Annotated in this window: 45 protein-coding genes; 22 read left to right on the top strand and 23 right to left on the bottom strand. The window is 49.0% G+C overall.

What is annotated here, in order from left to right:
• Positions 1 to 590 precede the first annotated feature (590 nt).
• Positions 591 to 1835 (bottom strand): ammonium transporter, encoded by a 1245-nt coding sequence (locus C6Y40_RS16795; RefSeq protein WP_105935565.1) that lies wholly within the window; start codon positions 1833 to 1835, stop codon positions 591 to 593.
• A gap of 35 nt (positions 1836 to 1870) precedes the next feature.
• Positions 1871 to 2209 (bottom strand): P-II family nitrogen regulator, encoded by a 339-nt coding sequence (gene glnK / locus C6Y40_RS16790; protein ID WP_105935564.1) that lies wholly within the window; start codon positions 2207 to 2209, stop codon positions 1871 to 1873.
• A gap of 257 nt (positions 2210 to 2466) precedes the next feature.
• On the opposite strand from glnK, the gene C6Y40_RS16785 reads away from it, so the two are divergent.
• Together C6Y40_RS16785 and C6Y40_RS16780 are read left to right on the top strand one after the other, a co-directional pair.
• Positions 2467 to 3198, top strand: coding sequence for a hypothetical protein (locus tag C6Y40_RS16785; RefSeq protein WP_105935563.1), 732 nt, complete (start codon positions 2467 to 2469; stop codon positions 3196 to 3198).
• Positions 3199 to 3208: 10 nt separating this feature from the next.
• Positions 3209 to 4123 carry a DUF808 domain-containing protein gene (locus C6Y40_RS16780; RefSeq protein WP_105935562.1) on the top strand — a complete coding sequence of 305 codons (915 nt, stop codon included), beginning with the start codon at positions 3209 to 3211 and terminating at the stop codon, positions 4121 to 4123.
• Positions 4124 to 5037: 914 nt separating this feature from the next.
• On the opposite strand, the gene mrcB is transcribed toward C6Y40_RS16780, so the two are convergent.
• On the bottom strand, positions 5038 to 7362 hold the full coding sequence (gene mrcB / locus C6Y40_RS16775; RefSeq protein WP_240621995.1) for a penicillin-binding protein 1B: 2325 nt from the start codon (positions 7360 to 7362) through the stop codon (positions 5038 to 5040).
• Positions 7363 to 7568: 206 nt separating this feature from the next.
• Between mrcB and C6Y40_RS16770 the strand changes: the two genes are divergently transcribed.
• The 7 genes from C6Y40_RS16770 (at position 7569) to C6Y40_RS16740 (ending at position 14213) form a co-directional block, all read left to right on the top strand.
• Complete coding sequence (locus C6Y40_RS16770; protein WP_105935560.1) at positions 7569 to 7811, top strand: DUF6489 family protein; 243 nt, start codon at positions 7569 to 7571, stop codon at positions 7809 to 7811.
• Positions 7812 to 7829: 18 nt separating this feature from the next.
• On the top strand, positions 7830 to 9614 hold the full coding sequence (locus tag C6Y40_RS16765; RefSeq protein ID WP_105935559.1) for a PHA/PHB synthase family protein: 1785 nt from the start codon (positions 7830 to 7832) through the stop codon (positions 9612 to 9614).
• A 234-nt stretch (positions 9615 to 9848) separates the two neighbouring features.
• Entirely contained in the window at positions 9849 to 10277 is a 429-nt protein-coding gene (gene phaR / locus C6Y40_RS16760; protein ID WP_105935558.1) for a polyhydroxyalkanoate synthesis repressor PhaR, read from the top strand.
• A gap of 168 nt (positions 10278 to 10445) precedes the next feature.
• Positions 10446 to 11075, top strand: a complete 630-nt coding sequence (locus tag C6Y40_RS16755; protein WP_105935557.1) for a phasin family protein — start codon at positions 10446 to 10448, stop codon at positions 11073 to 11075.
• Positions 11076 to 11100: 25 nt separating this feature from the next.
• The gene (locus C6Y40_RS16750) at positions 11101 to 11439 is read left to right on the top strand and encodes a phasin family protein (RefSeq protein WP_105935556.1); all 339 of its coding nucleotides are present in this window, start codon (positions 11101 to 11103) and stop codon (positions 11437 to 11439) included.
• A 199-nt stretch (positions 11440 to 11638) separates the two neighbouring features.
• Positions 11639 to 12856 carry a polyhydroxyalkanoate depolymerase gene (locus tag C6Y40_RS16745; RefSeq protein ID WP_105935555.1) on the top strand — a complete coding sequence of 406 codons (1218 nt, stop codon included), beginning with the start codon at positions 11639 to 11641 and terminating at the stop codon, positions 12854 to 12856.
• Positions 12857 to 12920: 64 nt separating this feature from the next.
• Positions 12921 to 14213, top strand: a complete 1293-nt coding sequence (locus tag C6Y40_RS16740) for a lytic murein transglycosylase (protein WP_240621993.1) — start codon at positions 12921 to 12923, stop codon at positions 14211 to 14213.
• Between the two features lie 62 nt (positions 14214 to 14275).
• Here the strand turns inward: C6Y40_RS16740 and phbB are convergent, their stop codons facing one another.
• Together phbB and hrpB are read right to left on the bottom strand one after the other, a co-directional pair.
• Positions 14276 to 14998, bottom strand: a complete 723-nt coding sequence (gene phbB / locus C6Y40_RS16735; protein WP_105935554.1) for an acetoacetyl-CoA reductase — start codon at positions 14996 to 14998, stop codon at positions 14276 to 14278.
• Positions 14999 to 15159: 161 nt separating this feature from the next.
• Positions 15160 to 17634 (bottom strand): ATP-dependent helicase HrpB, encoded by a 2475-nt coding sequence (gene hrpB, locus C6Y40_RS16730; protein ID WP_105935553.1) that lies wholly within the window; start codon positions 17632 to 17634, stop codon positions 15160 to 15162.
• Positions 17635 to 17808: 174 nt separating this feature from the next.
• Between hrpB and thpR the strand changes: the two genes are divergently transcribed.
• The 3 genes from thpR (at position 17809) to C6Y40_RS16715 (ending at position 21615) form a co-directional block, all read left to right on the top strand.
• Complete coding sequence (gene thpR / locus C6Y40_RS16725) at positions 17809 to 18408, top strand: RNA 2',3'-cyclic phosphodiesterase (protein WP_105935552.1); 600 nt, start codon at positions 17809 to 17811, stop codon at positions 18406 to 18408.
• 68 nt (positions 18409 to 18476) lie between these two features.
• Positions 18477 to 19331, top strand: coding sequence for a formyltetrahydrofolate deformylase (purU, locus tag C6Y40_RS16720; RefSeq protein WP_105935551.1), 855 nt, complete (start codon positions 18477 to 18479; stop codon positions 19329 to 19331).
• 100 nt (positions 19332 to 19431) lie between these two features.
• Complete coding sequence (locus C6Y40_RS16715) at positions 19432 to 21615, top strand: M3 family metallopeptidase (protein ID WP_105935550.1); 2184 nt, start codon at positions 19432 to 19434, stop codon at positions 21613 to 21615.
• A 59-nt stretch (positions 21616 to 21674) separates the two neighbouring features.
• Here the strand turns inward: C6Y40_RS16715 and C6Y40_RS16710 are convergent, their stop codons facing one another.
• Complete coding sequence (locus C6Y40_RS16710; protein ID WP_105935549.1) at positions 21675 to 22541, bottom strand: hypothetical protein; 867 nt, start codon at positions 22539 to 22541, stop codon at positions 21675 to 21677.
• A gap of 116 nt (positions 22542 to 22657) precedes the next feature.
• Positions 22658 to 23455, bottom strand: a complete 798-nt coding sequence (locus C6Y40_RS16705) for a vWA domain-containing protein (RefSeq protein WP_105935548.1) — start codon at positions 23453 to 23455, stop codon at positions 22658 to 22660.
• 269 nt (positions 23456 to 23724) lie between these two features.
• Here C6Y40_RS16705 and C6Y40_RS16700 point away from each other — a divergent pair, with 269 nt between their 5' ends.
• Positions 23725 to 25548: a cation:proton antiporter gene (locus tag C6Y40_RS16700; protein WP_105935547.1), complete on the top strand. Its 1824-nt coding sequence runs from the start codon at positions 23725 to 23727 to the stop codon at positions 25546 to 25548.
• 491 nt (positions 25549 to 26039) lie between these two features.
• On the opposite strand, the gene C6Y40_RS16695 is transcribed toward C6Y40_RS16700, so the two are convergent.
• Positions 26040 to 27125 carry a DUF2891 domain-containing protein gene (locus C6Y40_RS16695; RefSeq protein WP_105935546.1) on the bottom strand — a complete coding sequence of 362 codons (1086 nt, stop codon included), beginning with the start codon at positions 27123 to 27125 and terminating at the stop codon, positions 26040 to 26042.
• Positions 27126 to 27488: 363 nt separating this feature from the next.
• The gene (locus C6Y40_RS16690; protein WP_105935545.1) at positions 27489 to 28796 is read right to left on the bottom strand and encodes a 3-deoxy-D-manno-octulosonic acid transferase; all 1308 of its coding nucleotides are present in this window, start codon (positions 28794 to 28796) and stop codon (positions 27489 to 27491) included.
• 143 nt (positions 28797 to 28939) lie between these two features.
• On the opposite strand from C6Y40_RS16690, the gene C6Y40_RS16685 reads away from it, so the two are divergent.
• The 3 genes from C6Y40_RS16685 (at position 28940) to C6Y40_RS16675 (ending at position 32064) form a co-directional block, all read left to right on the top strand.
• A complete protein-coding gene (locus tag C6Y40_RS16685) occupies positions 28940 to 29935 on the top strand; it encodes a glycosyltransferase family 9 protein (protein ID WP_240621992.1) in 996 nt (331 codons plus the stop codon).
• Positions 29926 to 31008 carry a glycosyltransferase family 4 protein gene (locus C6Y40_RS16680; protein ID WP_240621991.1) on the top strand — a complete coding sequence of 361 codons (1083 nt, stop codon included), beginning with the start codon at positions 29926 to 29928 and terminating at the stop codon, positions 31006 to 31008. The genes C6Y40_RS16685 and C6Y40_RS16680 overlap by 10 nt, the downstream gene beginning before the upstream one ends.
• Before the next feature lie 69 nt (positions 31009 to 31077).
• Positions 31078 to 32064: a proline iminopeptidase-family hydrolase gene (locus tag C6Y40_RS16675; protein ID WP_105935542.1), complete on the top strand. Its 987-nt coding sequence runs from the start codon at positions 31078 to 31080 to the stop codon at positions 32062 to 32064.
• Here the strand turns inward: C6Y40_RS16675 and C6Y40_RS16670 are convergent.
• Positions 32061 to 32981 carry an AraC family transcriptional regulator gene (locus tag C6Y40_RS16670; RefSeq protein WP_105935541.1) on the bottom strand — a complete coding sequence of 307 codons (921 nt, stop codon included), beginning with the start codon at positions 32979 to 32981 and terminating at the stop codon, positions 32061 to 32063. The two genes, C6Y40_RS16675 and C6Y40_RS16670, sit on opposite strands and share 4 nt — an antisense overlap.
• A 166-nt stretch (positions 32982 to 33147) precedes the next feature.
• Here C6Y40_RS16670 and C6Y40_RS16665 point away from each other — a divergent pair, with 166 nt between their 5' ends.
• A complete protein-coding gene (locus C6Y40_RS16665; RefSeq protein WP_105935540.1) occupies positions 33148 to 34200 on the top strand; it encodes an NAD(P)-dependent alcohol dehydrogenase in 1053 nt (350 codons plus the stop codon).
• Positions 34201 to 34678: 478 nt separating this feature from the next.
• On the opposite strand, the gene rpsQ is transcribed toward C6Y40_RS16665, so the two are convergent.
• From rpsQ to rpsJ, 11 genes are read right to left on the bottom strand one after another with little or no spacing between them, the layout of a single operon-like run.
• Entirely contained in the window at positions 34679 to 34936 is a 258-nt protein-coding gene (rpsQ, locus tag C6Y40_RS16660; protein ID WP_070177563.1) for a 30S ribosomal protein S17, read from the bottom strand.
• Positions 34936 to 35127, bottom strand: coding sequence for a 50S ribosomal protein L29 (gene rpmC / locus C6Y40_RS16655; RefSeq protein WP_070177562.1), 192 nt, complete (start codon positions 35125 to 35127; stop codon positions 34936 to 34938). The genes rpsQ and rpmC overlap by 1 nt, the downstream gene beginning before the upstream one ends.
• On the bottom strand, positions 35127 to 35537 hold the full coding sequence (gene rplP / locus C6Y40_RS16650) for a 50S ribosomal protein L16 (RefSeq protein WP_105935539.1): 411 nt from the start codon (positions 35535 to 35537) through the stop codon (positions 35127 to 35129). The genes rpmC and rplP overlap by 1 nt, the downstream gene beginning before the upstream one ends.
• A gap of 2 nt (positions 35538 to 35539) precedes the next feature.
• Positions 35540 to 36244, bottom strand: coding sequence for a 30S ribosomal protein S3 (gene rpsC / locus C6Y40_RS16645; protein WP_070177560.1), 705 nt, complete (start codon positions 36242 to 36244; stop codon positions 35540 to 35542).
• 9 nt (positions 36245 to 36253) lie between these two features.
• Positions 36254 to 36586, bottom strand: a complete 333-nt coding sequence (gene rplV, locus C6Y40_RS16640; protein WP_105935538.1) for a 50S ribosomal protein L22 — start codon at positions 36584 to 36586, stop codon at positions 36254 to 36256.
• An 11-nt stretch (positions 36587 to 36597) separates the two neighbouring features.
• Positions 36598 to 36873 carry a 30S ribosomal protein S19 gene (gene rpsS / locus C6Y40_RS16635; protein WP_070177558.1) on the bottom strand — a complete coding sequence of 92 codons (276 nt, stop codon included), beginning with the start codon at positions 36871 to 36873 and terminating at the stop codon, positions 36598 to 36600.
• Between the two features lie 15 nt (positions 36874 to 36888).
• A complete protein-coding gene (gene rplB / locus C6Y40_RS16630) occupies positions 36889 to 37713 on the bottom strand; it encodes a 50S ribosomal protein L2 (protein ID WP_105935537.1) in 825 nt (274 codons plus the stop codon).
• A gap of 14 nt (positions 37714 to 37727) precedes the next feature.
• Positions 37728 to 38027 (bottom strand): 50S ribosomal protein L23, encoded by a 300-nt coding sequence (gene rplW, locus C6Y40_RS16625; protein ID WP_105935536.1) that lies wholly within the window; start codon positions 38025 to 38027, stop codon positions 37728 to 37730.
• Positions 38024 to 38629: a 50S ribosomal protein L4 gene (gene rplD, locus C6Y40_RS16620; protein ID WP_105935535.1), complete on the bottom strand. Its 606-nt coding sequence runs from the start codon at positions 38627 to 38629 to the stop codon at positions 38024 to 38026. The genes rplW and rplD overlap by 4 nt, the downstream gene beginning before the upstream one ends.
• 18 nt (positions 38630 to 38647) lie before the next feature.
• Positions 38648 to 39286 (bottom strand): 50S ribosomal protein L3, encoded by a 639-nt coding sequence (gene rplC, locus C6Y40_RS16615; protein ID WP_105935534.1) that lies wholly within the window; start codon positions 39284 to 39286, stop codon positions 38648 to 38650.
• An 18-nt stretch (positions 39287 to 39304) separates the two neighbouring features.
• Positions 39305 to 39616, bottom strand: coding sequence for a 30S ribosomal protein S10 (gene rpsJ, locus C6Y40_RS16610; protein ID WP_010179497.1), 312 nt, complete (start codon positions 39614 to 39616; stop codon positions 39305 to 39307).
• Between the two features lie 447 nt (positions 39617 to 40063).
• On the opposite strand from rpsJ, the gene C6Y40_RS16605 reads away from it, so the two are divergent.
• Together C6Y40_RS16605 and C6Y40_RS16600 are read left to right on the top strand one after the other, a co-directional pair.
• On the top strand, positions 40064 to 40252 hold the full coding sequence (locus C6Y40_RS16605) for a hypothetical protein (RefSeq protein WP_105935533.1): 189 nt from the start codon (positions 40064 to 40066) through the stop codon (positions 40250 to 40252).
• Positions 40253 to 40307: 55 nt separating this feature from the next.
• Entirely contained in the window at positions 40308 to 40676 is a 369-nt protein-coding gene (locus C6Y40_RS16600; protein WP_105935532.1) for a hypothetical protein, read from the top strand.
• Here C6Y40_RS16600 and C6Y40_RS16595 read toward each other — a convergent pair.
• Positions 40661 to 41140, bottom strand: a complete 480-nt coding sequence (locus C6Y40_RS16595; RefSeq protein WP_105935531.1) for an acyl-CoA thioesterase — start codon at positions 41138 to 41140, stop codon at positions 40661 to 40663. The two genes, C6Y40_RS16600 and C6Y40_RS16595, sit on opposite strands and share 16 nt — an antisense overlap.
• Before the next feature lie 81 nt (positions 41141 to 41221).
• Here C6Y40_RS16595 and C6Y40_RS16590 point away from each other — a divergent pair, with 81 nt between their 5' ends.
• The 3 genes from C6Y40_RS16590 to C6Y40_RS16580 all read left to right on the top strand — a co-directional run bounded on the left by C6Y40_RS16590 (position 41222) and on the right by C6Y40_RS16580 (position 47025).
• Positions 41222 to 42973, top strand: a complete 1752-nt coding sequence (locus C6Y40_RS16590; protein WP_105935530.1) for a DUF4153 domain-containing protein — start codon at positions 41222 to 41224, stop codon at positions 42971 to 42973.
• Between the two features lie 157 nt (positions 42974 to 43130).
• Positions 43131 to 45350, top strand: a complete 2220-nt coding sequence (locus tag C6Y40_RS16585) for a GspE/PulE family protein (RefSeq protein ID WP_105935529.1) — start codon at positions 43131 to 43133, stop codon at positions 45348 to 45350.
• Between the two features lie 151 nt (positions 45351 to 45501).
• Positions 45502 to 47025, top strand: coding sequence for a GGDEF domain-containing protein (locus C6Y40_RS16580; RefSeq protein ID WP_105935528.1), 1524 nt, complete (start codon positions 45502 to 45504; stop codon positions 47023 to 47025).
• Positions 47026 to 47058: 33 nt separating this feature from the next.
• On the opposite strand, the gene C6Y40_RS16575 is transcribed toward C6Y40_RS16580, so the two are convergent.
• The gene (locus tag C6Y40_RS16575; RefSeq protein WP_105935527.1) at positions 47059 to 47814 is read right to left on the bottom strand and encodes a sugar-binding protein; all 756 of its coding nucleotides are present in this window, start codon (positions 47812 to 47814) and stop codon (positions 47059 to 47061) included.
• Between the last annotated feature and the right edge of the window lie 348 nt (positions 47815 to 48162).

The raw sequence follows: 48162 nt of genomic DNA, 5'->3' as shown, positions 1-48162 counted from the left end.
TGCATCATTAATCGACATCGAGTAACAGTGTCCTAATCACGGTTAAGTATGTTCAGCCCTTCATGCTATCGGTTTAATATCACTACTACTGCCTCGGCTGACTTCTGATATTCCATCCCAACATCTCTCGATGTCAGTAGCACACTAAAAAAAATCAGAGGCAGAACATCAGACCTCCCGGGGTAATGCGCGCGACCTTCCTGCTTATGCCTGTCGGCTTTACGTTGTTACATCCCGTGCAAGTATTGGGCTTTAGTGATATTAGCCACCTCACCCTGCAACAACGCCTAAACCGCTTCCTGTTCGTCAGGCCAGCATTTTGCCTTCGGCTTGCTTCTGGCCGGCACCCGGAGATTTCACCTCGCGATGAACACCCTTGCCGTTCAGCTAGCACTTCCCCTTGCCGGGTGTGCAGAGGACTTTCACCTCCAAGTCATCGACTCACCACCACAATGAATCGAACAGTGCTTACGCACTACGCGCCATGCCCGGCGCACTAAGAAAAAACCCCGCATAAGCGGGGTCTGAGTCGAAGTGATTTGGGCTTATTATTATTAACTTAAGTGCCTAATCAATAATGTGTCCGAAGATTATGAACGGCCACCAGTGAAGTCAGGATAAGCTTCCAGACCACATTCACTGATATCAACACCTTCAAATTCTTCTTCTTCGCTAACGCGTACACCGATAACTGCTTTGATGATTAACCAAACCACTAAGCTGGTTACGAATACCCATACGAAGATAGTCAGAGCACCGATGATTTGACCAGAGAAAGTCGCGCCACCAGTAACAGGAACCAGTAACAGACCTAACAGACCAACAACACCGTGAACAGAAATCGCACCTACCGGATCATCGATTTTCAGTTTGTCCAGAGTAACGATGCTGAATACAACCAGGATACCGCCCAGGGCACCAAACAGAGTCGCAGTCAGTGGCGTAGGAGTAGAAGGTTCAGCAGTAATAGCAACCAGACCAGCCAGTGCACCGTTAAGTGCCATTGTCAGGTCAGCTTTACCAAACATGATACGAGCAACAATCAGAGCAGCAATAGTACCACCCGCTGCAGCAGCGTTAGTGTTCATGAATACTACAGCAACCGCGTTTGCGCTTTCTACAGTAGCAGTAGCCAGTACTGAACCACCGTTGAAACCGAACCAACCCATCCACAGGATGAATGTACCTAAAGTTGCCAGAGGCAGGTTTGCACCAGGGATAGCGTTAACTTTGCCATCTGCAGTGTATTTACCTTTACGGGCACCCAGTACCAGTACACCCGCTAATGCAGCCGCTGCACCAGCCATGTGAACGATACCAGAACCAGCGAAGTCAGAGAAACCAAGGTCGCCCAGTGTGTACATGCCGAATACAGACGCGCCACCCCAGGTCCAGGCACCTTCCATTGGGTAGATAAAGCCAGTCATCACTACTGAGAATGCAAGGAATGCCCACAGCTTCATACGTTCAGCTACCGCACCAGATACGATAGACATTGCAGTGGCAACGAATACTACCTGGAAGAAGAAGTCAGCTGATGGTGCATAGGTTGCTGGTTCATCAGCAACACCAGTTGCGCCGTCGCCTACGATGCCGCCCAGGAAAGGTACCCAGTCACCACCGCCGTACATGATGCCGTAACCGCAAATCATGTACATAGTACAAGCGATCGCAAACAGTGCGATGTTTTTAGTTAAGATTTCAGTTGTGTTTTTAGCACGTACAAGGCCAGCTTCCAGCATGGCAAAACCTGCAGCCATCCACATTACCAGTGCGCCACAGATCAAAAAGTAAAAGGTATCTAACGCGTACCCTAATTCAAAAGTTGTTTCCATTATGCTTATCTCCGCAAATTTCTCGTCGACTGCTTTTACAGTGCGTCGGTATCTGTTTCGCCAGTACGAATCCGGACAGCGCCTTCAAGGTCGTAAACGAAGACCTTGCCGTCACCAATTTTGCCGGTTTTCGCAGCACCTGTGATGGCTTCAACCAAACGTTCCACCTGATCATCCTGAACTGCAATTTCCAGTTTGACTTTCGGCAGGAAGTCGACCTGATACTCGGCTCCGCGGTATAATTCTGTATGTCCTTTTTGACGTCCGAAACCTTTCACTTCGGTTACGGTCAGACCGTCAATACCGATTTCTGAAATGGCTTCACGAACATCATCCAGCTTAAATGGCTTGATGATTGCTGTGACTAGTTTCATGTGTTGCTCCCAAAATAATAGTGGTTTGCTACCAGTGTTCATGTTGTGCGAGAGTGACTAGAACAAGTCCTATGCCACAAATTAAAACCCATATAAATCAATAACTAAATTAAAAATTGTTATATTTTCTTACAATTTTACGCACCATTAAAATGCATGAGACCCGGTTTGCACCATTTTGGTGCCGCCACATTTCATCCTGTCAGTAATGTCGTTTATCGCAGGGAACTTAGCGTAAAACAGCCGGTCTATCTGGCATGGAAAAAATGGACTTAGCCTTTACCGGGCCTACGCGTTTTCAACCTGCTGAACCAGCCCCGAAGAAAGCTGGCAGACTGGTGTGGCTGATTGTCGGCTCGGTGCTGGTTCATATTGCAGTGCTGGCCACGTTATCGTTCCCACCGCCTGCTACACCGCCGGTGAAATCCAGTCCGGTGCAAGCGGTCTTGTACACGCCTGTTATACCTGCACCAATCCAAACCGCAGCCGAAGAATTGCCCGAACCCGCTGTAACCGAAGCCCCTCCTGAAGAATCAAAGATAGTCGAGTCTCAGCCCGTAAACGAACCATCACAAACCGAAACCGCGACACCACCAGCCGAAGAAATTTCCGATGTCAGTACTGAAGCCTCTGCACCGTATTCAGGTGAAATACTCACCCAGGCAGAGGACAGCCCCGCACCGCCTTCACGACGTCTATCGAACGCCGTCAGCCGGGGGATTGCAGGACTACAGTCACAAAAACAGCATGAACTCGCCGAACAAGTCACGCGGCAGCGCCGTCTGGAGCAGAAATCACCAGATTTACGCATTGGTGAGTACAAACCAGCCGAGCAAACAATTGGAGAATATGCCGTGAATTGCGAAAAGGGAGTGAATAGTACTGTGGCAACAGTTGCGCGACTGTTTGGAGGCAATGTAAAGTGCAATCAACGCAATGAATTCCAACAATTCATCGACAAACGACAACACAAACAAACAGAACAATAAGGGACTGCCCGTGGCCGGAGCCAACTTACTTGCACTCATTGATGATATAGCCACCCTGCTAGACGATGTCGCCATGATGTCGAAAATGGCAGCCAAGAAAACTGCCGGTGTGCTGGGTGATGATTTAGCGCTGAATGCCAATCAGGTACAGGGCGTGAAACCCGACCGCGAGATACCCGTGGTGTGGGCAGTGGCTAAGGGCTCCTTCATCAATAAACTAATACTCGTGCCTGCCGCATTGTTGATCAGTGCTTTTGTACCGGTACTAATCACAGTACTGCTGGTACTTGGCGGACTCTATTTATGTTTTGAGGGAGCTGAAAAAGTGCTCCATCGTTTCCTGCCCCATGCCGACAGCGCCGAGGAAGCCGATGAGCGCCTTAATAATCTGGCCGATGCTTCCATTGACCTGGTGCAAATGGAGAAAGACAAAATTAAAGGGGCGATACGCACCGACTTTATTTTGTCTGCAGAGATTGTAGTGATCACCCTCGGCAGCCTGCAAGGTGCCGACCTTACCACGCAAATTCTGGTCCTCAGCGGACTAAGTATTGCCTTTACCATTGGGGTTTACGGTCTGGTGGCCGGCATTGTAAAAATGGATGACCTCGGTTTATACCTGCTGCGTAAATCACTAACGGGTGGCTACAACAGTGCGCAGCGTATAGGCGGGCGTTTTTTACTGACAGCAGCACCGATTCTGATGAAAGTCCTGTCATTCGTTGGCACCATCGCAATGTTTTTGGTAGGCGGCGGCATTCTGACTCACAGTATCCCGTTCTTACATCATCTCGCTGAATCGGTAACCCAGCTGATACCACAGATAGCCTTAATTCTCAGTATCGCCGCAGATGGTATCGCCGGATTAATCGCAGGGACGATCATCGCTTTCGCCCTGGCTGTTTTTAATAAAGTCCGTCAGTAATCAGACTCCGCATCACAGTAAAGTAGCGTTAGCCATTTGCGCTACTTTACTGGCAATTCAGTTATTAATTAGCAAAAAAAACCACACGCTCAGTTTTACCCGCCTTCGCAAAAACACAATAAAACTATAAAAATCAGATCTTTATAAATTAATCACCTGACTGGCACAACTATCGCTAACTATTCTGCGACTTAGATTAACAGACAGCCTGCTCGGCGAGCATGATGAGGCTCTGATTGGGTACAGGGCAGTAAGTGTGAATCGCTTATTGGTGTGCCCGTAACGAACAGCGAGGTTCAAGATTATGATTACTTACAGTTTTTTAATTTGGCTTTTATTGGGTCCGGTGCTGGCCTATATCGTTGCGCTGGGGATTTTTAACGGGATTCGTTACCTGTTTACGTCAGACTCATTGATCCACTAAAGGCTTACCGCATTTGTATCCCTGGACACTCCCGTAGTGCCACTTCTCAGGAATTGCAGATCTCTGCAATCTCCTGAGTTTTTTATCTGCTAGAGACTAATAATTACTCGCAGTTACTCGTCTATAGCAAGCTAGCAGCCTCTTTTCTTCACAACAATCTTATTTTTTCTATAACGTTCACTTTAAATACGATAGATGTCTTGGCATTTTGTCGGGGTGCCGACAGCACCAAGGGGCGTTATGCGACGCCCCTTGACCCCCGCAGTTCTTACTCACGAAAAACATACTGTCATCGGGCAGGTAAAACCTATCGACCAGAGAGGGCTCCATGCCCTCGCTGGCCGGAGGCGTCGTCCATGACGCCTCTACGCTTTTACTTCATCTGCCCAATGACAGTATCTCGCTCAATAAGAACCAAAAATAAGGATGTATTGCACTCTGGTTGTAAACTTCGCCGACCAGGTAGTTTTAGCCAGGTTTTATGAGCCTATCAACCACCAAACAACCTTTCCCACCAGGACTTATCCTTAGCTTTCTTAGCAGGCGCTTTTTCTCCCAACTGACCCACACACCCCTGAGCAGGCGGCAGCGCATCGAGTACGGCAGGCACACTCATACTGCCCTGACACCCGGCCGTTACTACCGCACCGGTTACAGGATCGAAATGCGCAATCCCCAGGCCATTAGGAAAACGTCGGGACAGGGATTTAGGTTCCTGTAACTGCTGATAGGCGAGAAACACCGGCAGCGCACCAGTAGAGCCTGTCAGGCCGGTTGAACGGTTTTCATCATTGCCTACCCACACCGTAGCCAGATTATTGCGATCGTATCCGGCAAACCAGCTGTCGCGGTAATCGTCGGTGGTACCGGTTTTTCCCGCCATGTTTATGTTGTCATAGGTTCTGCCAATAGCTTTTGCCGTACCTTCTGTGGCCACCTTATAAAGCGCATAATTAAGCAAATAAGCTGACTCCTCGTTAACGCGCTGTTCGCCATATTCGGCCTGACGCCACATTAAACGGTTATTCACGCTCACAATGGCACTCACCGTATGTAGCGGTCGGTACGCACCATTATTAGCAATCGTCTGGTATATCTGGTTGGTTTCAAAGGGGGTCAGCGCTACCGCGCCCAGGGTAAGCGCAGGTACTTCCGGAACCGGCCGTTTAACACCCAGATTTTTTAAAGTAGCGGCAACGTTATCGATGCCCAGCTCAAGCCCCAGATTAACCGTAGGCACATTAAGTGACAAACTAAGCGCATCAATAAGCGGCACAGAGCCACGATAAGTTTTATCAAAGTTTTGCGGCTGCCAGTTATCACCGTGTTCATCGCTGAGAGATAATGGCTTATCTTCCAGTGGTGTAGCCAGATTGTACTGCGCTGGTTGCTCAAGTGCCGTCAGGTACACAGCCGGTTTTACCAGCGAGCCGATGGGCCGTACCGCATCCAGAGCGCGGTTAAAGCCAGCAAAGCTGACATTGCGCCCGCCTACCAGTGCGCGCACCTCACCGCTGCCAATGTCTGATACCACCATCGCGCCTTCCAGGGTCGCTTCGCGGCCTGGTTGCAAGCGATCCAGAGTGCTGGTTAAAGCCTGTTCGGCGCGGCGTTGGGCATAAATGTCCAGGGTGGTGAACACCTTCACGCCCGACTCCCGAATGTTAGGGTCAGCAAGAATGGTTTGTAGCTCTTTACGCACCTGAGTCATAAATGCCGGATGTTTACCGGTCGCCAGGCTGTCGCCAGTAGCAATACCTACTGGTCTGGAGACGGCCAATTCGTATTGCTGCGGGGTTAACTCATTGCCTTCCAGCAACAAACGCAACACCAGATTGCGCCGTTCGATGGCACGTTCGGGGTACTTACGGGGGTTGTAATAAGAAGGGCCTTTTATCATCCCTACCAACATGGCGATTTCGGTTTCGTCGAGTTCGTACACCGGGCGGTCGAAATAAAAATAACTGGCCAGGCCGAAACCATGTACAGCCATATCACCGCTCTGCCCCAGGAACACTTCATTCAGATAAGCCTGGATGATCTTGTCTTTGCTGTAGCGGGCATCAATGATGATGGCCATCAGTGCTTCTTTAATTTTTCGTTCAAGCGAACGTTCGCGGGTCAGATAGAGGTTTTTAACCAGTTGCTGAGTGAGCGTACTGCCGCCCTGAACCGTGCGCCCCGCTGCGATATTCGCTAGTAGCGCACGGATGATAGACAACGGGGCAATACCGTGATGACTGTAAAAGTCACGATCTTCGGTAAGCGTTAATGCCTTTACCAGTAACGGCGGCACATCTTCCAGCGTCACCAGCATACGATCTTCCTGACTGCCACTGGCAAGACGGGTTACCAGCCAGGATTCCAGCCTGACCTGTTGTAATGACTGGTCTGTTTGTAAGTCAGTAATAGAGGCGATGCGCGCACCATTCCAGCGGATAGCTAACTGCCGCAACGGCTGAAAGCCATCAGGAAAGTGGAACGCCCGACGGTAAATATTAATAGCGGCCTGACTAACACTGTATTCGCCACTGCCCTGAATCTGATTCACCCGTCGGTAACCCAGCAGTTTCAGCTCATCCAGCACTTCTTTTCGAGTAATCTCCTCACCCTTTTGCAGTTGCAGCGGACGGGCATAGATTTGTGCAGGCACCTGCCATTTATTACCTGAAAAGTGGTGCTTAATCTGGGCATCAAGATAAATAATGTAGGCCCCGAACAGCACCAGCAGAATTAAAGATAACTTCCAGAAAAACCGCCAGAGTCGGCGTTTTCGGTTAGGATGAGAAGTAGGCTCGGCTTTTTTTGATGTCACAACGCTTCCTGTAAATACTTTGCGGGTACGACCGGTTGCTGGCATTCAGTCCGGGCAAGGGACACAGCAGTTTTGTTTGCGCTGTATCAATTACCTGTATGCAACTTTAGGCTCATCAGACTAGACAAGTGATTGTTCGCTTTTTACTCTGTAAGTCAATCAGCCTTTGGGAAAGCCATGATACTGGCTAAAGTAAGGAGTTTACCATGAAAATTACCGTCGATATCGATCTGTCACCGTCAGAAGCTCGCGAACTCTTAGGCTGGCCGGACATGACCAAAATCCATGAAGCCACCATTGCCATGTTTACCGAACAATTAAAAAACGGTAACCAGGAAACAATGATGACCCTTCTGAAACCCTACCTTGATGGCAGTCAACAGGCCTTTTCTTTCTACCAGAAAATGATGGAAGGCATTGCCACCAGCACCGCCTCAGGCAAAAAATAACAACTTCAAGGAGCACTTGTGGAGCAACAGGATAAGCAGGAAATTCTGGACACGCTGAACCAGTATGCTGAGCAGTTTAATAGCATGGTACAGAAAATTCTTACCCGTCAGGCTGATTCGAACGACGCTGCAAAGATGTTCGACCCGCAACACTTGCAACAGCTACTGACCACAAAACTGGCTGATAAGGTAGAAGTAGATACCTCTAAGCTGGTTGAAAACCAGATGGAGTTTATGCGCCAGCAAACCGAGCTTTGGCAGCAGGCAAGCAGGGCCATGTTCGGCGAGAAGGCTGAAGCAGTAGTTAGTGAGTCACGTGGTGACAAACGTTTCAGCCACACCGACTGGAATGAAAACCCGGTTTTTAATTATTTAAAGCAAGCCTACCTGATTAATTCCAAAATGCTGCAGGGTATGATGGACTCCATGACCTTTGCTGATCCTAAATCTGCTGAACAGGTAAAGTTTTATACTCGTCAGTATATTAACTCGGTAGCGCCAACCAATTACCTGTTCTCTAACCCGGATGTGTGTGAAGAAATCCTCAAGTCCAAAGGGCAAAGCATGCTCAAAGGCATTGAGAACTTCATGCGCGACCTGGAGCAGAGTCCGCTTGAAGCGTTTAAGATTACGCAAACCGATATGTCGGCCTTTGAGCTTGGTGAAAACCTCGCCACAACTGAAGGCAAGGTGGTGTACCAGAATGACCTCATGCAGCTCATTCATTACACACCGAAAAAAGCTAAAACCTACGCGCCACCGGTGTTGTTCGTGCCGCCGTTTATCAACAAATATTACATCCTCGATCTGGATGAAAAGAAATCCGCAGTAAAAGGACTGCTCGAAAACGGCTTTAGCGTGTTCATGATCTCCTGGGTCAACCCGGATAAATCCCTGGCCGACCATGACTTCGTGAGTTATATGAAGCACGGTCCGCTGGCCGCGCTGGATGTGGTATGCGAGATTACCAAACAGCCCAAAGTTAACATGACCGGCTTTTGTGTAGGCGGCACCCTGTCTGCCGTAACTGCAGCTTACCTGCGCGCCCAGGGCGATGAGCGAATTCAGTCACTTACTCTGCTAACCACCCTGACCGACTTCAGTGAGCCAGGTGAAATTGGTAACTATCTGACCGAAGAAAGTCTTAACGCCATGGAGCAGAATGCCGACATTAAAGGCGTATATGATGGCCGCATACTGGGGCTTAGTTTCAGCCTGTTGCGCGAAAACAACCTGTTCTGGTCTTACTTTATCAATAACTACCTGAAAGGCGAGGATCCCGCTGCCTTCGATATTCTGTTCTGGAACAGTGATGCCACCAATATCACCGCCGCCTGCTTTAAACAGTATGTGCGTACCATGTACTGGGAAAACAAACTGCGGGAACCTGGTGGAATGGTAATTGACGGCGTACCTATCGATCTGGGCAATATCGACGTACCCGTTTATTTCCTGGCTACCATTGCCGATCACATCGTGCTTTGGCAAGCCGCCTACAAAGGCACCCAACTGGTAGGTGGTGATACCCGCTTTGTGCTGGCTGGTTCCGGGCACTTAGCAGGGGTAATTAATCCACCTGCTAAAGGCAAGTACCCTCACTGGATCAACGAAGACCTGCCGGCAGATGCCGCCGCCTGGTTTGACGGCGCCACTCAGCATGAGGGTTCCTGGTGGCCGGACTGGTACAACTGGCTGCAGTCACACAATGATAAACAGGTTACTTCACCAAAACCGGGGAAACATAAGTCTTACCCTATTATTGAAGATGCACCAGGCAGTTACGTTAAACGACGTCTCGGCTAACTATAAACCGCCCGATATTTGCTCTGTCGGCCTGTTCTGCGCTACATTGCAGGATAGCTGACAGGGTTTGGGTGAACCTGCCGGCCCTACACCGGGGTTCTTTTTTGGTTTTTTCAGCACTCTGTACACCCGATTCAGGGGTGGTAATGCCTCTGCCGGGCAGTAACTGCCAGCCCGGATAAGTAGAAGTAATAGCTACTTACTCATGTTCAAATAAGATAAGCACAGGTTGCCATGGTTACTATCAAGAAATATCCAAATCGCAGGCTTTATGACACATCACGCAGTCAATATGTGAACATGGATTACATTAAGACACTGGTAAATGAGCGCACCGACTTTAACGTGGTCGACTCAAAATCCGGTGACGATGTAACCAAGACTATCCTGTTACAGATCATTAGTGAGTCCGAAACCAATGAACATCAGTCGCTGCTCACCAATAAACTCCTCAAGCAGCTTATTCGTTTTTACGACTCTGATATGCAGTTATTCCTCCGCGAGTACCTGGAACAAAGCCTGATTAGCTTTATGGAACAACAGGACAGTTTACAGGGAATGATGAAGAATATGGTCGATACCAGCCCGCTGGGTATGTTCAGTAAAATCATGGAACAGAATATCGACGCCTGGACCAAATCAGCAAAAGATCAGAAAAAATAGCCACTTGCTGCACCGCAGCATAAAAAGTTGTATAGTTATTCTATATTGTTATAGGCATTTTGCTGCATTGCAACAAAATACCCCTTGACCATTCCGCCCTCTGCTGTCTAATATATAACCAACGAATGCTGCGACGCAGCAAGTATAAACTTCGAACGGGAGTGTTATATGTTTGGCAAATTTTCAGAGCAACTTAAGAAGTCTTCCAAGCCAGTGAATTCATGGATGGCCGTGAATGCAAAAATGCTGGAAGATTTATCGCAAAACCAAACCGAGTTGTTTACCGGTTTATTGAGCGATAGCGTGAAATATCTCGAAACCGTGTCGGTACAAACCGAGGCGAAAGGTGTTTTTGCCGCAAATTCTGAATTTGCTGAAGCCATGCGCGACCGTTTGGCTGTTGCTTCTAAAGGCGCTTATTCAACATTAAGCCACTTACAGTCTGACATGAAAGACGTAGTGAAATCATCGATTGAAGATAGTGCTGAAGCCGCCAAAGAAGTCACGAAAGAGGTAACCAAGGCTGTTGAGAAACCAGCAGCTAAGGCCGCACCGGTAAAAGCGCCTGCGAAGAAAGCAGCGCCAAAACCGGCAGCCAAGGCAGCTCCTACTCCGGCCCCGACGCCAAAAGAGGAGCCAGCCCCGGCAAAGGAAGCTAAAGCAGCGGCGAAACCTGCTGAAGCTGAGGCAAAGCCTGCAGCTAAGCCGGCTGCAAAGAAAACCACGCGTACGCGTAGAACAACTTCGACAGCTAAAAAGCCAGCAACTAAAGCGGCCGAAACCAAATCAACCAATTAATTAACGACTCTTTAAGGAGAGACTAATGCTAGAGCAAATGACTGAAAAATTTCAAACTGCAATGAAGCCTGTAACTGAACTTGCGACTTTGAACATGAACACCATGCAGGAATTAGCTGAAAAGCAAAATTCTCTGTTCTCTACCCTGATGTCTGACGGTATGTCTTTTGTTGAGACTGCCAGCCAGCAAAAGGACCTGATGAGCCTTGCTGAAGCGCAAAAAGCGTATTTAGAAAGCATGCAGGAAAAAATGACTGAGTCTGCGAAAAGCAGCTACACGCTGATCACTGAAACCCAGCAAAAAGCGGGTGAAATGATGAAAGGCATGAGCGAAGAGTTCACTACTAAGTTTACTGCTAAGTAAGACTCCGCCAGGCTAAAAATGCCCGCAACACTTGCTCTGAAAATAGGACATAAGTGTTATTCGGGCCCAGAAAAAGGGCTGTTATACTTAATGGCCCTTTTTTGATATTTGTATTACATTTTTTTGACATTTGTGGAACCAAGGGCGTTTTTGTCGGTCCACATATCACTCAAAAAGTAGTACCTCCGGGAGTGAAACAATGAATTACCAAGCATACGACTACATGGCTCGCGGTGCGCAAATCATGCATGAAGGGTTTAGTCTGCTAAACGATATTGCCAGCCACCCGTCGAATCCATTTTCCCACACTATTCCAGGCCGTGTTAGCCGGGCGAGTCTTGAGACCGCCATGCGACTCACCCGCCGTTACGAGAAAGTTGGCTTTAATATTGACGAGATCACCATTGATGGCAAGTACCACGCCGTTAAGGAAGAAGTTGTAGTATCCAAACCGTTTTGCGATTTAATTCACTTTAATCGCGTAGGTGTGCACGACGATCACAAAGTATTGCTTGTTGCGCCGCTCTCCGGCCACTTTGCTACGTTACTCAAAGGCACGGTAGAAGCGCTGTTGCCAGACCATGAAGTGTATATTACCGACTGGGCTGATGCCCGCGAAGTGCCTCTGGACGAGGGCCCTTTCAGCTTTGACTGTTATGTTGAATACCTGATTAACTTTATGGAGTATCTTGGTCCGAATACCCATTTAATGGCTATTTGCCAGCCCACAGTTCAGGCATTGATTGCCACCGCGGTAATGGCCGAGCAGAAGAGCACGGCTACGCCTCATACGCTCACGTTGATGGCGGGCCCAATCGATACCAGTAAAAATCCTACCCGGGTTAATGAGTTTTCCAAGAAGCATCCCATGTCCTGGTTCCGTAATGTCGCCATTATGACTGTTCCGCATGGTTATCCGGGCGAAGGGCGTAAGGTGTATCCTGGCTTTATGCAGCTTGGCGGTTTTATTAGCATGAACCAACAGGCACACATGAGGAAGTACATCGATTTCTACCAGAACCTGTTTCTGGGTGAGGAAGAAGATGCCGACCGTTTCCGGGCATTCTACGACGAATACCTGGCAGTACTGGATATGCCGGCAGAGTTTTATCTGGAAACTATCGAGCGCGTATTTAAAAATAATGAAGTGGCTCGTGGCGCTATCACCTACAAAGGTCAACCGGTTAACTTCGAGTCTATAGAAAATACGCCGCTGTTAACCGTTGAAGGCGCTAACGACGACATTTGCGGTTTGGGGCAGACCGAAGCAGCTCAGCATTTATGTAAGAACATTCCCAAATCCAAACGTAAACACCACGTTCAGCAAGGTGCCGGTCACTACGGTATTTTTAGCGGTTCACAGTTCCGCAAACATATTCGTCCGTTGATCACCGATTTTATTCATAAATTTGCCTGACGTTATCTCGCCCATGCTGGCAACTTAGGTTAGCATGGGTGCTCTTAATTTCAGGGAGATTTCTATGCGCTTTGTTCCCCGCTGCACATCCGCTAAAGGTCAGTGTTTGTTCCCACGGTTAACCTCCTGTTTTATGCTGTCTGTGGCAGCGCTGAGTTTTCAGCCGACTGCTTATGCCCTGCAAAATATCGATGAGCAGCCCTCTGCTGAAGCCGATCCGGTTCAGGCCTTCAACGTCTGCAAGCAAAACCTGCAGCAATCAGCCTTAGAGGCGGGTATCACACCAGCCATAGCCGAACAGGTATTTGCCAATATCAAATATCAGCCCAGAGTCATTGAGCTTGACCGCAGCCAGCCGGAATTTGTGCAAACTTTTCCCGGTTACTTCAGTAAGCGGGTTAATGACTGGCGAATCAACAAGGGCCGTCACCTGGCCGGCGAGCATAAAGAGCTGCTGCAGGATTTGGTAAAGCAATACGGTATTCCCGCTCAGTACTTACTGGCGTTCTGGGGTCTGGAAACAAATTTCGGCGGCTATAAAGGGAAAATGCCGGTACTCGATTCTCTGGCAACCCTGGCCTGTGATCCGCGACGCAGCACATTTTTCACCCGTGAATTGCTCACTGCCGTAAAGTTGCTGGAAGAGCAGTCTTTAGAGCAGGAAAAAATGGTGGGTTCCTGGGCGGGTGCCATGGGTCACACCCAGTTTATGCCATCAGCCTATGCTAACTACGCCATCGATGGTGATGGTGACGGACAGATTAATCTCTGGGATAGCGAAGCAGATGCATTAACATCAGCGGCCAACTTTCTGTCTCAGCTGGGCTGGCAACCGGGGTTTCGCTGGGGCAGAGAAGTCAAACTGCCCGACGGTTTTGATTACTCATTACTGGGCTATTCTAAACGTCGCACCGTGACCGACTGGAACGAACTCGGGGTAACCCGTGCCAGCGGAGATACACTGGGTAGCAGCGATATGAATGCCTATTTAGTCATGCCCGCCGGTCATGAGGGTCCAACCTTTCTCGCTTACCCTAATTTCAGAGTGATCATGCGCTGGAACAATTCGGAGTTTTACGCCATTGCGGTGGGCCGACTGGCAGACAGAATTGCCGGCGACGGTGAACTGGTTGCATCCCTGCCTCCTTTGCCGAATTATCGTCGCGACGATATTAAAGCTATGCAGGAACAGCTTAATCAAAAAGGAATTGATGTTGGTGGCGCAGACGGTATTTTAGGACCGGCTACCCGCGAGGGGATCCGCGAATTTCAACGCCGTAGTGACATGATTGCCGATGGTTTTCCTTCGCTGGCCGTCATGCAGGCACTGGGAATAGAAGTTACTCCGACCTCTTAATTGTACTGAATAAAAAAAGCCGGACAGCGCTTTATAATCACAGCAAGTCCGGCTTTTTCGGTTTAGTACATGTGCTGACCGCCGTTAATAGACAGCGTTGAGCCTGTGATAAAGCTCGACTCATCTTTAATCAGGAACAACACACCGTCAGCGATATCTTCTGGCTTACCTAAACGGCCAACCGGGATTTTCGCAACAATTTTCTTCAGTACGTCTTCTGGTACTGCTCGTACCATATCAGTATCAATGTAGCCTGGAGCAATAGCATTTACGGTGATACCTTTAGCAGCACCTTCCTGAGCCAGCGCTTTAGTGAAACCGTGGATCCCGGATTTTGCCGCCGCGTAGTTCACCTGACCATACTGACCCGCCTGGCCATTGATTGAACCAATGTTTACGATACGGCCAAATGAACGCTCGCGCATCCCCTCGATAACCGCCCGGCATGTGTTAAAACACGAAGCCAGGTTAGTTTGGATAACCGCGTTCCACTGTTCAAACGTCATACGGTGCATGGTACCGTCGCGCGTGATACCGGCGTTATTGATCAGCACATCTACGGGGCCAAAATCCGACTCGATTTGTTCTATGGCAGCTTTGGTTTTCTCAAAGTCTGACACGTCGAATTTCATCGCCGCGATGCCTGTTCGCTCGGTAAATTCCTGTGCCGCCTGATCGTTTCCGCCATAGTTAGCCACTACGGTATAACCCGCATCCTTCAGTGTCGTACAGATTGCTTCACCAATACCGCGTGTTCCACCTGTAACGAGTGCTACTCTGCTCATGCTCTTTCCTTCTTGTTTGATATTGCTCAACGTACAACTGATTACTATATAATCATCTATAGCTTGAATATTCCACCGTGAAAATCAGACGTTGGTCTATAAACTATTCTCCAAGTCAATAGCCTATTCGGTCTATATGACATTTTAATAATAGTATTCAGTTACTTATTCTTCGTTGTTTTAACAGAAGGCATTGCAGTGGTCGGATCTTCAGGCCAGTAGTGTTTGGGATAACGGCCCTTCATATCTTTTCTCACCTCGGCATAACTACCCTGCCAGAAGCGCGGTAAATCATTAGTAGTCTGAATCGGTCGGCCGGCCGGTGATAACAACTCTACCGTAACCACTTGCCGACCCTGAGCAACGGTCACTGGTGCAGCACTGCCATACATTTCCTGCATTTTGACTGACAACACTACCCGCGATTCGCTTTCATAACGCAAGCGTCGTGTTGTGCCGCTGGGCACTTTAAGGCTCGCGGGCAATTGTTGCTCAACGACCTGACGCTGAGGCCAGCTCAATGTTTGCAGTAGTACCTCCGCCCAGTGCGCTTTTTTAAGCTGGCTAAGTGACGCGCATCGCCCTAATACGGCATGCACCACCTCCTGCCCGAGTAACCAGCTTGTCGACACCTCCGGCCAGGTCGCGTCGCCATCAAACCCGCTGGCCACAAGATTATGTGTTCGCGCCATATTAAGCCGGTTTAAAGTCTCTTCAAGCTCGTTAAAGAATGGCCAGTCTTTAATGCCCTTTTCGCCTAACCAGTTTTGCCAGCACTGAATTCTTTGCGCTTCGCCGAGCTTAGCCAGCGGTTTGCGGGATAGCAGGATTTGCTTGAAGTAACGCCGCTCTTCGGCCTTCATTGTGTCGCTTTGAGCGTCATAAAAGGCAACCTGCTGTGATGAAACAGAAGCCGAGAAATGCTCACTGATAAGCTGCTCTTCGATTGGCTGTGCTAAACGAATCAATAAATTAGCATCTTTGCGTTGGCCGGCTAATACCGCCAGCCAGGGATGTTCTGTCGCCGCCGGCTGAACCAGTTCTGCCCCGGTTCCCATAGCCAGCTTAAATTCCTGTATATTGCGCGCCCGGGCAATCCAGCCTGGCCTGGCCAGACCTATTGCCAGGCCAAGGTAGTGTTCCGGCACATTCAGCCTGGGGTCTATTTTGGCGTCGCTGCCTAGCAAACGAGCATACCTCGACGCCTGACGGCTTACCGATTGTCTGATCGGAGGAGGTAAGGAGCGAAGAACATCACTCACCAGCCAGTGTTCCGTTCGGGGCGCTTCTTCGGCCAGGGCAGTCACCACGCAACCAGCAGTCAGCAGTGTCTGATCATCCGTTAATTCAGCTTCCTCTTTTAGCTGTAGCAGCATACTGGCGAATTTCGCATCGACCGGTAGTTTAAGACTGTCCTTACCAAGTGGCGTAATCCGCCCGTTAGTATCCAGTAATCGGAGTTCCTGCAGCGTCTGAGTCGCGGCATTTAATTGCGCGTCACTCGGCTTGTCCAACAGCGGCAGGGCATCAAGAGAAGTGCCCCAGTCGGCACTGTGTAGCACCAGAGACGTTATGTCTTCAGTGCGTATGGCGGGTAGAGCGAACTCTGCCAGCCGGCTATGGGCTTCTTTACTCCATAGCCGGTAGCATGTGCCCTCCTGTACCCGGCCCGCACGACCTTTACGTTGCTCAGCTGATGCCTGTGAAATCATCTTTAATGAAAGCTCGGTCATGCCGGTTGTCGGATGAAACTGAGCGACCTGCTCCCGGCCACTATCAATGACCAGGCGGATACCTTCAATGGTTAAGCTGGTTTCTGCAATATTAGTAGCCAGTATGACTTTTCTTAAACCCTCTACATGAGGTCTAAGAGCTAATTGCTGTTGCTGAAGTGGCAAAGCACCATGAAGAGGTAGGACTGCTACTTCTTTGCTCTCTATGCCAGACAGAGCACCTAACACCTGATTAATGTGTTTTACGGTAGGTAAAAACACCAGTATGTCGCCGCATTCTTTAGTGAGCACATCGGTAATCAGGGCGCCAATGCGCGGGCTCAGCTGCGAAAGATGACACTCGCCCACATACACTTCTTCCACATCGAAGCGGCGCCCCTGACTGGATAATACCCTAGCTTCCGGCAACAGGTTACGCAGAGGAGTAACATCCAGCGTTGCCGACATCACTACCAGGCGCAGATCATCACGCAGGGTTTGTCGCACCTCAGTGGCCAGCGCCAGACTGAAGTCGCTGTGCAGGCTGCGCTCATGAAATTCATCAAACAACACAATATCCACGCCGGCCAGTTCGGGATCCTGCTGCAACCTACGGGTGAGGATCCCTTCGGTAATAATTTCCAGACGGGTGGCCGCACTGGTTTTCTGCTCGCCGCGAATACGATAGCCAACTGTCTCGCCTACTTCCTCGCCTAACTGCCGTGCCAGATAGCCCGCCAGTTGCTTCACCACCACACGGCGGGGTTGTAATAGCAGAATCCTGGCGGAGGTTGACCGCAACAAGGCCATGGGTACAGCGGTGGATTTACCGGCACCGGGCGGCGCGCTGAGCAACACATCAGTGGTATCCAGAGCGGTAAGTAAATCAGGTATTATGCTTTCTACGGGTAATAGTTTCGACATCAGAATTAATTCGGCAACGCGATAAAGAATAGGTGTTCTTTAATTTTTTTGCACTATAATTTAGTACATAGTGGCAGTATAGCCATGGCCGGTTAAGACATAAACCTGTCTTGTTCTGCGCCGGATAAACTGCCAACATAGCTAGCCTCAAAGCTTATCAGGCCCGGACGTAACATGCGTTATTTTATTGGATTGGATTTATCGCCGGCGAACAAACTGGCCTTGGACAGCTGGCGGGAGAAAAGCCTGCCGGAGCTTCCGCGCGTCAAAATGCCGCTGAAGACTAAAGCGCCCATACGCCAGCCGCGTCCGGTGCCGGCAGCTAACTTTCATATTACCCTGTGCTTTTTAGGGTCTGTTTCGCCACGCCAGTTAGAAGCGGTAACCGAGTGCCTCGCTGAGGTGACGTCGGAACCTTTTGAATTGTCGCTCGATACAACCGGTTTTTGGTCGGGGCCGAAGATTTTCTATGTTGGCCCCGAACAAGTTCCCGAACCGTTGTCAGAACTGGCCGCAAAGGCAACGGCCGCCGCCCGTCAGGCAGACATCGCCGTCGAGAAGCGGGACTATCAGCCTCATGTTACAATCATCCGCAACGTTAAAGCGGACTTTCCTCCACCACTTTTCCCGCCGTCAGTTGTCTGCCAGTTTAGTCAGTTCCATTTATTTGAATCTGTCTCTACTCAATCTGGTGTAACATACCCTATCCGCCAAAGCTGGCCGCTGCGTAACACTAACTCAGTGCGCGAAAAATTGCTGCGCGGGAATTTTTAACCTTTGCCTCTTTACAGCACTGTCGCTGCTCGGTAAAAAGACACATCACTTTAGAGAACACCAGTAACATGCACCAAACTTTCAGACTTATTATCGATTGCCCCGACCAGGTTGGCCTGGTTGCACGCGTATCTCAGTTTCTGGCTGACCATGATGCGTCAATCCTCGAAGCCAGCCATCATACCGACGTTCAGACCGGTCGGTTTTTTATGCGCCACGAAATCAGTACCGACTCATTAACGCTCTCTTATGATCGTTTTATTGAAGAATTTACCCCGTTGGCGAATGAGTTCCAGATGCAGTGGAAGGTAACTGATTCATCCAAGCGCCAGCGAGTAGCACTGCTCAGTAGTGTGGAATCTCATTGTCTGGTGGATATTTTGCATCGCTGGCATACCGGCGAGTTACATTGCGATATTCCCTGCATTATTGGTAACCACCCGCAAATGAAGCAGTTTGCTGACTGGTACAAAGTGCCTTTTCACTGGGTAGACTTTAAGACCCTGGGGAAAGAAAATGCATTTAAACAAATTGAAGTACTTTTGGATGAATATGCCATCGACCTCACGGTACTCGCCCGTTTTATGCAAATCCTGCCCGACAATCTTTGCTCAAAACTGGCCGGCAGAGCAATTAATATCCATCACAGCTTTCTGCCCTCCTTTGCCGGGGCCAAGCCCTACCAGCAAGCCTATGATCGCGGCGTAAAACTCATTGGTGCAACCTGCCACTACGTTACCCGAGACCTCGATGAAGGCCCGATTATTGAGCAAAGTGTTAAACGTATCAGCCACAGTGATACAGCTGCCGACATGGTACGTAAAGGTAAAGACTGCGAAGTTAATGCGCTGGCTACGGGTGTGCGTAACCACCTCGAAGACCGGGTCATTATTCATCACAACAAAACTGTGGTTTTTGCCTAGTTCTTTTGTCGCTGGCAGTGAATACAACGCCTGCCAGTTACACAACTGAGCGGCAAGGCATCACAAAATATAATTCAACAATAAAAATGACAGGAACTCTATGCTTACAATAAAAAAGACGCTCACTGCCACCGCCATAGTGCTCGCACTGGCAGGCTGTACTGACGCACCATCGGGCAACGAAAATACCGCCTCAGGTGCTGCCGAAACAACCAGCCAGACAGTTGAAAACACCTTGCTGCAACCTTTTAAAGGCCCCTATGGTGGCGTACCAGCCTTTGAAGATATGCAACTGGCCGATCTGATGCCAGCCATGGAAGCGGCTATGGCCGAACACCTGGCCGAAATTGATGCGATTGCCAATAACCCCGAAGCGCCGGATTTCGCCAATACGATTGTGGCTTACGAGAAGGCCGGCGACACCATTGGCCGGGTCTATACCTATTATGGTATCTGGAGCTCTAACGTATCCAGTCCGGAGTTCCGTGAACTGCAGCGGGAGTTATCACCCAAGCTGTCAGCCTACCGCTCCAAAATCAATCAGAACAGCAAGCTTTTCGAGCGCATTAAAGCGGTTTATGAAAGTGACGAACTAAACACGCTTACTGACGAAGAGCAACGTATTACGTGGCTCATCTATAACAGTTTTGCCCGCAATGGGGCTACCCTTGAGGGTGAAGCCAAAGCTCGTTACGCCGAAATCAACAAAGAGCTGGCAAGCCTGCATACCCGTTTTTCCAATAACGTTCTGGCAGACGAAGAAAATTACGTCACCTATATTACAGCCGAGCAACTCGACGGCTTACCGGAAAGTTTTGTTAAAGCAGCAGCCGCTGCTGCCGCAGACCGTGGTAAGGAAGGCATGTATGCCATTACCAATACGCGTTCATCAATGGATCCTTTCCTGACCTACTCAACGCAGCGGGATTTACGAGAAAAAGTATGGCGCACCTATTACGACCGCGGTGATAACGGCGACGAGTTTGATAACAACGACATCATCAAACAAATTCTTACCCTGCGCCATGAACGCGTTCAGCTGCTCGGTTACGATAACTACGCTCAGTGGCGTCTCGAAGACCGCATGGCGAAGAACCCTGAAAATGCCATGGCACTGATGATGAAAGTCTGGCCAGCGGCACTCGCCCGGGTTGAGGAAGAAGTGGCCGACATGCAGGCCATTGCCGATGCCCAAGGTGCGGACATCGAAATTAAACCCTGGGATTATCGTTTTTACGCCGAAAAAGTTCGTCTCGCGAAATACGACCTAGATTCCAATGAGGTGAAACAATACCTGCAACTGGATAAACTGCGCGAAGCCATGTTTTATGTGGCCGGACGCTTGTTCAACTTTGACTTTAAACCGGTTCCGGCGGGCACGGTACCGGTATTCCATCCTGATGTGAAAGTATGGGAAGTGGCCGATAAGGATTCCGGTGAACTGGTTGGTCTGTGGTATCTGGATCCGTTCGCTCGTCAGGGTAAACGCTCCGGCGCCTGGGCAACTACCTATCGCAGACACACTACCTTTGATGGTGACAAAAACGTTCTGTCGTCTAACAACTCGAACTTTGTGAAAGGACCGGAAGGTGAGCCAACGCTGATTTCCTGGGATGACGCTGAGACATACTTCCATGAGTTTGGCCATGCGCTGCACTTCCTGTCAGCAAACGTTAAATACCCCACTTCACACTCTGGCGTCAGAGATTACACTGAGTTCCAGTCGCAGTTACTGGAGCGCTGGCTGACCACTGATGAAGTCATTGATGAGTACCTGGTACATTATGAAACCGGCGAACCCATTCCGGACAGCCTGATTGCTAAAATCAAGAAGGCATCGACCTTTAACGAAGGGTTCAAGACTACCGAGTATATGGCATCAGCCATCATGGATCTGCTCTATCACACCACAGATCCTGCCGGTATCGAACCAGACAGTTTTGAGCGTGAACAACTCAAAGCACTGGGAATGCCTGAAGAAATCGTAATGCGTCACCGTACTCCTCACTTTGGCCATGTTTTCTCTGGTGAGGGTTATTCAGCGGGTTACTATGGCTATATGTGGGCAGAAGTATTAACCGCGGATGCAGCAGAAGCCTTTGAAGAAGCGCCGGGCGGCTTTTACGATGAAGAAGTGTCAGCCAAGCTGGTGAAGTACTTGTTCTCGGTACGCAATGCTATGGATCCGGCCGAGGCCTATCGCATGTTCCGTGGTCGCGATGCAAACGTTGAAGCGCTAATGCGTGACCGTGGCTTTCCGGTAACATCAGAGCAGGATAAGTAACCGAAACGGTTATAGAATAAAGGCCAGCCGCAAGGCTGGCCTTTTTGTTTCTGCCCCGGTTACTCGGGCAACTTCACCTTAATAAGCTTTGCAACACTGAGTGGTGAGCTTTCCTGGGTCAGCCAGATTGTATTATTTTCGCGAACACAGAGGCCTTCTACCTGCCCGTAGCCGTCAAGCTTATAGGTACTGATTAGGTCAAACTCAGCTGACAGGGTGGCAATAAACGGCTTGAACATACCCAGAGCATTACTGGTATACCCAACAATTACATAGCGGTTATTTTGTGCGTCAAAATCAGCGCCAGTCACCACTCCGGGGATCCCTGATAGCTCAGCTACCGGCGATAAAAGCGGGGTTACCTGGCCTTTGTCGAGCAAATACACTTTTACCACACGAGTTAGCCAGCTCTTGGAAAACAGTACCAGCTGGTCGCCCCGGGAGACCATCGCTTCTGCATCATAATCGTGCGCGTAGTACTCGTTTTTGGCGATATCGTAGTTTTCATAGTTGACCGGCAAAGGCGTGATATCGCCCGTATCGGCCCTGCTGACCTTTAACACTGCCAGATCACTGCGTTTACCGGCATTGTTACCAAAATCACCAATGTAGAAAAACTCGCTGTCTGCCGTTACCGACTCCCAGTCTGTATTCTTGCGCGGCAATTTCTCACTTTTTACAATCGTGCCGGAAGTATCCAGAGTAAATAAGTCGGGGCTGTTGCCCGAATCATTGATAGTGTAAATATGGTTGGCATCACAATATAAGCCCGAGGTTTCCACTAACTGTTCGTCTAAAACAATGTCTTCGAGCACTTCGATACCGCTGTCGTTGCCAGAATCCGTACTGCTGCAAGCGGCAGGGAGCAATAACAGGCTCATTGCAAGTGCCTTACCAGCACCTGCCATAAAAGAAGAATTTTTCATAACTCAATTAACGCGGTGAAACGTTCCATTTGTTGCCGCTAATAAGACTGGCGATTTGTACTCACCCGGCAAACAGCGATTTTGCCTGCCGGGTATATCAGCTTCCCTTATGAGGTTTAGCCGAGCTTTTTACGAGTCAGGAGCAACAGACCCAGAGAAAGCAATGCAATGCCGGCTGGCGCCGGAACCGGTTCACTGTCTGTACAAGCGGGGTGATCCGGGTTTTCCGCACAAAAGTCCACGGTTTCCTGTAATTTCACTTCGGCGAAATTAGTGACAAAATCATCGATTTCACTCTGCACTGCGGTATTAAGCTCGTTTAAATCGAAGCTGTTACCGCCATTATTCAGAGCTAAGTCAATCAGCTCGCCGAATTCGCCGCCCAATACCACATTAAACAACGCAGAATTGTCTTTTAGCACGCCATCCAGTGAGTCGGCATCGAAATAGTTGTCGCTGTTGCTGGCTTCGTCGGCAAACAAAATCAGGTTTTTCACCGCATCGTCGCGGTAACTGAGCCCTGGCTGTTCTGAAGGCAGCGCTTCCAGCGCGTAAGCCGTGGCATCATAAGCGGGTTCATCGGCGCCTACAGGTGTGATCCCCGCCATTGCACTGGCAAAACCTGCCGCATCAACGAAATCAGACAGGAGACGGATGCTGTCACCTGCAAAGCCGAAGCCTATTAGTGCAAACTGAGCGTCCAGCCCACCGTTTTGCAAAATACTGGCAAAGGTACCTATGCTGTCACGAAGGTTATTGTGGATAGTGCTCATTGAACCACTTTCATCCACCAGCATAACAATATCGGTTTTAATAAGGGCCGCATTAGCAGGGGCCGTAACAGTGAATAAACCAAACCCGAGCATAACGGCGGCTATCAGGGCTGACCACGTTTTTCTGTTCTGTCTTTTCATTTTTTACTACGGTAATACGTTGTTATAAAAAGAAAAAATGCAATAATCATTCCATTAAAAAAAGTAGCTCAAGATCATTGATTTATAAAAGTCGAAATCAACATGGTCATCATGTTTGTAAAGAACTTCGACATAATTATACCTGTATCATTTAGACCGTTTCCCAAGCGGAAAGTGAACACATGATACAATTCTGGTGTATAACATCTGGTAGGAATCTAATTGCTGTTGTTTTAGGTAACAGCCAAACAATAATAAGGACTCTTTGAGTGTCAGATCCAACTATTGCTCTGGTCGCCGTCGGCCTGCTTTCAATCAGTTGTCAGTATTTAGCTTACAAGATCCGTTTACCGGCCATTTTGCCTCTGTTAGTCGTGGGTATTCTGGTTGGTCCGGTTTTTAATGTATTAGATGCAGACGCTCTGTTCGGGGATTTACTCTTTCCGGTGGTGTCGCTATCGGTCGCCATTATTCTGTTTGAAGGTGCGCTGACTCTTAAATACAGTGATATTGCCGGGCACGGTAACATGGTCAGAAACCTCTGTAGCATCGGGGTTCTGGTCACCTGGATCATCGCCGCCACTGTGGCCCACTATGCGCTGGACATAAGCTGGCAGCTATCGTTCTTATTCGGAGCCATCGTCACCGTAACCGGGCCCACCGTTATTGTGCCTATGCTTCGAACCGTACGCCCCCAGACAAACCTTGGCAATATACTGCGCTGGGAAGGGATTATTATTGATCCCATCGGAGCATTACTGGCGGTGTTAGTTTACGAATATATCATTTCGTCGCAGAGCGCCGTGTCTCACACCCTGGTCGCTTTTGGTAAAACGATCGGTATCGGGCTCGGCCTGGGTATGGCAGTGGGCTACTTCCTGGGGATCACTCTGCGCCACAATCTGGTTCCCCACTACTTACGCAATACAGCGGTCCTAACCATCATCCTGGCAGCCTTTGCCGGTTCCAATTATTTTGCTCACGAGTCCGGGCTACTAACTGTTACCGTGATAGGCGTCATGATGGCGAACATGCGGGATGTGGACGTTGAGGACATCCTTGAGTTCAAGGAAACACTCAGTGTATTGCTTATTTCCGGGCTGTTTATATTACTCGCTACCCGTCTCGATTTAGGCGCCGTGGCTGATGTAGGGTGGGCAGCAGCGGTCGTTTTATTCTCGATCATTTTCATTGCCCGTCCGCTGGCAGTGTTTGTCTCATCCATCGGTACCGGACTTAACCTGCGCGAACTGGCTTTGCTGAGCTGGCTGGCTCCACGAGGTATCGTTGCCGCGGCTGTGTCAGCTTTGTTTTCACTTAAACTGGAACAACTCGGCTATGCCCAGGTAGAAATCATCGTGCCACTGGTTTTCCTGGTGATCATTGCCACCGTGGTGTTACAGGGCCTTACGGCTAAGCCCGTAGCGGCACTGCTTAAGGTGCGCGCTCCGGTACCCAATGGCTTTCTGCTGTTTGGTGCCAGCGAATTCAGTCGCATGCTGGCCAAAGAGCTGATTAAACATAAGGTGCCGGTACGGGTAGCCGATACCAACTGGGATGCTATCCGCGCGGCCAGAATGCAGGATATCCCGGTGTATTTTGGTAATCCTACGTCTGAGCATGCCGCCATCCATCTGGATTTAAACACCATAGGTACGGTACTGCTGTTATCGCCCTATAAACAGCTAAATCCTATGATTGGTTATCATTTTGAGTACACGTTGGGTAAGGATAAGGTCTGGGGCCTGACCAACAATGAACTCGCAACCCGGCCTAGCCATCAGGTTTCCAGGGATTATGCTAAAAAACTGTCGTTATTTGCTGAAGGCATTACCTACGGGTACCTGGCCAGTGCGGTTAGTCGTGGTGCGCAAATAAAAACCACGGCGCTTACACCTGAGTTCACTTTTAAGGACTATATGGAAAAGTACGGTGATGCTGCTACCCCACTGATGTACATCAACGAAAATAACCGCATGCATGTTTTGCTTAGTTCAGATGAAACCATTCCGCGCGCTGGCAGTAAGCTGGTCAGTTTGGTGGAAGCTGAGATGCTGGATTCAGAAAAAGTCGTGAAGCCGGCAAAAGACTAACAGAATAGCACCCTGTCTGTGGACAGGGTGCCTCTCCCTGGAAACAACGAGCAATTAGATGGTGCGTTAGGTGCAACCTTTTGAATTTTTGTTTTGCCTAATTACAGCGTCGCTTGGTTATAGCAATCAACAGGCCAACTTTAGTATAATTTATAAATAACTGAAATATTGGAACTTTATAAATATATCCAGCCAATTTCACCAAAAGTATGCCTTACAAAGCACCACAATAAAGCACAATATGCTTCATCGCACCAAATTGGTTAATCTGGTAGGCAAGAAGCTCCTTTTCGATGGTTAGCAAAGAAATAATAGGGCCGGTATACAATCTCGGGGGGCTGCCCGTTCGCCGATTTTTTGACAAAAATCATCATTAGTGGTGTTTCTTTGCACTTCCATCGAAGGGCTACTCTGTCATTTTTCTTTGAGCTTGAGGAATAGCGCTGGCATCAACCCTGTGACTGGGGCTCGCTCCCAGCCGGTGCATGCCGTCAGAGCCCCTGGCGACTAAGCAGTGCATACATGGCAAAGCTACCTAGCCAGTGCGTTCCTTCATAGTGGTTATCTACAATAGTCGGTAATGCCGCATTAACGTGCGCATCGCCAATAGCTTGCAGATGACCGTATTCCGCAGGAAACGCTTTGGCAACCCCATACAACGACCAGGCCCGGCTGAAATTGAGCCCGTCCAGATGAACCAGTTTTCCATCAGTGCGATCGCTCACACGGGCAGGCTCCAGAGTAAATGTCTGATTAATCAGTTCTGGTATAAAATCACCAGCCCAGCTTTTGAACTGCTCCCCGGGTAGTACCTTGCGCATTAGGTTTAACTCTTCAAAACAGGGCGACAGAAAATCGAATCCGTTAGGCTCCCAGGCAAGGGGACACTGCTTATCACTAAGGTACCAGTGCAAGGCACGCGCTCTGATGAGTTGTGCCAGCGCATCGTTATCTGTTGCCACGGCAAAGTCATACGCCATTGAAAGCCCGAATGCGGTGTTGGGGTGTTCACCGGTGCGAATAGGATAGATAAGTTTCGGTAAAAAGGTTTCATACTTACTAACCATCAGCTCAGTTAATGGCTTAAGGTTTTGCTCCAGCTTTCTGGCCAGCGGATCATGCCAGTTGTGCAGTTCGGCTGCCAGCGTTAGTAACCACGCCCAGCCGTAAGTGCGTTCGTAGTTTTTATTACCGGGCGTCGCAAAAAAAGCCACTTCTACTGCAATGTTCTCTGCCGTCAGATTGGTTTTCAGGATTGCTTTAATGGCTTCTCTTTCAGCAAGATCCGGAAAATTACGCAGCAGATTGACCATCATCCAATGACCATGCACGCTAGAGTGCCAGTCAAAACAACCATAAAAGGCCGGGTGCAGTGCTTTGGGTGATTTCAGATATTCGTCACCATCCAGCACCTGATTGAGTTTATTGGGATACTCCACCTGGGTACATTTGAGTGGTAGAGAAGCCAGACGATTAGCTTCTTCAAGAGTAAGTGCCGGAGTGCTTGCCTGACTATACGAAGACCAGATACTCAGCGCAATGGCGAGCAGAATCGTTAGCAGCCTGAAAATAACCATGATCTGATTTTCCTTTTTATTTGTGATGGTTATCAGGCATGGTCTGCAATTCATGCCGGTAAGTAAAGGAGTTTTGAAACCAGGCATACCATAAGCGGTTTATGGCGTTAAGAGAAAATGTAGTGACAAGATGTTTCAGAATAATGGGGCAGGCCGTCGCCTTGCCCCATATTCCTTTATTCAGTTAGCCATTATCCGAGGAGGGACCTGGCATGGTTCGGATGCCAGGATGGCCGACTGAATTAACTGCCCGATGCGGCATATATTGCGTGTTAAACCTGGTCACCGGTGACAGGCTGGGGAAGACACGCTTTCCTTGCATAATCAAAGCCCTGAAGAAAAATCACTACAGGACTTAGCCTATCAGTTGTTATATAACTCAACAACTTTCATTGTTTTATCCAGCGCACCACTATTTTGCTCCAGCACGGTGTAACCGGCAAGGCCTGCCAGCGCTGCGGCATCTGCATTTTTGCACCAGGAAAGGGTAAGTTCGGTCATGGCAGCGGCATCTTCAACAATAAACAGTGCACCGGACTCTGCTAATTTGGCGCAGATCACCGGGTTGTTGTAGGTATTTGGCCCCATCATAACCGGCAGTTTTCTGGCTGCTGGCTCAAGCGCATTATGACCGCCCCGGTCTGCAATGCTACCGCCGACAAAGGCAAAATCGGCCACGGCGTACACTGCATTAAGCTTACCCATTTCATTTACCAGTAACACGTCGCAATCATCGGATACACTGTTGGCTGACGCACTTTGGGTCATGGCTAAGCCGGATTTGTGGATCAGTCGGGCTACCGTTTCAAACCGCTCAGGATGGCGGGGGACCAGCACCAGCAGGAGTTGCGGGCAGTGCTTTTTGACTGCCTGGTAGGTTTGCAGCAATACCGTTTCCTCAGGATCATGGGTACTTCCTCCCACAAGAACTTTCCGGCTACTGTGCTCCAGTCCTAAAAAGCCGCTTACCGAGGCATCCAGGGCAGAGGCCTGGTCGAATTTAATATTATTGGTTAGCGTGAGCTTACTTTCCGGCATGCCTAAAAACCGATAATTCGCATAATCCCTGTCGCCCTGCGCGCATACATGCGCCAGCTTGTTAAGCATTGGCTCGAACAGGATGGGGAACTTCGCATAACGTCTTGCTGAACGGTCGGTCATTCTGGCATTGACCACCAGTACCGGAATGTCACGTTTCCAGCAGGCATGGATCAGGTTAGGCCAGAGCTCTACTTCAGTGATGAATACCACGCTGGGTTTAATCCGTCTCAACATGCCCGCCATGGCCATGTGTAAGTCATAGGGCAGGTAAAAGTGATGCACCTTATCACCAAAAATTGCGCGGACCCGGGCCGAACCGGTAGGCGTGGTAGTGGTAACAGTTATCTGTCGCTCTGGTTGCTCCTGCATAATGCGTTTAATCAGTACCGACGCCGCGACCACCTCACCCACTGACACACAATGAAACAGATAGCCATTCGCCTTTGGTGCATGAGCTACGTAGCCAAACCGCTCAAAGCGGCGGCGGTTATAGTCCTTCTGGCGGGTCATGCCGCGTTTGACGAGAGTGAAAAAAGCAAACGGAATGAGCAGTGCCAGAATAAAGGAATAAAACCAGCGAAAGGCGTCCTGATACCACTTAGGAGAATATGTTGCGCGTTGCTTGCTCATGTTGCCTTGTACACCGTTATGCTGGCCGTCATCAAAATGTCGTGAAGTTTTGTTTCACTGACACACAGGTTTTCACGTTTACTTTTTATTGCATGTCATCAAGTGCCACCAAACCCGCAGTACTCATCATCAGGTTAAGTGCGATGGGCGATATTGTAATGGCCTCAGGTCTGCCGTCCAGCTTAAAACAGCATTTTGACAACGATGTGACCATATCCTGGCTGGTTGAAAGCCCCTATGCCGCCCTTGTGGCAGGCCACCCGGACGTTGATAACGTTATTAACTGGCCCAAACAGGAATGGCAGGCACTGGCGAAATCACGGCGATATCTTGCCCTGTTCAAAGCACTACTACGGTTTCGTCGCACCTTAAGAGCTTTACAGTTCGATTTGGTTGTTGACGCTCAGGGATTACTTAAAAGTGCGCTTTTAGCCTGGTTTACCGGTGCGCGTAAACGGGTGGGGTTCAACAGTAAGGAACACAGCCAGTGGTTTTTGACTCAGTCTTTCGATAAGCCCCTGTCAGATGACATTAGCAGCGAGTACAAGTTTCTGGCCGGTAAGTTTAGTAACGCACCCTATCAACTTACCCTCCAGGTGAACGAACAGGATCGGATAACTGTACATGACCGGCTTAAAGAAGAGGGTGTTCACGGCAACTTTATCGTAATCGCCCCTTTTACAACCCGACCTCAAAAGCATTGGCTACTCCCCTACTGGCACCAGCTCATTGCTATGCTGGGGAAGGATGGATATCAGGTGATAATCCTTGGCGGGCCGGCCGACAAAAACAACGCAGAGCATCTTGCCAGCGCCAATTCACACTGCCTGAGCCTGGCTGGTTCGTTGAGCCTGACCCAGAGTGCTGCCGTGATTGAGCAATGCGCGGCGCTCATCGGCGTTGATACCGGCCTGACGCACATGGGCATGGTTTATCAACGGCCCACAGTAGCTATCTTTGGTTCAACCCGGCCGTATACCCAAACCCAGAACCCTCATGCCCGTATTTTGTATGCAGATTTAAGTTGTGCCCCCTGTAAGCGTCGCCCTGTCTGTGACGGCCACTTTGACTGTATGCAGGCAATAACCTCCGAGCAGGTGTTCAGCACGTTGCAAGGATTGCAATATCCATGCGTGTAATGCATCTGGAACTGGGCAGGCACCTGTATGGCGGTGCTAAACAGGTGGAGTACCTCATTAAAGCCATTACTGTACAAAGCAACGCGGTTGAACAACACCTGGTGTGTGCTGAAGGCAGTGACATTGCCGCTTTGCGTCTGAGTGACTGTGAAATACACGCCCTGCCCTATGCGGGTGAACCGGACATTAGTATTTTGTGGCGTCTGGCCGGGTTAGTCAGGGCATTACAACCTGACATTCTGCATGTACACAGTCGTCGTGGTGCCGATCTGTGGGGCGCAATAATCGCCAGATATACGGGTATACCAGCCATTTGTACGCGGCGAGTTGATAACCCGGAGTCTGCCATAAGCCGCCTGAAATATGCCGAGTATAAGGCCGTAATCAGTATCTCTGAAGGCGTACGGAAAGTGGTCTCACAGCGTTGCCCGGCATCGGTATTTCAGCAGGTTATCCATTCGTCGGTGGACTTGTCGGAATTTCACTATGCTGCAGACCCTGACTGGTTTCGCCGTGAGTTTGCCATACCAGAGGGTTACCGCGTATTAGCAAACTTCGCCCAGCTTATCGAGCGTAAAGGGCAGCACGACATCATTGCGGCAATGAAGCAGGTTGTTGCAAAGCAGCCGAACACCCTCTGCTTGCTGTTTGGCAAAGGAAGTCTGGCTGATGATTATCAGCTTCATATAGACCAGGCAGGAATAAGCGATAATGTCCGCTTGTGTGGCTTTACCGAACAGGTGTCCAGAATACTGCCCAATATTGATTTGCTGGTACATCCGGCACATGCCGAAGGCCTCGGCGTTATTTTGTTGCAAGCTGGTGCCTGTAAAGTGCCGGTGATCGCCAGCCCGTCCGGCGGCATTCCGGAAATTATTAAGCATGAGAAAACCGGCTGGCTGACACCGGCTGGCGATTCAGATAAGTTGGCCACTGCAATCTGCTCTGCCCTGGACAATGACGACTTGAGGCATGCCCTTAGTGAAGCTCTATTAAATCATGTAAGTACTCACTTTTCGACCGAAGCCATGGCAAAAGGCTATTTAAGTCTGTATCAACACATTAAGGGATAGGCCGGCTGGAGCATAAACTCAAACCCTTTTATACTGGCCGGGACCACTCAAATTAAAGGTTCCGTTGTAATGAAATCCTGCCGTTTACTGTTATCACCGCTGCTACTGACTCTGGTATTGCTTTTTGTTCCTCAGGTTTTTGCTGAAACACCGCCCTATGCTGCGGCAGAAAAGGAATTAATGGTGCCCGTTGAAGGCGGTAAGGTATATGTCAGGCTTAATGGCTTAGCTCATAAGGCAGCGATACCGGTTATCTTTATCCATGGCGGGCCGGGCGGTACACACAATGGCTTTGCAGGTATGACAGGCCTCGCAGATGACCGCATGGTAATCATGTACGACCAACTCGACAGCGGTAAGTCTGAGCAAACCAATAATCCGGACAACTGGCGCGTAGAAAGGTTTGTAGAATCTATTGAGACTATTCGTCAGCACCTGAATATCCCGCGCTGGCATGTAGTTGGTCACAGTTGGGGGTCGGCACTGGCGCTGGAATATACCGCAAAGTACCCCAGCAATGTGGTATCCACTGTGCTTGGCGGCACGTTTATCTCAACACCTCACTGGATCATGGATGCTAACTTACTGGTTAAGGCTGCTCCCGAGGCAGTACAACAAACACTGCGTGAATGCGAGTCATCTGAGCCGCCGGGCGAAGTCAAATGCAGTGCTGCTTACACCAAGCTTTATTCTGCTTACTATAGTCCCGGAACCGCATCCAGTGCTAAACAGGAGTATTACCAGAACGTCGGCGGCAATGGATTTAATCCGGTGATTTACAACGCCATGTGGGGGCCCAGTGAATTTTCTTCCACCGGGGTACTAAAGCATTACGACGCCACTCACTTACTCGGCCGTATCAACCCGGCGAAAACCCTGTTTATGATTGGCCAGTACGACTCAGCCCGCATCGATACGGTTCAGGATTACCTCGCCTTAACCCCGGGGGCTGAGCTTGCAGTAGTGCCAGGCGGTGCGCACGGTTTTTACAGTGACCGACCGTTAATTACCCAGGCAATATTAACCAGCTGGCTTAACCGGCACGATCCGGATTAGGCCGGAATGCCAATCCCCTGCTCCTTAGTGGGTGAATAACCAAATGCCTTTTTATAGTCACGGCTAAACTGAGAGATACTGGTATAACCCACTTCACTGGCGACCTGCGATACACCGCAGCTATTGCGGCTCAGTATGGCCTGCGCTTTGAGCAAGCGGCAACGTTTTAGGTACTGGATGGGCGATGTCTGTGTAATCTGTTTAAAACTGGCGTGGTACCCTGACACGCTCATACCTGCCTCCCGGGCCAGCGCGGTAACATTAAACTCGCCATCCAGGTTCGCCGAAATCTGCTTCAGAGAACGGGCGATCCGTGCATAATGCCCCCCATCGACAGCTAGCGCTCTGAGTGCGTGGCCATGGGGGCCTTTCAACGCCTCATAGGTAAGTTCTTTTAGCCGCGCTTGCCCTAATACAGCCGCAATAGCCGGGTCCGCGCCCGCTTCCAGCAGCCTGACAACTGCATAAGCCATATCGCTATGCATGGGGACTGATACCGTGGGCTCAAGACGATCAAAATCCTTACATGAGCCGGGCAGGCCCTGCACCAGTTCCCCAACAATTGCCGGATCGAAATCGATACGTACACCAATGGCGGGCGATTCTTTGCTCCCGATAGTTTCGCAGTAAAAGGGGATTGGCAGCGTTTGCAAAAGATACTGACCGGGTCCGTAATGAAACTCCCGGCTACCTACCCGACCAATTTTATGACCCTGCAGCACAACGGCTATTCCAGGCTTATAAATAAACGGACGAGCAGGTCGGTGGTGACAACTGTGAAATACCGTGAGGCCGGGTATGGCAGTTGTGATAACTCCTTCCCCGGGTAATAACTGGTTAACCTTATCAAGTAATGCCAGATGGTAAGGGTGACTAACACCGGTGGTTGTTAACGGTATCTCTTTGCTGATAGTCATAGTAATTTCCGCCTCGATGGTAAAGAGAATTATGCAACCAAAGCGGCAATATTTACCAGCATAACACCGAATTTTTAGAGTAACAGTCAAAACAGATAGAGAAATGTTAAAGCTTTGAGAGGGTGAATTTCGCACAATATTGTGACTAAACCCATGAGGATACACAATGAACACTAAAGCTTACGGCGCCACCGCACCAGATTCCGGGGTAAACCCATTAACGATTCAGCGACGCTCACTGCGGGATGATGATGTAGCCATCACCATTGATTATTGCGGCGTTTGTCACTCAGATATTCACACCGTTGAAAACGACTGGGGACGCACCAGTTACCCGCTTGTACCCGGCCATGAAATAGTAGGCACCGTTACGGCGGTAGGGCCCAGGGTAAGCAAATACAAGGTTGGCGATACGGTAGGCGTTGGCTGCCTGGTTGACTCCTGTGGGAGCTGTCCGGCCTGTGATGATCACCAGGAACAATTTTGTGACGAAGGTATACATGGCACTTATGGTGGTACAGATCGTATCGATGGAACACCCAACCAGGGCGGCTACTCTGAAGCTATCGTGGTAAAAGAAGCCTTTGTACTAAGCATTCCAGATGGTCTGGATCCGGCCGCTGCAGCGCCAATTCTCTGCGCCGGGATCACTACCTATTCACCGCTAAAATATGCCGGTGTGACAAAGGCAGACAAAGTGGGCGTATTGGGTATGGGCGGTCTGGGACATATGGGCGTTAAGTTTGCCAAGGCAATGGGTGCAGAAGTCACTATTTTTACCCGTTCAGAATCAAAAGTAGAGGAAGCACTTCAGCAAGGTGCAGATCACGTGATCATCTCAACCGACGAGCAACAGATGCAAGCCGCAACAGAGCAATTCGACTACCTGCTTGATACCATTCCGGTTGAACATGACTTTAACCCTTATCTGAATTGTCTCAAATACAACGGTACGCACATTGTTGTAGGGCAGCTAACGCCGCTGGAACCAGCTCTTAATACCGGCGCTTTGGTTATGAAACGGCGTTCGATTCTTGGCTCACTGATTGGAGGCCTGGCAGAAACTCAGGAAGTACTGAATTTCTGCGCCACACATAACATTAGCTGCGATATAGAGATGCTCGACATTCAGCACATCAACGCCGCTTATGAGCGAATGAAGAAAGGTGATGTGAAGTACCGATTTGTAATTGATATGAATAGCCTTAGGAATAGCTGATTCAGACCACTTGCAAAGGTGGCAAGCCATGCGCTACGCCTTTGCATAGCTAACTATCTATGTTTGCAAAGGACAGATAGAAAACTGTGTGGCTGTTTATTTTTGACACAGTTGAAAAAATCGCAATTCCTAAAGAATAAAATCATAATATTCATGAGGATAGAAACCATTCTCAAAATCAACCTCATACGTAGTTTTGCGAAAATGGCTGCTGTGTCACTTTGAAAGGCAGATCGAGTTTAAAACGCAGATATCAAACTTAAAGTTTTACTTAACCTATCCTAAATATAAACTTAACCATAAAAAGGACTGTGGTAAAATCTTTTTTATCAGCGACTTAAGATAGTTATAACTAACTTAGCAAGGCTTTAGCTATTATTCCAGCTTAAACACCCTAATTTATAACTCTGCAAGTGTTACAGGCAATAAAAAAGCCGCTCTAATGAGCGGCTTTTTTTAAACGCTTAGAAAGTAGCGATTAAACGCCAGCTTTCTCAACAACGTCAACCAACATCCAAGATTTGTTCTTAGAGATTGGTGCACACTCGCGAACAGTAACTGTATCGCCTTCGTTGCACACGTTGCTTTCGTCATGAGCGTGCAGTTTAGTAGTACGCTTGATGAACTTCCCGTAGATAGGGTGTTTAACAAAACGTTCTACCGCAACAGTAATGGTTTTATCCATTTTGTTGCTAACCACACGACCTTGTACTGTACGAATTTTTTGCTCAGTCATTACGCATCAGCCTTTTGAGTCAGAATGGTTTTAACACGCGCGATGCTGCGACGCACTTTCTTCAACTGGTCGGTTTTTTCAAGCTGGCCAGTTGAATGCTGCATGCGTAAGTTGAACTGCTCGCGTAGCAGGTTTAATAACTCTGCATTCAGCTCTTCTACGCTTTTTTCTTTCAGTTCAGCTGCTTTCATTACATCACCGTCCGAGTTACAAAGGTTGTTTTAAATGGCAGTTTTGCCGCAGCCAAAGTAAACGCTTCGCGTGCCAGAGCTTCAGGAACACCTTCCATCTCATAAAGAACACGACCAGGTTGAATTTGGCATACCCAGTACTCAACGTTACCCTTACCTTTACCTTGACGAACCTCAAGAGGCTTCTCAGTAATTGGCTTGTCAGGGAAAACCCGAATCCAGATTTTACCTTGACGCTTAACGTGACGAGTCATGGCACGACGTGCAGCCTCAATTTGGCGCGCAGTCATTCGACCACGACCAACCGCTTTAAGACCGTAAGTACCAAAGGCAACAGTAGCTCCCGCAGCTGTACCGCGGTTGCGGCCTTTGTGCATTTTACGGAATTTCATGCGTTTTGGTTGTAACATGATTAGCCCTCTCGCTTAGCGTTGCGGCCTTTCTTCTTAGGTTGAGCTGGCGCTGCCGGCTCTTGAGTTGTAGGTAAACCACCTAGAACTTCACCTTTGAAGATCCATACTTTAACGCCGATGATACCGTAAGTAGTAGACGCTTCAGAAGTCGCGTAATCGATATCCGCACGGAAAGTGTGCAGAGGAACACGACCTTCACGGTACCATTCAGAACGTGCAATCTCTGCACCGCCTAAACGACCGCTAACTTCTACTTTGATACCTTTTGCGCCAAGGCGCATTGCGTTTTGAACCGCACGCTTCATAGCGCGACGGAACATTACACGGCGTTCCAGCTGGCTAGAAATGCTGTCAGCAACTAACTGACCATCCAGCTCTGGCTTGCGTACTTCAGCAATGTTGATCTGAGCAGGCACACCGGCCAGCTTAGACACATAGTTACGCAGCTTTTCAACGTCTTCACCTTTCTTACCGATAACTACGCCTGGACGAGCAGTGTGAATAGTCACACGGATGCTCTTAGCAGGACGCTCGATCACGATTTTAGACAGTGAAGCGTTTTTCAGTTGTTTTGTCAGGTACTGACGTACCTGATGGTCATTGTACAGGTTATCTGCATAATCTGCGGTATTAGCGTACCAGGTAGAAGTCCATGGTTTACTGATACCCAGGCGTATACCTGTAGGATGTACCTTCTGTCCCATTATCTACTCCTAGTTATCCGCTACAACCACAGTGATGTGACTGCTACGCTTAAAGATACGATCCGCACGGCCTTTAGCACGTGGCTTGATACGTTTCATAGTTGGGCCTTCGTCAACGAAGATCTTAGCGACGCGCAGTTCATCAATGTCTGCACCTTCGTTATGCTCTGCGTTAGCGATTGCTGATTCCAGAACTTTCTTGATCAGCGTAGCGCTTTTCTTAGGGCTGTACGTTAAAAGCTCAAGTGCTTTTTCTACGTGCATACCGCGAACTTGATCCGCAACCAAGCGTGCTTTTTGAGCCGACGTGCGGGCAAAACGGTGTTTAGCTAATGCTTCCATCTTCCTACCCCTTAACGTTTAGCTTTCTTATCCGCGACATGGCCGCGGTAAGTACGCGTTGGCGCAAATTCGCCCAACTTGTGGCCGACCATTTCGTCACTTACGATGACAGGTACATGTTGGCGGCCGTTATGGACTGCAATGGTCAACCCAATCATATCTGGGATGATGATAGAACGACGTGACCAGGTTTTAATTGGTTTACGTTCGTTCTTTTCCACTGCAGCCTCTACCTTCTTCAGCAAGTGAAGGTCGATAAATGGACCTTTCTTGAGAGAACGTGGCATGGTGAATCCTCGCTATTATTTATTACGACGACGTACGATAAGCTTATCGGTACGCTTGTTGCTTCGGGTTTTCTTACCTTTAGTAGGAACACCCCAAGGAGTTACTGGGTGACGACCGCCAGAAGTACGACCTTCACCACCACCGTGTGGGTGGTCAACCGGGTTCATTACAACACCACGAACGGTTGGACGAACACCACGCCAGCGGCTTGCGCCAGCTTTACCTAATGAACGAAGCATGTGCTCTGCATTACCAACTTCACCAATGGTGGCGCGGCAATCAGATAATACTTTGCGCATTTCGCCTGAACGCAGACGTAAAGTAACGTAGTTACCGTCGCGAGCCAGGATCTGTGCGTTAGCACCAGCAGAACGTGCAATCTGTGCACCTTTGCCAGGCTTCATTTCAATCGCGTGTACAATGGTACCAACTGGCATGTTGCGCATAGGCATAGCGTTACCCGCTTTGATAGGCGCGTTGGTGCCAGATTGGATTGCGTCACCAGCCTGGATACCTTTAGGTGCCAGGATGTACTTACGCTCACCATCTGCATACAGTACTAAAGCAATGTTTGCAGAACGGTTAGGATCATATTCTAAACGCTCAACTTTCGCTGGGATGCCGTCTTTATTACGTTTAAAGTCAACTACGCGGTAGTGATGCTTGTGACCACCACCGATGTGACGTGTAGTAATACGACCATTGTTGTTACGGCCGCCAGTTTTGTCATTCTTTTCCAGCAAAGGTGCGTGTGGCGCGCCTTTGTGCAGGTCAGGATTAACAACCTTGATTACGTGACGACGACCGGCAGAAGTTGGCTTAGCTTTCATTAATGGCATTTCTAATCCCCTTCTTACTCAGCACCACCGACGAAGTCGATGTCCTGACCTTCTTTAAGCGCTACATACGCTTTTTTCCAGTCGCTGCGTTTACCGAAAGACATACCGTGACGCTTGGTTTTACCCTTAACGTTAACAGTACGAACCGAGTCAACTTCAACCTCGAACAGTTTCTCAACTGCTGCTTTGATTTCAGCTTTGTTCGCGTCTTTAGCTACTTTAAATACAACTGTGTTACCCGCTTCAGCAGCCATAGTAGACTTTTCTGAAACGTGTGGTGCTTTAAGCACTTTTAGTAGACGTTCTTCTTTCATGCTAACGCCTCCTCAAGTTGTTTCACTGCATCAGCAGTGATAAGTACTTTTTCAAATGCAATCAGGCTGACCGGGTCGATACCAGCTACGTCACGTACATCAACCTTGTACAGGTTGCGTGCAGCAAGGAACAGGTTCTCTTCAACTTCCGGAGTAACGATTAATACATCGTTTAATTCCAGTTCGTTCAGCTTAGCAACCAGAGCTTTAGTCTTAGGTGTGTCAACACCGAACTTCTCAACCACTACCAAACGGTCTTGGCGAACCAGTTCAGACAGGATGCTCTTAATCGCACCGCGATACATTTTCTTGTTAACTTTTTGATCAAAGTCACGAGGCTTGGCAGCAAATGCACGGCCACCACCAACCCAGATTGGGCTGCGGATTGTACCTGCACGAGCACGACCAGTACCTTTTTGACGCCATGGCTTCTTACCACCACCACGTACTTCAGAACGTGTCTTTTGTGCTTTAGTACCCTGACGAGCACCATTGCCGTAAGCTACAACGACCTGGTGAACCAGGGCTTCGTTGAATTCACGTCCAAAGGTCGCTTCGGATACTTCAAGAGCGCTTTGCGCATCTTTCAATGTTAATTCCATCAGTTCAACTCCCAGACGTTACGCTTTAACAGCTGGCTTTACGACAACGTCGCCGCCAGTTGCGCCAGGTACGGCACCTTTAACCAGGATCAGGCTGTTTTCTACGTCAATGCGTACAACTTCCAAAGACTGAGTGGTGACTTGCTTGTTACCAAGCTGGCCAGCCATTTTCTTACCTTTGAATACTTTACCTGGTGATTGGTTTTGACCAATTGAACCAGGTGCACGGTGAGACAATGAGTTACCGTGAGTAGCGCGTTGAGCAGAAAAGTTCCAACGCTTGATAGCGCCTGCGAAACCTTTACCTTTTGACGTACCAGTTACGTCAATTTTCTTGGTGTCGTTGAAGATTTCAACAGTGATTTCACTGCCTACTTCGATGTCGGCACCTTCGTTATCTTCCAGGCGGAATTCCCAAAGACCACGGCCAGCTTCAACACCAGCTTTAGCAAAGTGACCTGCTGAAGCTTTGTTTACGCGGTTCGCTTTTTTGGTACCTGCAGTAACTTGCAGTGCGCGATAACCGTCAGTTTCATCAGTGCGTAACTGAGTAACACGGTTAGGGGTCGCTTCAATAACAGTCACAGGGATCGACGTACCATCTTCAGTGAAGATGCGAGTCATACCCACTTTACGACCGACTAGACCAATCGCCATTGTTATTACCCTCTCTTGTTAGCCCAGGCTGATTTGAACATCAACACCAGCAGCCAAGTCCAGACGCATCAGCGCGTCAACGGTCTTGTCAGTTGGTTCAATGATGTCTACCAAACGCTTATGAGTACGGATTTCATATTGATCACGCGCGTCTTTATTAACGTGCGGAGAAATCAGAACTGTATAGCGTTCTTTGCGAGTAGGCAGTGGAATTGGACCGCTGACCTGAGCACCAGTACGTTTCGCCGTTTCAACGATTTCAGCCGTAGACTGATCGATCAACTTGTGATCAAACGCTTTTAAACGAATACGAATTCTTTGATTTGGCATCGATTAAGCTCCAATCGAAAGAACAAAAAAATCATCTTCTCACTCCCTTTTATTCTTGGGACGAAAAGATGTGCGTATAAACCAGTGATTCCCAATTGGAATCTTGTTCTTTGTTTCTAACACTCCCGCTACATCAATAAGACGTTGCTTTGGCGACCACCCTAAAAGCAGTGTGGCTGCGGCCGAAACCATGCCCTGGGTACATATGTACGGGGCAAGTGGGCGCGAATTATACAGATTTGCTCCAGACGTGCAAGCATTAAACTACCGACATTTAAAAAATAAGCGTGATATCTGGCAGTGAAGCGCTTTCATACGCTTAGAAATCTGTGTTTCTGTGCTTTAGGTCAGTTACATCGTCGCTAACAAGCTATTACAGTTAATTTGAACACACTCTCTGGCGACATAAACGCAAGTTACCTATTTTATTTTTTAAGGAAGATTATTATGCAAATACTCAATGAAACAGACTTAGACGCAGTGCAAGGTGGTTTAAGATCACTTGGTTGGACTTTGCTTGGCGTGGTAGGTCAAATGATTGTGGAGGAAGTCATTGATTCAGGCGCGCTGGAAAGTGGTGTTGAATCGACCGGCGGGCAAATGAATGATGATGCCCGCTCAAATATGTACAACTAAATGTTCCCTGCGCCAGATCTGTCTGGCGTATCAATTTTGTCTACAAGGAGACGTTATGGCTATCCGTATGTATATAATACTAGCGATTGTAGTGTGCATTTCTTTGGCTGTAGTCACTCAGTTACAACATCCTGAACATTTAAACACCTCAACGTTACCGGCCTTATCAATTTTTTATACTGCCGGACCAGGCTTCTTTTATACGCTGGGAGTATCACTTATCCCTCTTCTTCTGCGCGGGGACAACGTGAAACGGGTTAAGTTTTCAGCCTTTATTTGTCTTGGTTCACTTATTTACGCTGTACAGCAATTATATACAGCACAGACTTTTGATTTAATTGTTATTTCAGCAATTGTGATGGGGGCCCTTATCGGTGTAATGACTGTATACAAACTTAATAAATCGGCTCAGTTATCCACGTAGGTCGTCATCTCTTCGCGGATCTGATCGCGCATTGCCATCAGTTTTAATGCCGAGTCACGCTGACGCTTGTCCTGCTCGGTTTGGGGTACCCAGTCGGGTACGGATGAAGGCTTCCCGTTCTCATCCATGGCTACCATCACAGCAATACAATGTGTACAGAGTTCCCGTTCGCTGCTTTTCGGATCGCCGGCACGCACCAGAATACGAATATGCATTGAGCTTTTGCCGGTATAAATCACCTTGGCTTCCACTTCCACGATATTGCCTACCAGAATAGGCTTAACAAAGTGCATGCCGCCAACGTACGCTGTAATACAGTATTTCCCGCTCCAGCCGGCGGCACACCCGTAAGCACTTAAGTCGATCCACTTCATTACCGCACCGCCGTGCACTTTACCACCGAAGTTGACATCCGCAGGCTCTGCCAGAAAGCGCAACGTTAATGAACGCTCAGTACCGGGCATAAGTTCTTCTCTTTATTTAATTTTCACCAATTCATAAAACTACTGTAGTTTAGTAAGTAAAACAATCAGGCGACGATATTTATGGAAGAACTGCGTTATCCTACCCGGCTGATGCTACTTATTGCCCTGCTACAGGGGCTCGCTCTATTGCTATTACATCAGTCCATCGACTTTGAGTTCTGGCCGGCCACGGCGCCGCAGTGGCTATTTGCGGCTTATGCTCTGGTCATTATCGGGCCTGGCATGTATCTGTTGGGGGTTAACAACCGCAATAAGGTCAGGCTGGTTACCTACATCGCCCCTTTTGCCGCGCTTTGTGCACTGCTTGCCTTTTACACCGGTGGTCAGGCAATCCCTTCTTCGCCTTCACGCCTGGACACCCTGCTCGCCCCCATGACATTTACTCTGGCTTTACTGACCTTTAAAGCGCTGATGTATGTGCAGGTGAAAACGGCTGCTGAACCCTTCGTGTATCCGCAGTTGTTCCACTATTCGTGGCGCAACCTGCTCACTCTGGGTCTGGCTCTGGCGTTTACCCTGGTTACCTGGGGTGTTCTGATGCTGTGGGCCGCACTGTTCTCGGTTATCAATATCGATTTCTTTGACGAACTGTTTGAGCAAAAATGGTTTTATTACCCGACGCTTAATCTTGCTCTGGCTCTGGGCGTAGTGCTTATCCGCCGACTTAGTATTATCGTCGACACCATTAAACAGTTGCAGCAGGCTCTGTTGAAATACCTTCTGGTACTGCTGATGTTTGTCTCTTTGATTTTTCTGCTCGCCCTACCCTTTACCGGGCTGTCGCCGCTATGGGAAGAAGGCCCGGGCAGTTATCTCATTCTGTGGATGCAGGCCTGTCTGCTATTTGCGCTGAACAGCGTATATCAGGGCGATGCGAGTGAACGCCCTTACTCACCTTTTGTACACCGGTTTATTTATCTCGGCATACTCTTGTTACCGGTTTACAGCGGGCTGGTATTTTATGGCCTGTCTCTAAGGGTGGAGCAGTATGGCTGGTCAGTAAGTCGTTACTGGGGGATGATAGTATGGATGTTCCTGGCGCTTTTTTCCGTTGGCTATGTAACTTGTATAGTGCGCTATAGAGATGACTGGATTGGCGGTCTCGGTCGCATTAATGTTGCGATGGGCTGGCTACTGATGCTGGTGATGATATTGGTAAACAGCCCGTTTGCAGACTTACGAAGATTAACGGCTGACAATCAGTTAGCTCGTATCGAATCCGGACAAACCAAACTGCAGAACATAGATATACCGTATTTTGCCAATCAGCTTGCTTTGCCTGGCTACCTGGCCATAGAGCAACTAAAGCAAACCTATGGCGACAGTCACCCGACACTGGCGCTAAGGCTTTCCCGAGCCTATCAGGAAGATGCTCAAGAACCTGAGCAGGACAAACTGTTGGTGGTAAACAGTATCGAATGTCTCAACGACTGCGACATGCCACCGGATCTCGCCGATGTCATTTACGACAGCCTGACCAAAAGTAACTACCTGTTGCGCCAGGCTGAACAACTTTACCTGCTGGCGGTCGACCCTGATGGCGATAACCAAACCGACTACCTGCTAATGCTGGAAACTGACTACCTGGTAGATGCCACCCTGTATATGCGCAGAAACAGTAATTGGTATCCGATAGATATTGAAGATTTGGGCCCGACCGGCAAAGATAAAACGATGACTCTACGCGAGCATCTCCAGACACTGGAGGTCAAATATAAACAACCGCAGTACCGCATAATGCAAATCGGTGATTTTCACTTTAACGTGACGCTGAAAGAACAACTAAAATCATCACCTGAGCAGCGTCAGTAATCAGCACGACCTGCATCAACTATCCCCACCTGCACCTTTTGCAGTATTGCTGCATTAGGTCAGAGGGTATAAGGTGATATATATTAATACTATACTTCATCACAGCCGGATATGTTTCCTGCCCTGTGAGTAACAGCTTACTAATTTGTAGTAGAATATGTCAGACATAAATGAAAACCAGTTGGTGTTCGATAAAATCAACACGGTGCTTGAGAAAAAGCCCACGCTGTTAGATGCCTATAAAGAGCTAGAGCCCCTTATACTCGGTTTATTTGATGCCCAACGCATGAGTATCTTTCAGCGTCGTCGGCAGCACCAGGATTTGGTTGCCCGGTTTAAAACCGGTAAAGAGACAATGGAAATCAAGGTGCCCATCAGCCCGTTGTCGATTGCCGGTTATGTTGCATTGTCGCAACGTCCCTTAATTATCTCAGACCCTTACGATCAGGAAGAACTCGCCGCCATTCATCCGCGTCTTCGCTTCGCCGACCGGTTTGATAAAAGCAGCGACTTCAGAACCCGTAATATTTTGTGCGTTCCTATTCTGAACGCCGGCGTTATCATGGGCGTTTTCCAGATTATCAATAAAAACAACGGGCCATTCAGCAACCGCGATATGGAGCTAGCGCAGCAGCTCAACGATATTTTAGGCACCAAATTTCGGTTTGAACTCGGTGGCACGCAAAACCCCTTTGATCTGCTACTGCACGAAAACCTGCTCAGTGAGAAAGCACTCGCGGAATTGCAGGAAACCAGCAGCGATATTCGTCAGACGGTACAGCGGTTAATGTCGGAATACCGCATTAATGAAGGCAAGCTCGGCACCTCTTTGTCAATTCACTACCAAGTGCCATACATCGGTTTTGACCCGGAGAAATACCACGCCTATCAAAGTGAAAGTCGCCTTAATACGTCTTATCTGAAGCGTAATTTTGTAGCCGTGATTGCCGATGCACATGATAAACCCATTGTGCTGATGGCTGAGCCGAATAATGCGTCGTTGCTAATGGAAATTGAAAGTGCGCTGGGTATCGACAGCTACGACATTGCAGTAGGCCTGCCTAACCATATTCTGCAATACCTCGGTGATTCAGCAGGTGGCGGTGCCCCCGGCGAAATGAGTGAGATCCTCGATGAAATCGGTACGTCAGCCGAGGAGTCTGAGGAAGGCGTTGATGAACTTTCAGACGATGCACCTGCGGTGGTTCGTTTGGTGAGCCGTATCCTGCACGACGCCAAACGTCTCAACGCCTCGGATATTCATATCGACCCGGAAAAGAGCGGCCCAACCAGGGTACGCATGCGGATCGACGGGGTCTGCCGCGATATCAACCAGGTTCCGGCTTCACACCATAGTGCGGTGATTGCGCGGATAAAGATTATGTCTAACCTGAACATCGCCGAAAAGCGCGTACCTCAGGATGGCAAACTGGCTTTCAGAATGAGCGGCCAGTTAGTGGAAGTGCGGGTTGCTACCATTCCAACCGTTGCCGGCGAAGGCGTGGTGATGCGAATCCTGGCATCTGGCGGTGCCATGCCCATGGGTAAAATGAATGTCGCGCCAGGTAATATGACCCGGCTCGAGGAAATGATCAAAAAACCTCACGGAATTCTACTGGTGGTGGGACCTACCGGTTCCGGTAAAACCACTACCCTGCACGCCATCCTCGGCTACCTGAATACACCGGAAAAGAAAATCTGGACTGCCGAAGATCCGGTTGAAATCACCCAGCCAGGCTTGCAGCAGGTGCAGGTGAGCCCGAAAATCGGCTTCACCTTTGCTAATGCACTCAGGGCATTTTTGCGGGCCGATCCGGATATTATCCTGATTGGTGAGATGCGGGATAAAGAAACCGCGCATGCTGGTATTGAAGCCTCATTAACAGGTCACCTGGTTTTATCCACCCTGCACACCAACTCTGCGCCGGAAACCATTACCCGTTTACTCGATTTAGGCCTCGACCCGGTTAACTTTTCTGACGCCTGTGTGGGCATACTCGCGCAGCGCTTAATCAGAACCTTATGCAGCAGTTGTAAGGAAAAGCACCCGGTGTCAGATACTGATATGGCCTTTATCAGACGCCAGTACGGCGAAGAGTATATCAACGAACTCAACCTGCCCGATAATCTTGAAATCTATCGCGCCAAGGGCTGTGACGACTGCGGGGATACCGGCTATCGCGGCCGGACTGGTGTACATGAACTGCTGGGCATGACCCCTGCGCTGCGCTCGCTGGTTTATAAAGAAGCATCGGTTGCCGAAATGAAAGCCCAGGCCATGCAGGATGGTATGCGAACCCTTATCCAGGATGCTATCTACAAAGTAATAAAAGGCGATACAGACCTCGCTCAGGTACAAATTGTTGGAGGCGACTAATCGCGCCTCCCGATATTAATCGAAATAAATACCCTCATAACCTTTTTTTCATTCACAGCGAGCAAGAGTGCGCGTAAAGTAATCAACAGTGTAATGCCCATGGCATTAAATGGATGAATAGTCGAACTTTTTAGTATCAGGTTGTTGAACTGTGAAGCAGGGTATAGGGCGTTATAAATTAGTTTTTATCAGTGTGCTGCTGATGATGTTATTCTCATCGCCCGGCTACGCAGACTGTCAGATTATTGCTCCGCAAGCACAAACTTTACAACAACCGCTGGATATCAGCCTTGGGTTAAATGACATCCAGTTTAAATGCCGTCTGGCGGAAGCCAGGGTATTGAGCTTCCCTTTAGACGCACTGCAAAAACCGTCAGTCTATACTGGTCAGGATGTTATTATCACGCCTTTGGCCAGTGCCAGAGCGGCTTACCTGTTACCTGAAGGCGTATATCAGTTTACCCTGACTGCCGAATCAGACCATATCAGCAAAGTCAGTATGTCGCTTCGCGATCTCGGCACCTTTCAACGCGATAACAATCTGCACATTTTAACCATCAGCGCTTTTGGCGGATTCTGCATTGCGCTGTGTATTTATGTGGGAATACTTGGTCGTAGCCTGCGCAATGCCGGCTTTTACGCGTACAGCGGGTATATTCTTAGTGCCGGCTTTTTCTTTGTGTTACAGGAAGGGATTCTGCGCATCTTGTTCCCTGCGGTGCACTGGTTGCATGGCCACCAGATTAAAGCCATTTTCGCCGGGGCAACCGTTTACACTGCTCTACGCTTCATCACTTTATTGCTCGATCTGCGTCTTATCCTCAAGCGATGGGAATACCTGATAATTCTTTACAGCGGCATCGTTGTGCTGGGACTGGGTGTTATAGCCGCACTGCCCATCGCCCCTTTACACGCTATTGCCAACCAGTTAATGGGGCTGGTTACCCTGATTGGTATGGTTGCTGTCACGCTGGCTACAGCCTACGCTTTTTTACGTAAAGTACATGGTGCCGGTTGGGTGCTTATCGCCTTGCTGGTGCTGCTGGCTGCCATGATATTCAGGGTGTATTTGCCTGATGTTAACGTGTTTCTGCACCGGTATGCGTTAATTGTAGCGGTTACCGTGGAGGCCTTGTTATTAGCTATCGCCGCCTCGGAGCGTGTAAAGCGCCTGCAGTCAGATAAGATGCAGGCATATCTTGCAGCTTCAAGCGATCCACTCTGTCCGGTATTAAATCGCCGGGGTTGGGAAGAGTCGGCGCAAACAATGATGACGACCCATAGTAAAGAGGGGGGTGTGTTGTTACTGCTGTTTATCGATTTAGATGATTTTAAACAGATCAACGACACCTACGGCCACCGGGTGGGTGATCAGACCTTAGTCATTCTGGCCAAAATTCTCAACAGTCAGTCGCGGGCTCAGGATATCGTTGGCCGGCTCGGCGGCGACGAGTTTGTGGTGATGAGCCACTGTCACAGTCGCAATGTTGCCGAAAGGGTTAAACAACGTATCGCTCAGCGTCTGGAGGATCTGATAATCAAAATTGATGAGCAGCATATCCCGCTATCGGCAAGCGTCGGTGCGCAAATCATTGATACTCCGCACAATGACCTGTCGTTATTGCTTCACGCTGCCGACATGCTGATGTACGAACAAAAGCATGCCGCAGGTTAGCCGGTAGCCAGTTAAGCTGATATTATCTGAAGGTTAGTCTACCAGTTTGATTTTACCGAACACGGAAGCGTCGATATACCCAAGGTTGCGATCGCCATTGACCGGCTCCACTTCGTGAGAACCAACAAAATGCTCGCGCTCTTCGCTGCCGTCATTGTCGCAATAGGCCAGCATAAAACCCAACACCTGTTCAGCTGAAAGGCTCAGCGGTGGTACCGGTTTATTGTGGTGGAAAGTGTCCGGATAGACTCTGAAGCTAACTTCCCAGGTAATTTGATAGGGTGGCGTGTCTTCACGGGTCCAGCGACTGGTGGCATGCTCATTAAGCAAGACAAATTCCTGACCGCCATTGCTCGTAGGGCCGATATCCACCACATTGCCATCTAACGCAATATGATAGGCAAAAGCGTTATAGGATTTTAGATGATTGCCGCCCGACGCGTCGGCATCAATAAAGATTTCCAGGCAATCATCATCCCAGTAGGTCAGCAGCGGATTAGGGTGAGTATCGATCAACACATCGTCGATAATTTCTACCTGCAGATACAACTGATCTTCGTCCCAAAGCATCTTAAATCGGCCACTAAAATCTGCCGGAATCGGCATCGTACCCACCATGAGGTGCTTAAGAGGGTGCCACTTTGCGTTATCCCAGGCTGCTTCGTCGGCTTTACCGTCGATAACGACTGGCGAACTGGCTTTAGCCACTTCAGCCGGTGCTGCAAAAACCTGGCCCGCTGCAACCATACTTAACCATCCGGCCAGCAGGATCTTATTAAGCTTTATCATGATAAGTCGCCTGTATTTTCGTTGTAATAAAAGCACGTAGTTTAACAACAAATTTACAACGACGGCACTACTTAATGCTTTGCAGGATCGAGTAGGAGGGAGTTTCGCAACTCCCGTCCTCTCACACCACCGGGCATACGGTTCCGTACCACGGCGGTTCCTGTCTGTATTGACCATAGTCAATACCTGAGTCTGTTTCGTTCATCGTGTCGCCGCTTTATCGTTTAGAACTCCGCAAACACCGCCCAGGTTTCCGACCCTTCTTGTATATTTGTCCCGGAGCAGTGATTCTTCATTGCCTTGTGTCCCGATAACGCGAGAGCACGCGTGACTTGCCGCTCGTGACAG

Origin of the sequence: Marisediminitalea alba (genome assembly GCF_002993365.1) — a bacterium.
In the GTDB taxonomy this organism is placed as follows: Bacteria; Pseudomonadota; Gammaproteobacteria; order Enterobacterales; family Alteromonadaceae; genus Alteromonas; species Alteromonas alba.
This window is presented reverse-complemented; position numbering and strand designations above follow the sequence as displayed.

Bases quoted from the DNA above. Each gene is read 5' to 3' on its own strand.
- rplD (WP_105935535.1), bottom strand. From the start codon at position 38,629: ATGGAATTAACATTGAAAGATGCGCAAAGCGCTCTTGAAGTATCCGAA.
- C6Y40_RS16665 (WP_105935540.1), top strand. From the start codon at position 33,148: ATGAACACTAAAGCTTACGGCGCCACCGCACCAGATTCCGGGGTAAAC.
- C6Y40_RS16715 (WP_105935550.1), top strand. From the start codon at position 19,432: ATGCTTACAATAAAAAAGACGCTCACTGCCACCGCCATAGTGCTCGCA.
- C6Y40_RS16575 (WP_105935527.1), bottom strand. From the start codon at position 47,814: ATGATAAAGCTTAATAAGATCCTGCTGGCCGGATGGTTAAGTATGGTT.
- C6Y40_RS16795 (WP_105935565.1), bottom strand. From the start codon at position 1,835: ATGGAAACAACTTTTGAATTAGGGTACGCGTTAGATACCTTTTACTTT.
- C6Y40_RS16590 (WP_105935530.1), top strand. From the start codon at position 41,222: ATGGAAGAACTGCGTTATCCTACCCGGCTGATGCTACTTATTGCCCTG.
- rplW (WP_105935536.1), bottom strand. From the start codon at position 38,027: ATGAAAGAAGAACGTCTACTAAAAGTGCTTAAAGCACCACACGTTTCA.
- C6Y40_RS16785 (WP_105935563.1), top strand. From the start codon at position 2,467: ATGGAAAAAATGGACTTAGCCTTTACCGGGCCTACGCGTTTTCAACCT.
- rpsJ (WP_010179497.1), bottom strand. From the start codon at position 39,616: ATGCCAAATCAAAGAATTCGTATTCGTTTAAAAGCGTTTGATCACAAG.
- C6Y40_RS16690 (WP_105935545.1), bottom strand. From the start codon at position 28,796: ATGAGCAAGCAACGCGCAACATATTCTCCTAAGTGGTATCAGGACGCC.
- rplB (WP_105935537.1), bottom strand. From the start codon at position 37,713: ATGCCATTAATGAAAGCTAAGCCAACTTCTGCCGGTCGTCGTCACGTA.
- C6Y40_RS16605 (WP_105935533.1), top strand. From the start codon at position 40,064: ATGCAAATACTCAATGAAACAGACTTAGACGCAGTGCAAGGTGGTTTA.
- hrpB (WP_105935553.1), bottom strand. From the start codon at position 17,634: ATGTCGAAACTATTACCCGTAGAAAGCATAATACCTGATTTACTTACC.
- phbB (WP_105935554.1), bottom strand. From the start codon at position 14,998: ATGAGCAGAGTAGCACTCGTTACAGGTGGAACACGCGGTATTGGTGAA.
- C6Y40_RS16755 (WP_105935557.1), top strand. From the start codon at position 10,446: ATGTTTGGCAAATTTTCAGAGCAACTTAAGAAGTCTTCCAAGCCAGTG.
- rplV (WP_105935538.1), bottom strand. From the start codon at position 36,586: ATGGAAGCATTAGCTAAACACCGTTTTGCCCGCACGTCGGCTCAAAAA.
- C6Y40_RS16745 (WP_105935555.1), top strand. From the start codon at position 11,639: ATGAATTACCAAGCATACGACTACATGGCTCGCGGTGCGCAAATCATG.
- C6Y40_RS16600 (WP_105935532.1), top strand. From the start codon at position 40,308: ATGGCTATCCGTATGTATATAATACTAGCGATTGTAGTGTGCATTTCT.
- rplP (WP_105935539.1), bottom strand. From the start codon at position 35,537: ATGTTACAACCAAAACGCATGAAATTCCGTAAAATGCACAAAGGCCGC.
- C6Y40_RS16680 (WP_240621991.1), top strand. From the start codon at position 29,926: ATGCGTGTAATGCATCTGGAACTGGGCAGGCACCTGTATGGCGGTGCT.
- C6Y40_RS16695 (WP_105935546.1), bottom strand. From the start codon at position 27,125: ATGGTTATTTTCAGGCTGCTAACGATTCTGCTCGCCATTGCGCTGAGT.
- purU (WP_105935551.1), top strand. From the start codon at position 18,477: ATGCACCAAACTTTCAGACTTATTATCGATTGCCCCGACCAGGTTGGC.
- C6Y40_RS16705 (WP_105935548.1), bottom strand. From the start codon at position 23,455: ATGAAAAGACAGAACAGAAAAACGTGGTCAGCCCTGATAGCCGCCGTT.
- C6Y40_RS16685 (WP_240621992.1), top strand. From the start codon at position 28,940: ATGGGCGATATTGTAATGGCCTCAGGTCTGCCGTCCAGCTTAAAACAG.
- rpsC (WP_070177560.1), bottom strand. From the start codon at position 36,244: ATGGGACAGAAGGTACATCCTACAGGTATACGCCTGGGTATCAGTAAA.
- rpsQ (WP_070177563.1), bottom strand. From the start codon at position 34,936: ATGACTGAGCAAAAAATTCGTACAGTACAAGGTCGTGTGGTTAGCAAC.
- rpmC (WP_070177562.1), bottom strand. From the start codon at position 35,127: ATGAAAGCAGCTGAACTGAAAGAAAAAAGCGTAGAAGAGCTGAATGCA.
- C6Y40_RS16710 (WP_105935549.1), bottom strand. From the start codon at position 22,541: ATGAAAAATTCTTCTTTTATGGCAGGTGCTGGTAAGGCACTTGCAATG.
- rpsS (WP_070177558.1), bottom strand. From the start codon at position 36,873: ATGCCACGTTCTCTCAAGAAAGGTCCATTTATCGACCTTCACTTGCTG.
- C6Y40_RS16675 (WP_105935542.1), top strand. From the start codon at position 31,078: ATGAAATCCTGCCGTTTACTGTTATCACCGCTGCTACTGACTCTGGTA.
- thpR (WP_105935552.1), top strand. From the start codon at position 17,809: ATGCGTTATTTTATTGGATTGGATTTATCGCCGGCGAACAAACTGGCC.
- phaR (WP_105935558.1), top strand. From the start codon at position 9,849: ATGGTTACTATCAAGAAATATCCAAATCGCAGGCTTTATGACACATCA.
- rplC (WP_105935534.1), bottom strand. From the start codon at position 39,286: ATGGCGATTGGTCTAGTCGGTCGTAAAGTGGGTATGACTCGCATCTTC.
- glnK (WP_105935564.1), bottom strand. From the start codon at position 2,209: ATGAAACTAGTCACAGCAATCATCAAGCCATTTAAGCTGGATGATGTT.
- C6Y40_RS16750 (WP_105935556.1), top strand. From the start codon at position 11,101: ATGCTAGAGCAAATGACTGAAAAATTTCAAACTGCAATGAAGCCTGTA.
- C6Y40_RS16585 (WP_105935529.1), top strand. From the start codon at position 43,131: ATGTCAGACATAAATGAAAACCAGTTGGTGTTCGATAAAATCAACACG.
- C6Y40_RS16770 (WP_105935560.1), top strand. From the start codon at position 7,569: ATGAAAATTACCGTCGATATCGATCTGTCACCGTCAGAAGCTCGCGAA.
- C6Y40_RS16740 (WP_240621993.1), top strand. From the start codon at position 12,921: ATGCGCTTTGTTCCCCGCTGCACATCCGCTAAAGGTCAGTGTTTGTTC.
- C6Y40_RS16670 (WP_105935541.1), bottom strand. From the start codon at position 32,981: ATGACTATCAGCAAAGAGATACCGTTAACAACCACCGGTGTTAGTCAC.
- C6Y40_RS16595 (WP_105935531.1), bottom strand. From the start codon at position 41,140: ATGCCCGGTACTGAGCGTTCATTAACGTTGCGCTTTCTGGCAGAGCCT.